General features: G+C 71.1%; 60 protein-coding genes (1 of these 60 cut by a window edge). 40 read left to right on the top strand and 20 right to left on the bottom strand.

From position 1 onward, the window contains the following. Positions 1-18: 18 nt before the first annotated feature. The 8 genes from sufB (at position 19) to VGK78_RS07820 (ending at position 6,803) form a co-directional block, all read left to right on the top strand. On the top strand, positions 19-1,446 hold the full coding sequence (gene sufB / locus VGK78_RS07785; RefSeq protein WP_331527022.1) for a Fe-S cluster assembly protein SufB: 1,428 nt from the start codon (positions 19-21) through the stop codon (positions 1,444-1,446). Between the two features lie 26 nt (positions 1,447-1,472). Beyond that, entirely contained in the window at positions 1,473-2,612 is a 1,140-nt protein-coding gene (sufD, locus tag VGK78_RS07790) for a Fe-S cluster assembly protein SufD (protein WP_414690654.1), read from the top strand. Further along, the gene (locus VGK78_RS07795) at positions 2,609-2,944 is read left to right on the top strand and encodes a non-heme iron oxygenase ferredoxin subunit (RefSeq protein ID WP_331527024.1); all 336 of its coding nucleotides are present in this window, start codon (positions 2,609-2,611) and stop codon (positions 2,942-2,944) included. The genes sufD and VGK78_RS07795 overlap by 4 nt, the downstream gene beginning before the upstream one ends. After that, positions 2,941-3,708, top strand: coding sequence for a Fe-S cluster assembly ATPase SufC (sufC, locus tag VGK78_RS07800; RefSeq protein WP_331527025.1), 768 nt, complete (start codon positions 2,941-2,943; stop codon positions 3,706-3,708). The genes VGK78_RS07795 and sufC overlap by 4 nt, the downstream gene beginning before the upstream one ends. Positions 3,709-3,759: 51 nt before the next feature. Continuing rightward, complete coding sequence (locus tag VGK78_RS07805) at positions 3,760-5,025, top strand: cysteine desulfurase (RefSeq protein WP_414690648.1); 1,266 nt, start codon at positions 3,760-3,762, stop codon at positions 5,023-5,025. Positions 5,026-5,028: 3 nt separating this feature from the next. Then, positions 5,029-5,481, top strand: a complete 453-nt coding sequence (gene sufU, locus VGK78_RS07810; RefSeq protein WP_331527026.1) for a Fe-S cluster assembly sulfur transfer protein SufU — start codon at positions 5,029-5,031, stop codon at positions 5,479-5,481. Positions 5,482-5,507: 26 nt separating this feature from the next. Continuing rightward, on the top strand, positions 5,508-5,852 hold the full coding sequence (locus tag VGK78_RS07815; protein ID WP_331527124.1) for a metal-sulfur cluster assembly factor: 345 nt from the start codon (positions 5,508-5,510) through the stop codon (positions 5,850-5,852). A gap of 138 nt (positions 5,853-5,990) precedes the next feature. Next, positions 5,991-6,803 carry a class I SAM-dependent methyltransferase gene (locus VGK78_RS07820; RefSeq protein WP_331527027.1) on the top strand — a complete coding sequence of 271 codons (813 nt, stop codon included), beginning with the start codon at positions 5,991-5,993 and terminating at the stop codon, positions 6,801-6,803. Here VGK78_RS07820 and VGK78_RS07825 read toward each other — a convergent pair. After that, a complete protein-coding gene (locus VGK78_RS07825) occupies positions 6,697-7,620 on the bottom strand; it encodes a transglycosylase SLT domain-containing protein (RefSeq protein WP_331527028.1) in 924 nt (307 codons plus the stop codon). The two genes, VGK78_RS07820 and VGK78_RS07825, sit on opposite strands and share 107 nt — an antisense overlap. A gap of 74 nt (positions 7,621-7,694) precedes the next feature. Between VGK78_RS07825 and VGK78_RS07830 the strand changes: the two genes are divergently transcribed. From VGK78_RS07830 to VGK78_RS07840, 3 genes are all read left to right on the top strand, one after another. Then, positions 7,695-7,841, top strand: a complete 147-nt coding sequence (locus VGK78_RS07830; protein ID WP_331527029.1) for a hypothetical protein — start codon at positions 7,695-7,697, stop codon at positions 7,839-7,841. A gap of 137 nt (positions 7,842-7,978) precedes the next feature. Then, on the top strand, positions 7,979-8,182 hold the full coding sequence (locus VGK78_RS07835) for a hypothetical protein (protein WP_331527030.1): 204 nt from the start codon (positions 7,979-7,981) through the stop codon (positions 8,180-8,182). A 311-nt stretch (positions 8,183-8,493) separates the two neighbouring features. Continuing rightward, positions 8,494-9,036: a hypothetical protein gene (locus VGK78_RS07840; protein ID WP_331527031.1), complete on the top strand. Its 543-nt coding sequence runs from the start codon at positions 8,494-8,496 to the stop codon at positions 9,034-9,036. Positions 9,037-9,181: 145 nt separating this feature from the next. Here the strand turns inward: VGK78_RS07840 and VGK78_RS07845 are convergent, their stop codons facing one another. Beyond that, positions 9,182-9,421, bottom strand: a complete 240-nt coding sequence (locus VGK78_RS07845; RefSeq protein WP_331527033.1) for a hypothetical protein — start codon at positions 9,419-9,421, stop codon at positions 9,182-9,184. 104 nt (positions 9,422-9,525) lie between these two features. On the opposite strand from VGK78_RS07845, the gene VGK78_RS07850 reads away from it, so the two are divergent. Next, complete coding sequence (locus tag VGK78_RS07850) at positions 9,526-10,269, top strand: maleylpyruvate isomerase family mycothiol-dependent enzyme (RefSeq protein WP_331527034.1); 744 nt, start codon at positions 9,526-9,528, stop codon at positions 10,267-10,269. Positions 10,270-10,279: 10 nt separating this feature from the next. Further along, positions 10,280-10,888 (top strand): acVLRF1 family peptidyl-tRNA hydrolase, encoded by a 609-nt coding sequence (locus VGK78_RS07855; protein ID WP_331527035.1) that lies wholly within the window; start codon positions 10,280-10,282, stop codon positions 10,886-10,888. Here VGK78_RS07855 and VGK78_RS07860 read toward each other — a convergent pair whose 3' ends face one another. Beyond that, positions 10,889-11,353, bottom strand: a complete 465-nt coding sequence (locus VGK78_RS07860) for an Lrp/AsnC family transcriptional regulator (RefSeq protein ID WP_331527036.1) — start codon at positions 11,351-11,353, stop codon at positions 10,889-10,891. A gap of 88 nt (positions 11,354-11,441) precedes the next feature. On the opposite strand from VGK78_RS07860, the gene VGK78_RS07865 reads away from it, so the two are divergent. Beyond that, positions 11,442-12,368 carry an EamA family transporter gene (locus VGK78_RS07865; protein WP_331527037.1) on the top strand — a complete coding sequence of 309 codons (927 nt, stop codon included), beginning with the start codon at positions 11,442-11,444 and terminating at the stop codon, positions 12,366-12,368. A gap of 8 nt (positions 12,369-12,376) precedes the next feature. Next, positions 12,377-13,357: an aldo/keto reductase gene (locus tag VGK78_RS07870; protein ID WP_331527038.1), complete on the top strand. Its 981-nt coding sequence runs from the start codon at positions 12,377-12,379 to the stop codon at positions 13,355-13,357. 2 nt (positions 13,358-13,359) lie between these two features. Here the strand turns inward: VGK78_RS07870 and VGK78_RS07875 are convergent, their stop codons facing one another. Next, positions 13,360-14,718 (bottom strand): serine hydrolase domain-containing protein, encoded by a 1,359-nt coding sequence (locus VGK78_RS07875; protein ID WP_331527039.1) that lies wholly within the window; start codon positions 14,716-14,718, stop codon positions 13,360-13,362. A gap of 23 nt (positions 14,719-14,741) precedes the next feature. Beyond that, on the bottom strand, positions 14,742-15,218 hold the full coding sequence (locus tag VGK78_RS07880) for a GbsR/MarR family transcriptional regulator (RefSeq protein ID WP_331527040.1): 477 nt from the start codon (positions 15,216-15,218) through the stop codon (positions 14,742-14,744). A 54-nt stretch (positions 15,219-15,272) separates the two neighbouring features. Between VGK78_RS07880 and VGK78_RS07885 the strand changes: the two genes are divergently transcribed. Genes VGK78_RS07885 through VGK78_RS07895 form a run of 3 tightly spaced genes read left to right on the top strand, consistent with a single transcriptional unit; the run spans position 15,273 to position 18,692 of the window. Further along, positions 15,273-16,193 (top strand): ABC transporter ATP-binding protein, encoded by a 921-nt coding sequence (locus tag VGK78_RS07885; RefSeq protein ID WP_331527041.1) that lies wholly within the window; start codon positions 15,273-15,275, stop codon positions 16,191-16,193. Beyond that, positions 16,190-17,764, top strand: coding sequence for a polyketide antibiotic transporter (locus tag VGK78_RS07890; RefSeq protein WP_331527042.1), 1,575 nt, complete (start codon positions 16,190-16,192; stop codon positions 17,762-17,764). Before VGK78_RS07885 ends, VGK78_RS07890 begins: the two co-directional genes overlap by 4 nt. A 28-nt stretch (positions 17,765-17,792) precedes the next feature. Then, a complete protein-coding gene (locus VGK78_RS07895; RefSeq protein ID WP_331527043.1) occupies positions 17,793-18,692 on the top strand; it encodes a phosphotransferase family protein in 900 nt (299 codons plus the stop codon). Between the two features lie 82 nt (positions 18,693-18,774). Here VGK78_RS07895 and VGK78_RS07900 read toward each other — a convergent pair whose 3' ends face one another. Together VGK78_RS07900 and ypfJ are read right to left on the bottom strand one after the other, a co-directional pair. Then, positions 18,775-19,992, bottom strand: coding sequence for a threonine synthase (locus VGK78_RS07900; protein WP_331527044.1), 1,218 nt, complete (start codon positions 19,990-19,992; stop codon positions 18,775-18,777). 10 nt (positions 19,993-20,002) lie between these two features. After that, complete coding sequence (ypfJ, locus tag VGK78_RS07905; RefSeq protein WP_331527045.1) at positions 20,003-20,971, bottom strand: KPN_02809 family neutral zinc metallopeptidase; 969 nt, start codon at positions 20,969-20,971, stop codon at positions 20,003-20,005. A gap of 71 nt (positions 20,972-21,042) precedes the next feature. On the opposite strand from ypfJ, the gene VGK78_RS07910 reads away from it, so the two are divergent. From VGK78_RS07910 to VGK78_RS07925, 4 genes are all read left to right on the top strand, one after another. Then, positions 21,043-22,641: an ABC-F family ATP-binding cassette domain-containing protein gene (locus VGK78_RS07910; RefSeq protein ID WP_331527046.1), complete on the top strand. Its 1,599-nt coding sequence runs from the start codon at positions 21,043-21,045 to the stop codon at positions 22,639-22,641. A gap of 36 nt (positions 22,642-22,677) precedes the next feature. Further along, positions 22,678-23,439, top strand: coding sequence for an enoyl-CoA hydratase/isomerase family protein (locus VGK78_RS07915; RefSeq protein WP_331527047.1), 762 nt, complete (start codon positions 22,678-22,680; stop codon positions 23,437-23,439). 3 nt (positions 23,440-23,442) lie between these two features. Further along, a complete protein-coding gene (locus VGK78_RS07920; RefSeq protein ID WP_331527048.1) occupies positions 23,443-25,326 on the top strand; it encodes an ABC transporter ATP-binding protein in 1,884 nt (627 codons plus the stop codon). A 109-nt stretch (positions 25,327-25,435) separates the two neighbouring features. Continuing rightward, a complete protein-coding gene (locus tag VGK78_RS07925; RefSeq protein ID WP_331527049.1) occupies positions 25,436-26,191 on the top strand; it encodes an SDR family oxidoreductase in 756 nt (251 codons plus the stop codon). Here the strand turns inward: VGK78_RS07925 and VGK78_RS07930 are convergent. Continuing rightward, complete coding sequence (locus tag VGK78_RS07930; protein WP_331527050.1) at positions 26,090-26,971, bottom strand: SURF1 family protein; 882 nt, start codon at positions 26,969-26,971, stop codon at positions 26,090-26,092. The two genes, VGK78_RS07925 and VGK78_RS07930, sit on opposite strands and share 102 nt — an antisense overlap. Before the next feature lie 75 nt (positions 26,972-27,046). On the opposite strand from VGK78_RS07930, the gene moaA reads away from it, so the two are divergent. Further along, the gene (moaA, locus tag VGK78_RS07935) at positions 27,047-28,042 is read left to right on the top strand and encodes a GTP 3',8-cyclase MoaA (RefSeq protein ID WP_331527125.1); all 996 of its coding nucleotides are present in this window, start codon (positions 27,047-27,049) and stop codon (positions 28,040-28,042) included. 400 nt (positions 28,043-28,442) lie between these two features. On the opposite strand, the gene VGK78_RS07940 is transcribed toward moaA, so the two are convergent. Then, a complete protein-coding gene (locus tag VGK78_RS07940; RefSeq protein ID WP_331527051.1) occupies positions 28,443-28,766 on the bottom strand; it encodes a DUF3099 domain-containing protein in 324 nt (107 codons plus the stop codon). Between the two features lie 45 nt (positions 28,767-28,811). On the opposite strand from VGK78_RS07940, the gene VGK78_RS07945 reads away from it, so the two are divergent. The 9 genes from VGK78_RS07945 (at position 28,812) to VGK78_RS07985 (ending at position 36,303) form a co-directional block, all read left to right on the top strand. Beyond that, positions 28,812-29,024, top strand: a complete 213-nt coding sequence (locus tag VGK78_RS07945) for a dodecin (protein WP_331527052.1) — start codon at positions 28,812-28,814, stop codon at positions 29,022-29,024. A 16-nt stretch (positions 29,025-29,040) separates the two neighbouring features. Continuing rightward, complete coding sequence (fabG, locus tag VGK78_RS07950) at positions 29,041-29,751, top strand: 3-oxoacyl-ACP reductase FabG (protein WP_331527053.1); 711 nt, start codon at positions 29,041-29,043, stop codon at positions 29,749-29,751. A gap of 63 nt (positions 29,752-29,814) precedes the next feature. Further along, positions 29,815-30,585: an enoyl-ACP reductase FabI gene (fabI, locus tag VGK78_RS07955; protein ID WP_331527054.1), complete on the top strand. Its 771-nt coding sequence runs from the start codon at positions 29,815-29,817 to the stop codon at positions 30,583-30,585. 216 nt (positions 30,586-30,801) lie between these two features. Continuing rightward, on the top strand, positions 30,802-32,508 hold the full coding sequence (locus VGK78_RS07960) for a Mur ligase family protein (protein WP_331527055.1): 1,707 nt from the start codon (positions 30,802-30,804) through the stop codon (positions 32,506-32,508). A gap of 38 nt (positions 32,509-32,546) precedes the next feature. Further along, entirely contained in the window at positions 32,547-33,062 is a 516-nt protein-coding gene (locus VGK78_RS07965; RefSeq protein WP_414690649.1) for an rRNA adenine N-6-methyltransferase family protein, read from the top strand. Between the two features lie 67 nt (positions 33,063-33,129). Further along, positions 33,130-33,624: a carboxymuconolactone decarboxylase family protein gene (locus VGK78_RS07970; RefSeq protein ID WP_331527057.1), complete on the top strand. Its 495-nt coding sequence runs from the start codon at positions 33,130-33,132 to the stop codon at positions 33,622-33,624. 8 nt (positions 33,625-33,632) lie between these two features. Then, positions 33,633-35,066 carry a PLP-dependent aminotransferase family protein gene (locus tag VGK78_RS07975; RefSeq protein ID WP_331527058.1) on the top strand — a complete coding sequence of 478 codons (1,434 nt, stop codon included), beginning with the start codon at positions 33,633-33,635 and terminating at the stop codon, positions 35,064-35,066. A 28-nt stretch (positions 35,067-35,094) separates the two neighbouring features. Beyond that, positions 35,095-35,523 carry a hypothetical protein gene (locus tag VGK78_RS07980; protein WP_331527060.1) on the top strand — a complete coding sequence of 143 codons (429 nt, stop codon included), beginning with the start codon at positions 35,095-35,097 and terminating at the stop codon, positions 35,521-35,523. A 90-nt stretch (positions 35,524-35,613) separates the two neighbouring features. Then, positions 35,614-36,303: a DUF6766 family protein gene (locus tag VGK78_RS07985; RefSeq protein ID WP_331527061.1), complete on the top strand. Its 690-nt coding sequence runs from the start codon at positions 35,614-35,616 to the stop codon at positions 36,301-36,303. A 71-nt stretch (positions 36,304-36,374) separates the two neighbouring features. On the opposite strand, the gene cphA is transcribed toward VGK78_RS07985, so the two are convergent. Continuing rightward, entirely contained in the window at positions 36,375-39,155 is a 2,781-nt protein-coding gene (gene cphA, locus VGK78_RS07990) for a cyanophycin synthetase (protein WP_331527062.1), read from the bottom strand. After that, complete coding sequence (locus tag VGK78_RS07995; protein ID WP_331527063.1) at positions 39,152-40,168, bottom strand: cyanophycinase; 1,017 nt, start codon at positions 40,166-40,168, stop codon at positions 39,152-39,154. Before VGK78_RS07995 ends, cphA begins: the two co-directional genes overlap by 4 nt. A 34-nt stretch (positions 40,169-40,202) precedes the next feature. On the opposite strand from VGK78_RS07995, the gene VGK78_RS08000 reads away from it, so the two are divergent. After that, on the top strand, positions 40,203-40,736 hold the full coding sequence (locus tag VGK78_RS08000; RefSeq protein ID WP_331527064.1) for a histidine phosphatase family protein: 534 nt from the start codon (positions 40,203-40,205) through the stop codon (positions 40,734-40,736). Between the two features lie 53 nt (positions 40,737-40,789). On the opposite strand, the gene serB is transcribed toward VGK78_RS08000, so the two are convergent. Both serB and VGK78_RS08010 read right to left on the bottom strand, forming a co-directional pair. After that, positions 40,790-42,007, bottom strand: a complete 1,218-nt coding sequence (gene serB / locus VGK78_RS08005) for a phosphoserine phosphatase SerB (RefSeq protein ID WP_331527065.1) — start codon at positions 42,005-42,007, stop codon at positions 40,790-40,792. Positions 42,008-42,045: 38 nt separating this feature from the next. Further along, positions 42,046-42,777 carry a hypothetical protein gene (locus tag VGK78_RS08010; RefSeq protein WP_331527066.1) on the bottom strand — a complete coding sequence of 244 codons (732 nt, stop codon included), beginning with the start codon at positions 42,775-42,777 and terminating at the stop codon, positions 42,046-42,048. Between the two features lie 54 nt (positions 42,778-42,831). Here VGK78_RS08010 and VGK78_RS08015 point away from each other — a divergent pair, with 54 nt between their 5' ends. The 7 genes from VGK78_RS08015 (at position 42,832) to VGK78_RS08045 (ending at position 49,272) form a co-directional block, all read left to right on the top strand. Further along, the gene (locus tag VGK78_RS08015) at positions 42,832-43,635 is read left to right on the top strand and encodes an ABC transporter ATP-binding protein (protein ID WP_331527067.1); all 804 of its coding nucleotides are present in this window, start codon (positions 42,832-42,834) and stop codon (positions 43,633-43,635) included. A 47-nt stretch (positions 43,636-43,682) separates the two neighbouring features. Next, on the top strand, positions 43,683-44,141 hold the full coding sequence (locus VGK78_RS08020; RefSeq protein WP_331527068.1) for an NfeD family protein: 459 nt from the start codon (positions 43,683-43,685) through the stop codon (positions 44,139-44,141). 67 nt (positions 44,142-44,208) lie between these two features. After that, complete coding sequence (locus VGK78_RS08025) at positions 44,209-45,420, top strand: SPFH domain-containing protein (RefSeq protein ID WP_331527069.1); 1,212 nt, start codon at positions 44,209-44,211, stop codon at positions 45,418-45,420. Positions 45,421-45,431: 11 nt separating this feature from the next. Beyond that, on the top strand, positions 45,432-46,181 hold the full coding sequence (locus VGK78_RS08030) for a sulfite exporter TauE/SafE family protein (protein WP_414690651.1): 750 nt from the start codon (positions 45,432-45,434) through the stop codon (positions 46,179-46,181). 1 nt (position 46,182) lies between these two features. Next, a complete protein-coding gene (locus VGK78_RS08035) occupies positions 46,183-46,698 on the top strand; it encodes a nucleotidyltransferase domain-containing protein (protein WP_331527071.1) in 516 nt (171 codons plus the stop codon). Between the two features lie 379 nt (positions 46,699-47,077). Next, positions 47,078-48,316: a transglutaminase-like domain-containing protein gene (locus tag VGK78_RS08040; protein WP_331527072.1), complete on the top strand. Its 1,239-nt coding sequence runs from the start codon at positions 47,078-47,080 to the stop codon at positions 48,314-48,316. Between the two features lie 179 nt (positions 48,317-48,495). Then, on the top strand, positions 48,496-49,272 hold the full coding sequence (locus VGK78_RS08045) for a hypothetical protein (RefSeq protein WP_331527073.1): 777 nt from the start codon (positions 48,496-48,498) through the stop codon (positions 49,270-49,272). A gap of 39 nt (positions 49,273-49,311) precedes the next feature. Here the strand turns inward: VGK78_RS08045 and VGK78_RS08050 are convergent, their stop codons facing one another. The 7 genes from VGK78_RS08050 to VGK78_RS08080 form a co-directional block, all read right to left on the bottom strand. After that, on the bottom strand, positions 49,312-49,953 hold the full coding sequence (locus VGK78_RS08050; protein ID WP_331527074.1) for a response regulator transcription factor: 642 nt from the start codon (positions 49,951-49,953) through the stop codon (positions 49,312-49,314). A gap of 96 nt (positions 49,954-50,049) precedes the next feature. Then, positions 50,050-51,039 (bottom strand): alpha/beta hydrolase, encoded by a 990-nt coding sequence (locus VGK78_RS08055; protein WP_331527075.1) that lies wholly within the window; start codon positions 51,037-51,039, stop codon positions 50,050-50,052. Between the two features lie 37 nt (positions 51,040-51,076). After that, positions 51,077-52,405 carry an MATE family efflux transporter gene (locus VGK78_RS08060; protein WP_331527076.1) on the bottom strand — a complete coding sequence of 443 codons (1,329 nt, stop codon included), beginning with the start codon at positions 52,403-52,405 and terminating at the stop codon, positions 51,077-51,079. Between the two features lie 13 nt (positions 52,406-52,418). Continuing rightward, complete coding sequence (locus tag VGK78_RS08065) at positions 52,419-53,153, bottom strand: gamma-glutamyl-gamma-aminobutyrate hydrolase family protein (RefSeq protein WP_331527077.1); 735 nt, start codon at positions 53,151-53,153, stop codon at positions 52,419-52,421. Positions 53,154-53,157: 4 nt separating this feature from the next. Beyond that, entirely contained in the window at positions 53,158-53,937 is a 780-nt protein-coding gene (locus VGK78_RS08070; RefSeq protein ID WP_331527078.1) for a 3-oxoacyl-ACP reductase, read from the bottom strand. 75 nt (positions 53,938-54,012) lie between these two features. After that, complete coding sequence (locus VGK78_RS08075) at positions 54,013-55,356, bottom strand: aldehyde dehydrogenase family protein (RefSeq protein WP_414690652.1); 1,344 nt, start codon at positions 55,354-55,356, stop codon at positions 54,013-54,015. 88 nt (positions 55,357-55,444) lie between these two features. Continuing rightward, a protein-coding gene (locus VGK78_RS08080; protein ID WP_331527080.1) for a glutamine synthetase family protein crosses the window boundary here: on the bottom strand, positions 55,445-56,338 show its 3' portion. The gene runs 495 nt beyond the window's last position; 894 of the gene's 1,389 nt are visible here — the last part of the coding sequence; its start codon lies off the right edge, out of view — the gene reads right to left on this strand; its stop codon occupies positions 55,445-55,447.

Raw genomic sequence — 56,338 nt, forward strand, 5'->3', positions numbered from 1 at the left:
GAGAGGGAGGCAGTCCTAATGACGACCGCTCCTGAGGCACTCACCCAGGAGGAGACGCTCGCGACGCTCGGCCGCTACGACTTCGGCTGGGCCGATCCGGACGCCGCCGGTGCCACCGCACGTCGCGGCTTGTCCGCCGACGTCGTCGCCGACATCTCCGCACTGAAGAACGAGCCGCAGTGGATGCTCGACTTCCGGCTGAAGGCACTCGACATGTTCGAGCGCAAGCCGATGCCACGCTGGGGCGCCGATCTGTCGGGCATCGACTTCGACAACATCAAGTACTTCGTCCGCTCCACCGAGAAGCAGGCGACCTCCTGGGACGAGCTGCCCGAGGACATCAAGAACACCTACGACAAGCTGGGCATCCCCGAGGCCGAGAAGGCCCGACTGGTGTCCGGTGTGGCGGCGCAGTACGAGTCCGAGGTCGTCTACCACCAGATCCGCGAGGACCTGGAGGAGCAGGGCGTGATCTTCCTGGACACCGACTCCGGTCTGCGCGAGCAGCCGGAGATCTTCCAGCAGTACTTCGGCACCGTGATCCCGGTCGGCGACAACAAGTTCGCCGCGCTGAACACCTCCGTCTGGTCCGGTGGCTCGTTCATCTACGTGCCCAAGGGTGTCCACGTCGACATCCCGCTGCAGGCGTACTTCCGGATCAACACCGAGAACATGGGCCAGTTCGAGCGCACCCTGATCATCGTCGACGAGGACGCCTACGTGCACTACGTCGAGGGCTGCACCGCGCCGATCTACTCCTCCGACTCGCTGCACTCGGCCGTCGTCGAGATCATCGTGAAGAAGGGCGGTCGCTGCCGCTACACGACCATCCAGAACTGGTCGAACAACGTCTACAACCTGGTGACGACGCGGGCGACCTGCGAGGCCGGGGCCACCATGGAGTGGGTCGACGGCAACATCGGCTCCAAGGTGACCATGAAGTACCCCGCGGTCTACCTGCTCGGTGAGCACGCCAAGGGCGAGACCCTGTCGATCGCGTTCGCCGGCGAGGGCCAGCACCAGGACGCCGGCGCCAAGATGGTCCACGCCGCGCCGCACACCTCGAGCTCGATCCTGAGCAAGAGCGTGGCGCGCGGCGGTGGGCGCACGTCGTATCGCGGGCTGATCCAGGTCAACGAGGGCGCCTATGGCTCGAAGTCCAACGTCCTGTGCGACGCGCTGCTGGTCGACCAGATCAGCCGCAGCGACACCTACCCCTACGTCGACATCCGCGAGGACGACGTGTCCATGGGCCACGAGGCGAGCGTCTCGAAGGTGTCCGACGACCAGCTCTTCTACCTGATGTCCCGCGGCCTGGCCGAGGACGAGGCGATGGCGATGATCGTGCGCGGCTTCGTCGAGCCGATCGCCAAGGAGCTGCCGATGGAGTACGCCCTCGAGCTCAACCGGCTGATCGAGCTGCAGATGGAAGGAGCGGTCGGCTAGTGACAGCGGTTGCGGACGCGCTCGAGATCGAGCGCGTCGAGTCCCACCTGCACCCCGAGGGGTCGTTCGACGTCGACGCCCACGAGGTGCCGACGGGGCGCGAGGAGATCTGGCGGTTCACCCCGCTGAAGCGGCTCCGTGGTCTGCACCGCGACGCGGCGCTCGACGGTGCGGCCGTCGGTGCGGAGTACGACGCGCCCGAGCAGGTCGTGTTCGAGCAGGTCGAGGCCGGGAGCCCGGTGCTCGGCTCGAGCGGCTTCGTGCCGACCGACCGGATCGCAGCGCGGGTGTGGCACGAGGCCGGCCGTCGGTACGCCGTGACGATCCCGGCCGAGGCAGAGCTCGACCGCCCGGTCGTGGTCACGCTGACCGGGTCCGACGTCGAGCAGGCCACCGCGACCCACGCCGTGATCACCGCCGGTCCTCACAGCCGAGCGACCGTGGTCCTGCGCTTCGTGGGGTCGGCCACCCTCGCCGACATCGTCGAGGTCGTCGTCGGTGACGGTGCCGAGCTGACGGTGGTCCACATCGACGACTGGGCCGACGACGCCGTGCACGTCGGGCACCGGCACACCCAGGTGGGCCGCGACGCCCGCTTCAAGCACGTCGACGTGAGCTTCGGAGGCGACGTCGTCCGCCACGACACCACGGCGGAGTACACCGGACCGGGCGGCGACGTCGAGATGCTCGGTCTCTACTTCGCCGACGCGGGACAGCACATCGAGCACCGGCTGTTCGTCGACCATACCGCGCCGAAGACCAAGAGCCACGTCACCTACAAGGGTGCGCTCCAGGGCGACCGCGCGCACACGGTGTGGATCGGCAACGTGCTGATCCGCAAGGTCGCCGAGGGCATCGAGACCTACGAGGAGAACCGCAACCTCGTGCTCACCGACGGCTGCCAGGCCGACTCGGTGCCCAACCTCGAGATCGAGACCGGAGAGATCGCGGGCGCCGGCCACGCGTCAGCGACCGGTCGCTTCGACGACGAGCAGCTCTTCTACCTGCGCTCGCGCGGCATCGCCGAGAACGAGGCCCGGCGTCTGGTCGTGCACGGGTTCTTCAACGACCTGATCCGCCGGATCGCCGTACCGCAGATCGAGGAGGAGCTGGCCGCGACCGTCGAGGCCGAGCTCGCCAAGAACGTGTTGAAGGAGTTGGCGTGAGCTTCGAGTTCGCCTGCTCCATCGACGAGTTCCGCGAGGGCGAGGCCGTCGGCGCGACCGTCGGCGACCAGGACGTCGCGCTGGCCCGTGACGGCGACGAGTTCTTCGCCGTCGAGGACGTCTGCTCGCACGCCGCCGTCGCGCTCAGCGAGGGCGAGGTCGAGGGCTGCACGGTCGAGTGCTGGCTGCACGGATCGCGCTTCGACCTCCGCACCGGCAAGCCGACCGGGCTTCCCGCCACCGAGCCGGTTGCCACCTTCCCCGTCGAGGTACGCGGCAACGACGTGTACGTCGACGTCACCACCACGTTGAACGGAGTGACACCTCAATGAGCACCCTCGAGATCAAGGACCTCCACGTCTCGGTCAGGACCGACGACGAGGAGAAGGAGATCCTGACCGGCGTCACGCTGACCATCAACGACGGTGAGACCCACGCGATCATGGGCCCCAACGGGTCGGGCAAGTCCACGCTGGCGTACTCGATCGCCGGACACCCGAAGTACACGATCACGTCGGGCTCGGTGACCCTGGACGGCCAGGACGTCCTCGCGATGACCGTCGACCAGCGGGCGCGGGCCGGACTGTTCCTGGCGATGCAGTACCCCGTCGAGGTGCCGGGCGTGTCGGTCGCGAACTTCCTCCGCACGGCGAAGACCGCGATCGACGGCGAGGCGCCGAAGCTGCGCACCTGGGTCAAGGACGTCAACAGCGCGCTCGAGGAGCTGAACCTCGACCCGTCGTTCGCGCAGCGCTCGGTCAACGAGGGCTTCTCCGGCGGCGAGAAGAAGCGCCACGAGATCGCCCAGCTCGAGCTGCTCGACCCCAAGGTGGCGGTGCTCGACGAGACCGACTCCGGCCTCGACATCGACGCGCTGAAGATCGTCGCCGAGGGCGTGAACCGGTTCCGCACGCAGGAAGGCAAGGGCGTCCTGCTGATCACCCACTACACGCGCATCCTGCGCTACATCGAGCCCGACTTCGTCCATGTCTTCGTCGCCGGCCGGGTGGCCGAGTCCGGTGGCAAGGAGCTGGCGGAACAGCTCGAGTCCGAGGGCTACGACAAATACGTGAAGGCGGCCGTCACCGCCGGTTGAGGAGGCGCGCCGGCGCCCTCTCGAATCCGAGGTGACCCGAAAGGAGACCAGATGGACGGACTGCTCCCCGACCTCGAGGTCGTCCGCAAGGACTTCCCGATCCTGTCGCGAATGCTCGCCGATGGCCAGCCGCTGGTCTATCTCGACTCGGCGAACACCTCGCAGAAGCCCCAGGTGGTCATCGACACGATGGTCGACCACCTCGAGCGCCATAACGCCAACATCGCGCGGGCGATGCACCAGCTCGGTGCCGAGGCGACCGCGGCGTACGAGAGCGCCCGCGACAAGGTGGCGGCGTTCCTCGGTGCCCCCGACCGCGACGAGATCGTCTTCCTCAAGAACGCCTCCGAGGCGCTGAACCTCGCCGCCAGCACGCTGGCGTGGCCGGGGGAGCGGCGGGTCGGTCCCGGCGACGAGGTCGTGATCACCGAGATGGAGCACCACTCCAACATCGTGCCGTGGCAGCTCCTCACCGAACGCACGGGCGCGACGCTGCGGTGGTTCGGGGTGACCGACGAGGGACACCTGGACCTCTCGAACGTCGACGAGCTGATCACCGAGCGCACCAAGGTCGTCTCGCTGGTCTGGGTCTCCAACATGCTCGGCACCGTCAACCCGATCGGTGAGATCGCGCGGCGTGCCCACGAGGTGGGTGCGCTCGTGGTGGTCGACGCCTCCCAAGCCGCCCCGCAGCTGCCGATCGACCTCGCGGCGATGCCCGACGCGGAGCGGCCCGACCTGCTCGCGTTCACCGGCCACAAGACCGTCGGTCCGACCGGCATCGGGGTCCTGTGGGGACGCCGGGCGGTCCTCGACCAGCTCCCGCCGTTCCTGGGCGGCGGCGAGATGATCGAGACGGTCACGATGGAGCGGTCGACGTACGCACCCGTCCCGCACAAGTTCGAGGCCGGCACGCCTCCGATCGTCGAGGCCGTGGGGCTCGGTGCTGCGGTCGACTACCTGTCTGTGCTGGGCATGGCGAACGTGCACCGGCACGAGCAGGCGGTCACGGCGTACGCGCTCGAGGGCCTGCAGACCGTGCCCGGGCTGAGGGTGCTCGGCCCCGTGGACGCCACGGAGCGTGGGGGAGCGATCTCGTTCGAGATCCCGGGCGTCCACCCGCACGACGTCGCGACCGTGCTCGACACCCGGGGCATCGCGGTGCGGGCCGGTCACCACTGCGCGAAGCCCGCGCACCAGCGGTTCGGGGTGCAGAGCTCGACGCGGATGTCGTCGTACCTCTACACGACGCCGGCGGAGATCGACGCCCTGATCGACGGCCTGGAATACACCCGCAGCTACTTCAAGTTGGGTTGAGAGATGAGCACGGACCTCGACGCTCTGTACCAGGAGATCATCCTGGACCACTACAAGAACCCCCACCACAAGGGCCTGCGGGAGCCCTTCGAGGCGGAGGTCCACCACGTCAACCCCACGTGCGGTGACGAGGTGACACTGCGCGTGCACCTCGACGGCGCGACGGTGGGGGATGTGTCGTACGACGCGCTCGGCTGCTCGATCTCGCAGGCTTCGGCCTCGGTGCTGACCGATCTCGTGATCGGCAAGCCGGTCGACGAGGCGATGGCGATCCACGACGAGTTCCTGACCCTGATGCAGGGCAAGGGCCAGGTCGAGCCGGACGAGGCGGTGCTGGAGGACGGTGTCGCGTTCGCGGGCGTCGCCAAGTTCCCCGCCCGGATCAAGTGCGCCCTGCTGTCCTGGATGGCCTGGAAGGACGCGACGACAACCGCTCAGATGGAGGCAGCGAAGTGACCACGAACCCTGTCGATCACGGCGACCTGCCGGAGGTGACGGCCGGTGGCGCCGGCACGTCGACCACGACCGTCGAGGACGTCACCGAGGCCCTCAAGGACGTCGTCGACCCCGAGCTCGGCATCAACGTCGTCGACCTCGGCCTGGTGTACGGCGTCCACATCGACCCGGACACCAACGCCGTCATCGACATGACCCTGACCTCGGCCGCGTGCCCGCTCACCGACGTCATCGAGGACCAGACCAACACCGCCCTCGAGGGCATGGTCAACGACGTCCTCATCAACTGGGTCTGGATGCCCCCGTGGGGCCCGGACAAGATCACCGACGACGGCCGCGAGCAGCTCCGCGCCCTGGGCTTCAACGTCTGAGCCGCGACTCCGCGAGGAACGAGCGGGGTCGCGACATGAAGAGGTCGAGCGAGCCCCGCGGGTGAGCCTGCGAACCCGCGACGGGCGGGTCGAGACCTGGGCCGCGACCCAGTCACACTCGGCTGGATAATCGCCCAGGTGACCGACGGCTCGCCTGACGCGGATCGGCGTCGCTTCCTGGATGAGCGGCGGGTCATCTGTGAGCGGCGGATGGACACGCTGCACGCCCCGACGTACGACGAGAGATGGGGCGCGTACGTCAACGAGGCCCATGGTCGGTGCGTGCAGGCCCTGATCGCCCGTCTGGCGCCGGGGTCGGTGGTGCTCGACGCGGCCTGCGGCACCGGCAAGTACTGGGAGATGCTGCTCTCGGCCGGCCTCGGGATCGTCGGGGTGGATCAGTCCAGCCGCATGCTGGAGCTCGCGAGCCGCAAGCACCCTGAGGTCCCGGTGTCGCACGGCTCGCTTCAGGACCTGGTCGCCCGGGCAGACCTGGGCAGCGCGATGGACGCGCTCCTGTGCATCGACGCCATGGAGAACGTCGGCCCGGAGGACTGGCCCGGTGTGGTGAAGGGTTTCGCGGCTGTGTTGCGGCCCGGTGCCCCGGCGTACGTCACGGTCGAGCTGCCGGAGGACGACATCGTGATGGACGAGGACGCCGTCACCGCGCCGTTGGTCGCCGGAGAGGTGCTCGAAGGCGGCGCGTACCACTTCTACCCGTCGGCCGACCAGGCCCGCGAGTGGCTGACCGAGCGCGCTTCGACGTCCGGGACGAGCTGGAAGGCGACGGGTACCTCCACTTCCTGCTCCGACGCTGCTGAGCTCCGGTCGGGATCGACCGCGATCAGCGAAGGACCAGCGACTCCGGGTGCCGCGCGAGCCAGGCGCGGACGGAGACACCTCGTCGCTCGTCGTACCCCACCGGGAGCAGGACGCTGCCGCGTGACGTGAGGTAGAAGACCCGCCAGGAGTAGAACCCGAGGAACTGTCGGGGACGGCGCTTCATGACGCCGGCGAGCAGGGTCACGGCGCGGGCGTACGCCGTGGAGTCGTTGTAGTGACGCAGCGCCTCGAGCGGCGTCCGGGTGAAGCCGTTCACCGCGAGCAGGCGGGCGGCGCCGAGCACGGCGTCGTGCGGGTCGTCGATGTCGCCGCCCGCGCCGTAGGCGCGCCAGGTGGCCGGGATGAATTGCATCGGACCGCGAGCCCCCGCGGTCGAGAGCCCGTGCACACGTCCGAACGCCGACTCGACCAGGTTGATCGCTGCCAGGTAGGACCAGCCCACGCCGAAGCGCCGCTCGGCCTCGCGGTACGCGGCCATCAGGTGACGGGCCGGAGGTGGCGGCACGATCCGCCACGCAGGCAGGCGGTGGGCGAGGTCCTGGGGACTCGTCGGATGCATCGACCGAAGCAGGTGTCCGGCCACGATCGTCGCCCTCGTCTCCTCACGCAACGTGGGCGGAAGCCGCGCCAGGACACGCCGCGCCAGCGCCGGGTGGAGGCCGAGCGCGCGCAGGGCGACCTGCTGGCGCTCTCCGGCCGTGCGCAGATCCGTCTGCGACGTACCGCGGCTGTCGATAGCCCGATCGATCTCCTCGAGCCGCTGTGCCGCGCGCGCGACCGGCCCGGGCTCGGCCGGCCGCGCGCTCGCACTCCCGCTGGGACGGCTCGTCGGCGCGTGGTTCGCGTCCGGGCGGCTCGCGCTCGGGCCGCCGCACCCGACGAGGGCCAGCGCGACCACCGCCGCGGCCAGGGGGCGATGGTCCATACCCGGCAGCGTAGGTCGCCCCTCGATTGCCACCGGCAGGCGACGTATCCTGGCGTCGGCTGACAGGAGCAGTCATGTGGTGGATCGTCGGCGGTGGTGTGGTTCTCGCCTTCTTGTGGCTGGTGGCACCGACGTGGCGGGCGCTGCACAGGGTCTACCCGACCGAGGCGCGCGACTCCGCTGCGGTCTATTGGGCTCAGCACTCGTCGTCCCACGGTTGACGTGGGAGATGCCGCTGACATTGCGCTCGCCCGGGTGAGCCTGCCGCCGTGAGCCAGAAGCGTTCGCGCGTGTCGAGATGGCGGCTGTCCGGGACGGCTACGCTGTCGGCATCGGATACCCACGACGGGGAGCGCCCATGAGCATGTTCTCGAATCCCGGCAGTGCCCCGTTCCGCGACCTTCCGCCCGGGCCGCACCCCGGGGTGCCCACCGACCCGGACGCCCACGTCGCACCCGACTCCCTCGACCGGCGTATCCGTTCGGTCGTGAGGAGTCGGTGGACCCTGATCGTGCTCGGCTGCGTCGTCGTGGCCATTTTCGTCGTGCTGTCGCTGTACTGAAGCGGCGGTCAGGAACGACACCTGGGCGGTGCACTGGGCTTCCTGTTGAGCTGGGTCGGCTTCGGGATCGCGGTCGCGTTCAGTGCGTGGCGTGTGAGGCGACCGCGCCAGCACCTTCCCGCGGGAGTTCACCGCGACTGAGTGGCCGCGCAGGCGGTGCGGCGAGTCGGTCGTAGTACCAAGGTCCAATTGAAGCCTTCTCCGTCGAGGGGCGAGCGTAAGCCTCGCAATCCGATACAAGGCGGCGGGGAGCCGACGGAGCTCGGAACTCCTCGCCCGTTCGTCCGGTCCACTCAGGGAGGGTCACCGCCATGCGAGTTCTTCGTTCTCTGTCGATCCTGATGGTTGCTCTGGTCGCGGTGGGAACCGTCTCCCTACCGGCCGCGGTCGCCGGCTCCTCGCCGTTCGCGAAGGGCGGCGAGCCGACGTGCACGGTCCTCGTCACCTCACCGTCGAGCTCGACGACGACCTGTAGCGGGACGTTGAGCAGCGGCATGGGCGGACAAGATGAGTCCGCGAGTCTCGACGTCGACGGCTCCGCCGCGTACCGGTGCCAGGACGCGACCGGCGCCACCGTGCCGGGCCAGATCGTGAAGGGCGGGACGGGAACGCAGACCACCTTCTTGACCAGCAAGAAGAGCACGCGGTTCACCACCGTCCCGACCGACCTCACCGCCCAGACGATCCTCACCGGGACGGGGAGCGGGTGTGCAGACGGCTCGACGGTGGTCGACCTCACTCTGAGCACGACCAGGATCACGCTGTGGATCTCGGCGCCGGGCGACGGCACGATCCTGGTCTGCACCGCCGCTGACCCGGACGGACTGAGTGGCACCGTCGCACTCACCTGCTAGTCCGGCGGCGCACGCCGACCGGACGTCATGCGGTGCGAGCCATAGCTGGCACCGTCCGCATGACGTCGTGAGGCGCCGGTGTCGAGCAACCGCCGACGCCGATTCCGCACATCGCCCTTGGGTCAGCCCGGACGATCGCCTCGGGTCAGCGCCGCCTCTTGATGCTGGGGAGAGCCTCCACGACCGCCTCCGCGCCGGCCGCGTCGGGCAGTTCGCTCAAGCGGTCCAGGAGGGGTCGTGCGGGCCCCTGCCAGCGCATCGGTGAGGACAGCGACTCCCTCTCGAGTGCCACGTAGCCGTCTGCGAGATTCTGCACGATGAACGCATCCGGGGCGACACGTGCAAGCTCGCGCCGGATGGCCCTCGGGAGAAGGATGATGTGCACCGCTGCGAACGTATCAGCGGCGGCGGCCGGACGAAGCACAACGCGAGAGCAGCTGCGCCGAAATCTCCCGCGCGTCCTGCGGCGTCGCCTGTAACACTGCGGACATGCAGCTCGAGCAGCACCTGGCGGGGTTCCGTGAGGCCGTGGACGCGTTCGCCGACTCGGCGACGACGGCGGGGCTCGAGACCGCCGTCCCGACCACACCCGACTGGGACGTACGTCGCCTGGTCGCCCATCAAGGCCTGATCCACCGCTGGGCGACGGGTCACCTCCTCGCCGAGGAGGTCGACGTCGACGAGACCGAGCACGAGGGGGTCACCGCCGCCGACCCGGTCGACTGGCTCCGGGAAGGGGCGGACCGCCTGGTCTCGACGCTGATCGCGGCCCCGGACGACCTCTCAGCGCTCGTCTTCCTGGCCGATGCGCCGGCGCCGCGGCAGTTCTGGGCGCGGCGCCAATGCCACGAGACCACGATCCACGCGGTCGATGCGCTCTCGGCCCGCCTCGGGCGCTACCCCAGAGCCGCGGACACCTGGATCGGCCGCGAGCTCGCACTGGACGGCATCGACGAGCTGCTCACCGGATTCCTCCCGCGGCCCCGCTCGCAGCTGCGGACGGATGAGCCGCTGACGATCGCGATCCTGCCCGAGGACGCCGAGCAGCGCTGGCTGGTCGCGCTCAGCCCACAGCCGCCGGTGACCGCCCGCGGCCTGGGCGATGAGGAAGCAGACGTCCTGCTCCGCGGTTCCGCGGTGGCGCTCTACCTCACGCTCTGGAACCGCAGCGACGAGGTCTCCGACGAGAGCCTCGATCTCTGGGCGGAGGCGGCGCGGGTCACCTGGGGCTGATGACCCGCTGATGACAGAGGTCCTGGTCCCGGCCGCGCGCTTCGTGCGTTGGGCCGACAACTTCCGCCACCGCCACGGCGACACGGCGCTCACGGTCGGCGACGGCGCGCTCCGGGGTACGGCGGCCGATGCCTCGACGTTCACCGCCCGCCTGCCGTTCGACACCGTGTACGCCGGAGCCGCCGACGCGACCGCGTTCACCGCGGCGGTGACGCCGCCGGATCGCTGGGGCATCCTGCTGGTCCGCAAGGGCGGGTTCGCGGTGGCCCGGCTCGCCGGCGACGAGGTCGTCGAGCACAAGATCGGTCAGCGCCACGTGCAGGGACGGACCAAGGCCGGCGGGCAGAGCCAGCAACGCTTCGCGCGGCGTCGCGACAACCAGGCCCGGCAGGCCTACGAGGCGGCTGCCGATCACGCCGCGCGCATCCTCGGTGGCACCGAGGATGTTGTCACCGGCGGTGACCACGTCGCGGTCGACGAGGTGCTGGCCGATCCTCGCCTGCGTGCGCTGGCCGTCACGGGTCCGTGGCTCGCGGTCCCCGACCCCCGCCGGGCGGTCCTGGACGCCGCCGTCGATGACGCGCTCGCGCTGCGGGTCGAGGTGGTGAACGCGGACTGATCAGTCGGGGATCGGCAGCGGCCGGCCCGGCACCGGGCTGGTGACCACGATCGACGAGACGGTCTGCCCGTGCTTGAGGAACAGGTCGAGCACCTCCTCCAGTCCGGCCACGGTCGCGGCATGCACCTTGATCAGGAAGCAGTCCTCCCCGGTGATCCGGTGGCACTCGCTCACCTGCTCGGTGGCCACCGCGAGATCGGCGATCCGGCCGAGCTGGCCGGGCGCAGGGCGCAGGCGCACGAACGCCGTGACCGGCAGGCCGAGGGCCGCGGGGTCGACCTCCATCCGGAAACCGGTGATCACTCCTGCCCGCTGCAGGCGCTGGACGCGTTCGCTCACCGCCGGCGCGGACAGTCCGACGCGACGGCCGAGCTCCGACATCGACAGCCGCGGATCGGCGTACATCTCGCGCAGGAGCCGTCGGTTGGTCGCGTCGAGCTGTTCGTGGAGTTGCAGGTCGCTCATCGCATCTCCCTTCGATTCGCAAGCAGAACACCGCGACGGCCTGGGATCAACCCTTCAGATCCCCTGTATCGCCTCGGACCATGGAGACATGCCCACGAGCACCCGGGACCCGGTCGTCCCGCACGCGCGCCCCGCAGCCCACGGGGCGGCCACGCCCTCGGCCCTGGGTGCGGTCGTCCTCGCCGCGGTCTTCCACTACCTCGGTCCGTCGCTCGCGGTCCTGCTCTTCGTCCACGTCGACACCCTCGGTGTCGCCTGGCTCCGCCTCGTGTCCGCGGCCGTCGTCCTGGCGCTGTGGCGGCGGCCCTGGACCGTGCTCCGCGGCGCGACCGGGCGGGAACGGCTCACGATGCTCGCGCTCGGAGCCGTCCTCGCCGCCATGAACGCCGCCTTCTACCTCGCCCTGGACCTCGCCCCGCTGGCGACCGTCGCCAGCATCGAGTTCCTCGGCGTCGTGGCGCTGGCGGCGTACGGCGTGCGCTCGCGGCGCAACCTCACCGCGCTGACGCTGTCCTGCGCGGGGGTCGCCCTGCTGACCACGGTGAGCATCGAGGGCAGCGCCGCCGGCCTGGCCTGGGCGGGTGTCAACTGCCTCGGCTTCGTGCTGTACGTCGTGCTCGGGCACCGGATCGCCTCGGTGCAGTCGGAGGCCCCGACCACGCCGAGCGCCGCGACCGGCGTCGACCGGCTGTCGGTGGCCGTGGTCGTCGGCGCGGTCGTGGCGACGCCGTTCGGGATCGCCCAGGCGACCCCGGCGTTCACCCATCCGCTCTGGCTGATGTGGGGCGTCGGCGTCGGAGTCTGCTCGACCGTCATCCCGTACGTCGCGGACCAGTGGGCGATGGCACGGTTGCCTCGTGCCAGCTACGCGCTGATGCTCGCCCTGCTCCCGGTCACCGCGACCCTGTGCGGGCTGGTGATCCTCGGTCAGGTCCCCGGCCACCAGGAGGTGCTCGGCATCGGTCTGGTCGGAGCCGCGGTGGCGCTGCATCGCCCGCGCGAGGCCCGGTCATGACGCCGAGCATGCGGTATACGCGCCTCGGCTCCAGCGGGCTCGAGGTCTCGCGGCTGGTGCTCGGGATGATGAGCTTCGGTGACCACTCCGCGCGGGCCTGGCACCTCGACCTCGACGGGGCCCGGCCACTGGTAGGCCGCGCGGCCGAGGCCGGTGTCACGGCGTACGACACCGCTGACGTGTACGACGCGGGCGTCAGCGAGGAGGTGACCGGCCGGCTCCTGCGCGAGGTGTTCCCCCGACGTGACGAGTACGTGCTGGCCACGAAGGTCTACTTCCCGATGTCGGACGCCCCGGGCGATCGCGGTCTGTCGCGGCGTCACATCCTGGCCTCGATCGACGCGTCGCTTCGACGGCTCGGCACCGACCACGTGGATCTCTACTTCGTCCACCGGTGGGACTACGACACCCCGATCGAGGAGACGATGGAGGCGCTGGACTCCGTCGTACGGGCCGGAAAGGTGCGGTACCTCGGCGCCTCCAGCATGTACGCCTGGCAGTTCGCCCAGGCGCAGCACGTCGCCGAGCAGAACGGCTGGCACCGGTTCGTGGCGATGCAGAACCACTACCACCTCGCCTACCGCGAGGAGGAGCGCGAGATCGTGCCGCTCTGCCTCGACCAGGGCGTGGGCGTCCTGCCCTACAGCCCACTGGCTCGCGGCCTGCTCACCGGCACCCGCACGCGGGGCGGTGGTGGCAGTACGACGCGGTCGGGCAACGACCCCCTGGCAAGGAAGCTCTACTCCGACGCCGACTTCGACGTCGTCGACGCGCTGGTCGAGGTGTCCGAGGGGCTGGGCCGTCCGCCGGCCCAGGCCGCGCTCGCCTGGCTGCTCGGACGACCCGGCGTGACCGCCCCGATCGTCGGTGTCACCAAGCCGCACCACCTCGAGCACGCGCTCGAGTCCCTCGACCTCGAGCTCGGCGCGGGGGAGTGCGCGCGTCTGGAGGCGGCCTACGTCCCGCACGCGATGGCCGGGCCGGAGTGAGCTCAGCGCGGCAGGTGCTCCCCGAAGGCGATCGGCTCGCGGGTGAAGAGGTACGTCGCCCAGTTGAGCTTGGTCACGGTGCCGTCGGCGTCGCGGGTGATCCTCAGCAGCTCCCCGCGCTCGCGTCCGGCCACGTCGCGGTAGCCGTCCTCGGAGACCTTCACGAAGCGGGAGGGCGCCAGGGTCGCCGCGGCGGGCTTGTCGATCCGCGCCCTCAGCTCGCCCTGCTCGACCCAGAACGCGAACGGCTGGCCCTCGGAGAACCACCGGCCGAGCACACCCCGGAACTCGTCGGGGATCTCGGTGCCGGGCCGCCACGGCTCGGGCTCGACCGGGTCGTGCTCGACCACGTGGTCGGCCAGCTCGATCGCGAACGCGTCCGGCGGCACCGGAGCGGAGTTGTTCATCAGCACGATGCCGCCGGTGCCCGACTCGCGGTGCGTGAACACGCCGGTGATGTGCCCGGGCATGCCGCCGGTGTGCCCGACGTACGTGCGGCCGGCGGCGCCGCCGCCGGTGCGGATCAGGAAGAGGCCGAGGCCCATCGCGGCGTTCCAGTTCTCCGGGGTGAGCAGGATCTGCGGCTGGCACATCTCCTCGAGCGTGTCGGCCGAGAGCAGGTCGCCGGGGTCGGCCACGAACGCCGACCACTTCGCCAGGTCGCTCGCGGTGCTGGCCAGTCCGCCGCAGGGCGCGAGTGCCTTCAGATCCATCACCGGCTCCGGACGGGGCACGTCGTCGTACGGCGCGACGTAGTAGCCGGTCGCGTGCGGCCCCCCGTCGAACCCGTTAGAGGTGCGGGTCATCTCCAGCGGCTGGAGCAGCCGGGTGCGCAGCGACTCCTCCCACGAGCGGCCGTCGAGCTCCTCGATCAGCTGGCCGAGCATCGCGAAGACCACGTTGGAGTAGTGCCAGTGGTCGTGCGGCCTGAGCACGCGCTCCACGTCGTCGAAGTCGCGGCGCAGCTCCTTGGCCGTCGGGTTCTCGAGCGTCTCCCAGACGTCGCCGAGCGGCTCGCGGGCCATGCCGGAGACGTGCGCCAGACACTGCCGGATGGTGATCGGGTGGGAGACCTCCGGCACGTGGTCGCCGAGCAGGTCGTCGAGCGAGAGCCGGCCCTCGTCACGCAGCTGCATCACCATCACCGCGATGAAGGTCTTGGTGTTCGACGCGATCAGGAACTGGTCGTCCGGTCCGGGTGCTCGCCCCTCTCCCAGGTCCGCCTGGCCGATGCCCTCGCCCCAGAGCAGGCTGCCGCCGCGGGCGACGCCGGCGAACAGGCCGGGCACGCGGCCCTCACGCTGCTTGTCGAGGGCGATACGGCGGAGCTGACGGGTGGTGGTCTCCTGGAGCGACGACATGACGCGCACGCTACCCGGGTGTCTCACTCGTCGAGCCGGAGCTCTCGTCGCCGGGCCGTCCAGCGGTCGTTGATGCCGTGGAGCTCGTCGAGGATGAACCGCATGAACTCGCGGGACACCCGCAGCCGGCGGTGTGCCGGGTCGTCGGGACCCAGGTCGTCGATGCCCCGATCGAGGGCGGTGATCATCGGCGCGTAGATGTTGTCGGCCTGGAGCAGGGTGTCGTGCCACGCCTCGTCGTCGACCACGAAGACGTCGCGTCGGGAGCCGCGCTCCCGCTCTCGGCGTACCATCCCGACCCCGTCGAGGTACTTGACCGCCCCCGAGACCGCGGCCGGGCTCACGCCCAGGGCCTCGCCGATCTCGGCGGCCGTCATCCGGCCGTCCTCGTCCACCATCACGGCTGCGAAGATGCGCGACGGCAGGCGCGCGAGGCCCGCGGAGGTGAGGGCGGCGCCCAGCCGCTCCACGAAGGCGGCCCGCTGCTCGGGGGTGGACATGCCATCCATTCTAATGATTTCAGAAACTACTGAAACCTGTGTAGCGTGGTGGCCGTGAACGAAGCGATCATCGACATCTCGGACCTCACCAAGACCTTCGGCACGACCAGGGCACTCGACGGGCTCGACCTGACAGTCACCCGGGGTGAGGTGCACGGCTTCCTCGGACCCAACGGCGCCGGCAAGTCGACCACCATCCGCGTGCTGCTCGGGATGCTGCGCAAGGACGCCGGAGCAGTCCGGCTCTTGGGAGGCGATCCCTGGGCGGACGCCGCGAGCCTGCACCGCCGGCTCGGCTACGTGCCCGGTGACGTCAACCTCTGGCCGAACCTCACCGGCGGCCAGGTCATCGACCTGCTCGGCCGGCTGCGCGGCGGGATCGACGAGCAGCGACGGGCGGGGCTGATCGAGCGGTTCGAGCTCGACCCGACCAAGAAGGGCCGCAGCTACTCCAAGGGGAACCGGCAGAAGGTCGCGCTCGTCGCCGCCCTCGCCGCCGACGTGGAGCTGCTCGTGCTCGACGAGCCGACCTCGGGGCTCGACCCGATCATGGAGTCGGTCTTCCAGGAGTACGTCGAGCGGTTCCGCGCGGAGGGCGGCACGGTGCTGCTGTCCAGCCACATCCTGGCCGAGGTGGAGCGGCTGTGCGACCGGGTGAGCATCATCCGGGCCGGCCGGTGCGTCGAGACAGGGACCCTGGCCGACCTGCGGCACCTGACCCGCACCTCCGTCGTCGCCGAGCTGGCCCGGCCGGTCACGGGGCTGGCCGAGCTGCCCGGCGTACACGGGCTCGAGGTGCAGGGCGACCGGGCGACGTTCGAGGTCGACACGGCCCGCCTCGACGCCGCCGTGGGTCTGCTGCATGGCGCCGGCATCCGGTCGCTGACGGCGACACCGCCGACCCTGGAGGAGCTGTTCCTCCGCCACTACGGCGACGAGATACCCGCCGACGAGCAGGAGGCCGACGCGTCATGACCGGCGCGGCGACGTTCCTCCGGGCGTTCCTGCGCCGCGACCGGTGGCACTACCTGTGGTGGACGCTGGGCGCCACGCTGCTCTACTACAGCCAAGCCGTGAGCGTGAAGGGTCTGTACACGACCCAGGCGCAGTTCGACAAGGCGGCCGCGAGCATGGAGGGCAACACCGCCTTCATCGCGATGGCCGGCCCGGCTCGCGCGCTCGACACCATCGGCGGACAGGTGATGTGGCAGGCCTCGGCGTTCGGGGCGGTCGTCGTCGGCCTGATGAGCATGTTCCTGGTCGGACGGCACACCCGCGCCGAGGAGGAGAGCGGGCGCGACGAGCTGCTCCGCACCTCGGCGGTGAGCCGGCACGCCTCCCTGACCGCCGCGCTGACCAACGCGCTGCTGGCGAACGTCGTGCTCGGCGCAGTGGTGACCCTGAGCCTGGTGTCCTTCCCGCTGGATGCGGCCGACTCGATCGCCGTCGGTGCCGGGCTGACCCTGTGCGGCTGGGTGTTCACCGGTACCGCCCTGGTCGCCGCCCAGCTCACGTCGTCCACGCGCAGCATGTACGGCACGGCGGGGGCCGTGATCGCGGTCGCCTACGCCCTGCGGGCGATCGGCGACGTCGGCAACCCGGTGCTGTCCTGGCTGTCTCCGATCGGCTGGTACCAGGGCATGCACCCGTTCTCCGGGCTCCGGTGGTGGCCGGCCCTGTTGCTCCTCGCCCTGGCCGCGGCCGCGACCGGCGCGGCGTACGCGTTGTTCGGGCGGCGCGACTTCGGCGGCGGTCTGTGGGCCGCGCGCCCGGGTCCGGAGCGGGCCGAACCCGCGCTCACCACGGCCCTGGGGTTCGCGTGGCGGCTCCAGCGCGGCTCGGTCGTCGGGTGGACGGGCGGGATCGCGCTGCTCGGGCTGGCCTACGGATCCATCGGCGACGACGTCGGCACGTTGATCGGCGACTCGACCACGTCGCGGGACGTCTTCATCCAGGGCGGGGGAAGCCTCGTGGACGGCTTCTACGCCGTCGCGATCGTCGTGATCGCCCTGGTCGGCGCCGGCTTCACCGTGTCGTCGGCGCTCCGAGCGCGGTCCGAGGAGGAGGACGGGCGGGTCGAGCCGCTGCTGGCGACCGGCCTGTCGCGTCGCCGGTGGCTGCTGGCGCAGGTGGTGACGACCGTCGTCGGCACCGTGCTCGTCCTCGTCGGGGGCGGCCTCGGTCTGGGCCTGGGCTACGCGATGGTGACCGGCGACGGCGGGCGGATCGGCCCGTTCCTGCTCGACATGCTCGGCTACGCCGCACCCAGCCTGGTGCTGGCCGGCGTCGCCCGGCTGCTGTACGGCGTGCTGCCGCGGTGGGCACTGCTGGCGTGGCTGGGTCTCGGCCTCGGCGTGGTGATGGTGTTCTTCGGGCCGCTCCTGCACCTGCCGGGCTGGCTGCAGGGGCTCTCGCCGTACCACCACCTGGCCCTGGTCCCCGCCGAGCCGTTCCGCTGGGCGCCCGTCCTGGTGCTGCTGGCGGTCGCGGCGATCTTCAGCGCCGGCGGTCAGATGGCGTTCGCTCGGCGCGACCTGCACGGTTGAGCGCCCTGTCTCTGCTTGGATGAGCGGCATGTGGGAGCCCGATCCCGCCTGGCACGCCGTGACCGGCGGCACCGGGACCTCGACGGTCGGCGTCTGGCGTACCGAGCGCGACGGCCAGGCGCTGGTGGTCAAGCGCCTCGCCGCGCCCGGACCCGACGACCCTCCTGAGTACTCCGAACCGCACCACTACGCCTACTGGCGTCGGCAGGCCGACGTCGCCGTCAGCGGTCTGACGGACCGGACCCCGGGACTTCGCGGCACCGCCACGGACGTCGCCGAGGACGACGAGGGCATCACCCTGACCAGCGAGTGGGTCGAGGACGCTGCCCTCAACGGGCTCTACGTCGCGCACGCGATGGGCCGCTTCGCCGGCGCCCCCCTGGGCCGGCACCGGTGGCTCGCCGTCGGGCAGCTGCGCGACCGGATGCGCCGGGTCGAACGTCGTGGCGGTTGGCCGACGCTGGCCCGGACGACGGTCGCCGACGTCGCCGACCGCCTGTGGCTGCGACGCGAGACGCTGCTGCGCGAGCTCGACGCGCTGCCCCAGGTGCCGCAGCACGGCGACCCCGCCGCACAGAACCTGCCCGGTCGGCACGGCGACGACGTCGTGGCCATCGACTGGAGCACGGTCGGCCACGGACCGGTCGGCGCCGACCTCGGCCTGTTCCTGCAGAACGCGCGCGAGGACGCCGAGCCGCTCCTCGACGCCTACCTGATGGGGCTGCCGGACGGCCTGGCGACGGGCGAGGAAGTCTCGCTCGGGTTGCGGGTCAGCGCGGCATACACGGCTCTGTCGCGGGCCGAGTGGGCGCTCGCCCGGGTCGCCCACGGCGAGGGAGCGCTCGCTGCCAAGTACCGCCACCCTGCCGTCGCGCCGTACCTCCGGACGCTGCAGCGGCAGTTCCCGCTGATCGAGTCGCTGCTATAGCCATGGCCGGCCCCGTCCGGCGGTGAGCAGGGGACCGAATCGCCCGAGGGAACGGTGCCTACGTCACCGCCCACGAAAAACGTCACTGGCCACGCGGCACCCGCCCGTCGCGAGGCAGCACCGGTACGTCGACGTCCACCGTCTCGGGGTACTTCAACCCAGCGCCGGTGTTGAGCACCACGACCTGCTCCTGCTCGCCGATCCAGCCCGACTCGCGGAGCTCGCGGGCGGCGGCGAAGCAGGCAGCACCCTCGGGGCAGATCCAGGCACCCTCGGCAGCGGCGAGGTTACGGAGCTCGGCCAGGATCGTCTCGTCGGTGACGGCGACAGCCGTCCCGCCGGACTCGCGCACCGCCCGCAGGACGAGGAAGTCGCCGAGGGCCTTGGGCACGTTGATGCCGAAGGCGAGGGTCTGCGTCCCGTCCTTCAACGTGCTCTCGTCCTCTCCGGCGAGGAACGCGTCGACGATCGGCGGGCAGCCGGTCGACTGCACCGCAACCAGCCGCGGCAGCTGCGACCCGATCCAGCCGAGCGCCTGCATCTCCAGCATCGCCTTGTGGATGCCGATGATCCCGACGCCGCCACCGGCGGGGTAGAGGATGACGTCCGGCACCCGCCACCCGAGCTGCTCCGCGATCTCGTAGCCCATCGTCTTCTTGCCCTCGATGCGGTACGGCTCCTTCAGGGTCGAGACCTCCTGGTAGCCCTCGCGCTCCTCGAGCGCAGCCTTGACCAGAGCACCGGCGTGGTTGATCAGCCCGTCGACCAGGTAGAGCTCCGCTCCCGCCGCCACGCACTCCCGCCGGGTGATCTCGGGGGCGTCGACCGGCATCACGACCAGGCTGCCCAGGCCGGCGCGCGCGGCGTACACCGACCACGCGGCCCCGGCGTTCCCGTTGGTCGGCATCGCCACGGCCTTCACCCCGAGCTCGCGCGCCCGGGAGACGCCGACGGCCGCCCCGCGGGCCTTGAACGTCCCGGTCGGGATCAGCCCCTCGTCCTTCATCAGCAGGCCGGGGACGCCGATCGAGGCGCCGTAGGCCGGCAACGGGAGCAGCGGCGTCATCCCTTCACCCAGCGTCGTGACGTTCGCCGGATCGCGGACGGGCAGCACCTCGTGGTAGCGCCACAGGTCGGCCGGACGCGTGGCGATCTCCTCGCGCGTGAGGCTCGCCCGCACCCCGTCCAGGTCGTAGCGCGCCAGCAGCGGCGCCCCGACCTCGCTCACGCCCTGCACCTCGTCGGCGTCGTACGACGTACCGGTGCGGGAGCACTCGAGGTGGGAGAGGGAGGAGAACACCGGCTGCGGTCTACTCGACGTTCTGGCCGGTGAAGGTGTTGCAGGCGTCGAGCGTGCCGTTCTGGTAGCCGGTCTGGAACCACCGGACGCGGGCCGCGGACGAGCCGTGGGTCCACTGCTCGGGGTTGACCTGGCCGGTCGTCTCCTGCTGGATCGTGTCGTCTCCGACCGACTTCGCGGCCGCGATCGCGTCCTGGATGTCCCGGTCGGTGAGGTCCTGGATGAGGACGTTGCCCTGGGTGTCCTCGGTCTGCGTCGCGCTCCGTGTCCACATGCCGGCGTAGCAGTCCGCCTGGAGCTCGAGCCGCACGGAGTCACTGTTCGGGCCCTGCTGGGTCTTCAGCTTGCCCATCGTGCCGAGCAGGTTCTGGATGTGGTGGCCGAACTCGTGGGCGATCACGTAGGGCTCCACGAACGCGCCGGACGGCCCGTTCAGCTGTTGCTGGAGGATGTCGTGGAAGAACGACGGGTCGAAGTAGATCGTCTGGTCGGTGGGGCAGTAGAAGGGCCCCATCTGCGACGAGGCCTGCCCACAGCCGCTCGGCGTCGAGCCGGAGAAGGTCTCGATCGCGGACTCGGGCCGGAACCGCGTGTTCGGCGACTGCTGGGCGAGCGCGTCGCGCCAGTAGTCGACGAGGGAGTTCTCGACGGCGACCACGCCGCAGGTGGTCGGGTGGTCGTTGGCGTCCTGCCCCGTCGTACAACCCTGGTACGCCGCGGAGTCGTCGCCCTGGAAGCGGCTGGTCGAGTAGCCGTCGGCTCCGGCGCCGGTGATCGCGCCGGTGAGATCGACGCCGCCGCAGGCCTTGAGTAGCAGGATCACCACGACGATCACCAGGAACCCGGCACCGCCTCCGGCCCTCGTGCCGCCGGGCAAGGGGATCCGCATCCCGCCGCCCCCCATGCCGCCGCCGGACCGGCCACCGCCTCCGTCGCGGACGCGGCTCGTGTCCAGCCGAGCCTTGGGGTTGAACCGCATCGTCGGCTCCTCGAGAAGTGGTCAGGGGGCCGGGAAGGGGCTGCCCGGGCCGCCCTAGACTAACCAGCCTGATGATCAGTGCCCAGCAGCTCGAGGTTCGGGCCGGGGCGCGGTTGCTGATGCACGACGTCTCCTTCCGGGTCGGGCCGGGGGACAAGGTGGGGCTGGTCGGGCGCAACGGAGCCGGCAAGACCACGCTGACCCGGATCCTCGCCGGCGAGGGCCTGCCCGCGTCGGGCCAGGTGACCTCGACCGGCTCCGTCGGCTACCTCCCACAGGACCCGCGCACGGGGGACTCAGAACTCCCCGTGCGCGAGCGCATCCTGTCCGCACGCGGCCTGGACGACGTCGTACGACGCCTCCGCGCGGCCGAGGAGGAGATGGCGAGCGACGATCCCGGCGTACGCGAGCGGGGGATGAAGCGGTACGAGCGCGCCGACGCCGAGCTCCACGCCGGAGGTGGGTACGCGGCGGAGGCCGAGGCGGCGCAGATCGCTGCCTCCCTCGGGATCGAGGAGCGGCTGATGACACAACCGCTGCGGACCCTCTCCGGGGGACAACGCCGGCGGGTCGAGCTGGCCCGCATCCTGTTCTCCGGGGCCGAGACGCTGCTGCTCGACGAACCGACCAACCACCTCGACGCCGACTCGATCGTCTGGCTGCGTGAGTTCCTCAAGGCCCACAAGGGCGGCCTGGTCGTGATCAGCCACGACACCGCGCTGCTGGAGCAGACGGTGACGAAGGTGTTCCACCTCGACGCCAACCGCCAGGAGATCGACGTCTACAACATGGGCTGGGCGGCGTACCTCGCCCAGCGCGAGACCGACGAGCGCCGTCGCAAGCGCGAGCGGCTCAATGCCGAGCGCAAGGCGGACGCGCTGCTGGAGCAGGCCGGCAAGATGCGGGCGAAGGCGACCAAGGCGCAGGCCGCGCACAACATGATGCGTCGCGCCGAGAAGATGCTGAGCGGCGTCGAGGCGGAGCGACGTACCGACCGGGTGGCGCGGATCAAGTTTCCCGAGCCGGCGTCGTGCGGCCGCACCCCGCTCACGGCATCGGAGCTGTCGAAGTCGTACGGCTCGCTGGAGGTCTTCACCGACGTCGACCTGGCGATCGACAAGGGCTCGCGGGTCGTCGTCCTCGGCCTCAACGGCGCCGGGAAGACGACGCTGCTGCGGATCCTCGGCGGCGTCGACAAGCCCGACACGGGTGAGGTCACCCCCGGGCACGGGCTCAAGCTCGGCTACTACGCCCAGGAGCACGAGACCCTCGACACCTCGCGGACGGTGCTGGAGAACATGCGCACCGCGGCGCCGTCGCTGACCGACACCGAGACCCGGTCGGTGCTCGGGTCGTTCCTGTTCTCCGGCGAGGACGTCGAGAAGCCCGCCCGCGTGCTGTCGGGCGGCGAGAAGACCCGACTGGCGCTGGCGATCCTGGTCGTCTCGAGCGCGAACGTGCTGCTCCTCGACGAGCCGACCAACAACCTCGACCCAGCGTCGCGCGAGGAGGTGCTCGCCGCCATCCGCGGCTACCAGGGGGCGATCGTGCTGGTCACCCACGACGAGGGTGCCGTCCGTGCCCTCGACCCCGACCGGGTCCTGATCCTTCCCGACGGAGTGGAGGATCTCTGGAACGACTCCTACGCCGACCTGGTCGCCCTCGCCTGACCACACCCTGTCGGGGCTCGCTCCTACAGTGGCCGCATGACTCCTGAGGAGCTCGCCGAGGCCGGTCTCCGCTACGACGTGGACGGTGTGGTCGCAACGGTGACCCTGAGCCGTCCCGAGGTCCGCAACGCCCAGACGCCGGCCATGTGGCGCGCGCTCGCGGCCATCGGCGACGAGGTGCCCGACGACGTCCGGGTGGTCGTCGTACGCGGGGAGGGACAGAGCTTCTCGGCCGGCCTCGACCGCGCGATGATCGGGGCGTTGTTCGCCCTGCTGGCCGAGAGCGACGAGGAGATCTCCGCGACCGTCGACCGGTTCCAGCAGGGGTTCACCTGGCTGCGCGACCCGCGGTTCGTGTCGATCGCGGTGGTGCAGGGCCATGCGATCGGCGCGGGCTTCCAGCTGGCGCTGGCCTGCGACCTCCGGGTCGTCGGCGACGACGCGCAGCTCTGCATGAAGGAGCCCGCGCTCGGCCTGGTGCCCGACCTCACGGGAACAAAGCCGCTGGTCGAGACCGTTGGCTACCCCAGAGCACTGGAGATGTGTGCCACCGCTCGGGTGGTGGGTGCGGCGGAGGCGCTCGAGATGGGACTGGCCACGTTGGTCTGCCCGGTCTCCGAGCTCGACGGCGCTCTCGCCGACCTGGTCGGGGCGGTGACGGCACCGGTGGCCGGGGCGGTCCGGGAGACCAAGGCGCTCCTGCTGGCGGCGTCCGGTCACTCGCTCGACGAGCAGCGCCGGCTCGAGCGCGAGGCACAGGTACGCCGGCTCCGTGAGCTCGCTGGGACGAAGGGGTAGTGGATGTCCATGATGGGTGCGTCGGCCTGGCGCACGCTGCACTCCGACCGGGGCATCCTCGAGAACAAGATCGAGCGCCGCACCCTGCGCCGCGTGATCGGCTTCTCCAAGCCCCACCGCAAGCTGATCGGGGTCTTCCTGGTCGGCACCGTGGTCGACGCCGGCCTGGTGATCGTGCCGCCGCTGCTCATGCAGCGACTGATCGACCGCGGCATCCTCGCCCACGACCTGTCCGTCGTGGCCTGGCTCGCGGTCGGCATCGCGGCCGCCGCCATCGCCGATGCCCTCCTCGGCGTGTTCACCGGCTACCTGTCCAGCCGTATCGGCGAGGGCCTGATCTACGACCTCAGGACCAAGGTGTTCGGGCACGTGCAGCGGCAGTCGCTCGCGTTCTTCACCCGCACCCAGACCGGAGCACTCGTCAGCCGACTCAACTCCGATGTGATCGGCGCCCAGAGCGCGTTCACCTCCACCCTGTCCGGCACGGTCTCCAACGTCGTCTCGGTCGTCGTCGTGGGCGTCACCATGCTGGCCCTGAGCTGGCAGGTGACGGTGCTGTGCCTCCTGCTCTTCCCGCTCCTGCTGCTGACGTCGCGGTGGGTGAGCGGTCGGATGGCGGTGCTGACCCGCAGCCGCATGGACGGCAACGCCGACATGGGCACCGCGATGACCGAGCGGTTCAACGTCGGTGGCGCGATGCTGCTCAAGCTGTTCGGTCACCGCGAGACCGAGGACGCCCGTTTCGCGGAGAAGGCCGCGACCGTCCGAGACCTCGGTGTGCGCATCTCACTGCTGACCCGGGTCTTCTTCGCCGCGATGACGCTGGTGCCGTCCCTGGCGACCGCTCTCGTGTACGGCGTCGGGGGCTACCTCGCGGTCCAGGGGAACCTCTCCGTCGGCACCCTGATCGCGCTCGGCACCCTGCTGCTGCGCCTGCTCGGTCCGCTCCAGGGGCTGTCCAACGTGCGGGTCGACGTGATGACAGCGCTGGTCAGCTTCGACCGGGTCTTCGAGGTGCTCGACCTGCCCTCGCTGATCCAGGAGAAGCCCGGCGCCGTCGAGCTGCCGCGCACCGCGTCGTCGCTGGGGTTCGACGACGTCTCCTTCACCTACCCGCGGGCCGACGAGATCTCGCTGGCCTCACTGGAGAACGTCGCCCGCACCGAGTCGCGCGACACCGGCGAGGTCCTGCACCACCTGTCCTTCCAGGCCGAGCCCGGTCAGATGATCGCGCTCGTCGGGCCCTCCGGAGCCGGCAAGACGACGGTCACCCACCTCGTGGCACGCCTGTACGACGCGTCCTCGGGCACCGTCCGGGTCGGCAGCCACGACGTCCGCGACGTGACGCTGCAGTCGCTCGAGGACGCCGTGGGCTACGTGACCCAGGACGCCCACATGTTCCACGACACGATCCGCGCGAACCTCCTCTACGCCCGGCCCGCCGCCACCGACGAGGAGATCTGGGCCGCGCTGGAGGCGGCACAGATCGCCCGGCTGGTGAGTGCCCTGCCCGACGGGCTCGAGACCGTGGTCGGCGACCGCGGCTACCGGCTCTCCGGCGGCGAACGGCAGCGGCTCGCGATCGCCCGGCTGCTCCTCAAGGCCCCCTCGATCGTGGTCCTCGACGAGGCCACCGCCCACCTCGACAGCGAGTCCGAGGTCGCGGTGCAGCGTGCCCTCGACGCCGCCCTGTCCGGCCGCACCTCGCTGGTGATCGCCCACCGGCTCTCGACCGTCCGCGACGCCGACCTGATCCTGGTGCTCGAGTCCGGCCGGATCGTCCAGCGGGGCAGCCACGCCCAGCTGCTCGCCCAGGGTGGTCTGTACGCCGACCTCTACCGCACCCAGTTCCTGGGCCGCGACGAGCCGACCCAGATCGTGGTCTGACCCCTTCCGGATCCAGAGCGTCCGGATTGCGCCGTACCGTCGCGGCCGCGGGCCATCGGGTCTGCCTCGGGGTCCACTGACGCTCGCCGGTGTGCCGTAGGTTCGACCCGTGGACCTCGGACTGGCCGACCGCGTGTACATCGTCACCGGGGGCGCGCGGGGCCTCGGGCGGGCGACGGCCGAGGTGCTGGTGGCTGAGGGGGCCCGGGTAGTGCTGTCGGGACGCACCGAGTCGACGCTCGCGGCCGCCGTCCGCGACCTCGGCGACGACGCGGCGTACGTCGTGGGCGACAACGCCGAGCCCGACCTGCCCTCGCGCCTGATTGCGAAGGCGCGGGAGACCTGGGGACGCCTCGACGGCGCCCTGATCAGCGTCGGAGGTCCGCCGACAGGCTCGGTGAGCTCCACGACCGATGAGCAGTGGACCGCGGCTTTCGGGTCGGTGTTCCTCGGGGGTGTGCGCCTTGCGCGTGAGATCGCGGCCGAGCTCGAGCCGGGCGGCTCGATCGCGTTCGTCCTGTCGACCAGTGTCAGGGCACCGCTGACCGAGCTGGCGATCTCCAACGGTTTCCGGCCCGGGCTCGCGATGGTCGCCAAGCAGCTGGCCGACGAGCTCGGCCCGCGCGGGATCCGCGTGAACGGCCTGCTCCCGGGACGCGTCGCCACCGAGCGGGTCGCCGAGCTGGACGCGCTCCAGGGTGACCCGGCTGCTGCGAAGGCCTCGGCCGCCGAAGGGATCCCGCTCCGGCGCGACGGCGAGCCGTCAGAGTTCGGCCGTGCCGCTGCGTTCCTGCTGAGTCCCGCCGCGTCCTACGTCAGCGGCGCCATGCTCCCCGTCGACGGGGGCATCCTCCGGGCCCTCTGAGGGCCGTCGCCTCGTGGGCTGCTGGGTCCGCCGCAGCTCGGCGCGTCCGGTCACCTCCTCCCAGGCCAGGTAGCCGTAGCCGAACAGACCGAGTATCCCGAAGAACCACCACTGCAGCGCGTAGAAGAAGTGCGGTCCGTTGCTGAGGTCGGGCGGGTCGGGCTTCGCCAGCGGAGTGGCCGGCTTCGGCGACTCGGTCAGCACCTGCACGAAGCCGCCGTACACCGGGATCCCGATCGCGGTCTCGATCCGAGAGCTGGAGATCGCCCTCGTGGACGCGTCGACAACGTCGGCCGCGCTGCCGCCGGCATCCTGGCGCACCCAGCCGGTGACCGTCACCTGGCCGGACGGCGGCGCCGGGACCTGCGAGGCGTCGGTGGCGCCGCTGTTGGACGTCGCGAACCAGCCCCGGTCGACCAGGAGAGCCGTCCCCGACGAGGTGACCAGCGGGACGACGACGTCGGCGCCGGCGTTCCCGTCGTGGGTCTGGTAGCGGACGATCACGGTCTTCGAGGCGTCGTACCGGCCCGTCGCCGAGACCACGGCGTACTGCTCGCTCGACGGCGGGTCCACACCGTGCCGCAGCACCTGGTCGACGGGCCTGGGGGCCCCCTTCTGGTTGGTCCGGATGATCTGGTTGCTCGCCTTCTTGCTCTCCAGCCGGTGCCACTGCCAGCGGCCGAGCAGGAGGCAGGCGTAGCCGAAGAGCAGAACGGTGAGCAGGAGCACGAGCCAGCGCCGGCTGACCAGGAAACGCAGGCTGCGGGCTCGGGGCGGCACCGTTCGAGGCTATCGGCCGCACCATGACACGCTCGGAGCGCGGGGGTGCCGACCCGTAGACTCAGCAGGGTGAGCATGCAGCGACCGCTGGCCGACGCGTACGGCCGCGTGGCGACCGACCTCCGGGTCTCGCTGACCGACCGGTGCAACCTGCGCTGCTCCTACTGCATGCCCGCCGAGGGGCTGGACTGGCTGCCCCATCCGGAGGTGCTCACCGATGACGAGGTCGTCCGGCTGATCACGATCGGCGTACGCCGTCTGGGCATCCGCGAGGTCCGGTTCACCGGAGGCGAGCCGCTGATCCGTCGCGGCCTGGTCGACATCGTCCGGCGTACCCGTGCACTCGGCGACGACCTCGAGCTCTCGGTCACCACCAACGCGCTCGGCCTGGAGCGCAACGCCCAGGCCCTGGCCCAGGCCGGCCTCGACCGGGTCAACATCAGCCTCGACACCCTCGACCCCGAACGGTTCCACACGATCACCCGGCGAGACCGGCTGGACGACGTGCTGCGCGGCGCCAAGGCCGCCCACAACGCCGGCCTCACGCCGGTCAAGATCAACGCCGTCCTGCTGCGCGGGGTCAACGACGACGACGCATGCGACCTGCTCGCCTGGGCGGTCGAGCACGAGTACGAGCTTCGCTTCATCGAGCAGATGCCGCTCGATGCCCAGCACGACTGGCACCGCGAGCAGATGGTCACCGCGGAGGAGATCTTCGCCAAGCTCGCCCAGAGGTTCACGCTGACCCCCGCGCGCGAGCCGCGCGGGAGCGCCCCCGCGGAGCTGTTCCTCGTCGACGGCGGCCCGGCCACGGTCGGCGTGATCGCCTCGGTGACACGGCCGTTCTGCGGCGACTGCGACCGGGTGCGCCTGACCGCCGACGGGCAGGTCCGCAACTGTCTGTTCGCCCGTGAGGAGTCAGACCTCCGTGCCGCGATGCGCGCCGGCGCGAGCGACGACGAGCTCGCCGACCGCTGGGTCGCCGCGATGGCCACCAAGCTGCCGGGTCACGGGATCAACGACCCGACGTTCCTGCAGCCCGACCGTCCGATGTCCGCGATCGGAGGGTGAGCGCTACTCCTGAGCCCGCGAAGGAGTAGGAGAAGCGAAGGATCGAGGAGCGCTCGGCCCACACCCGAGCTTGCTCGATGATGGGCGACGCGTCTCGAATTCAGCCAGGTCCGGTGGTCGAGCCGGTCGAGACCACTCGGTCAGGTACCTCACCAGGTCTCGAGACGCGTCGCTGTCCCCCTCCTTCGTCGCGGGCCAGCCGACGCTCCTCGACCTGTCGCCTTCATCTTCGGCCGAGCAAGCTCGGTCGAAGCGACGCCACAAATGACGACGAGTGCCAGACAGCCACGGGGGAAGCTTTCCGGCACTCGTCGGTGCGCGTCGGCTCGGGGAACCCGACGGACACGTCGGCGATTGTTGCACGGACGGCGGGGACAACCAACCCCGAACCGCCGCCAGATCATTCGGAATCCGTGCCCGGTGGCAGCTGCCTGTCCTGCGATGAACCGTCCCGCAGCTCGAAACCGTCCGATTTCGTGCTGGCGGCGTTCGCCATCACCACGGCGACGTACGGCAGGGCCACCGCACCGATCACGAAGATCCACGGCAGCCACCCCGGACCCAGGTGCGAGATCGCCAGCCCGGCGACGACGAGGAAGCAGAGCGTGCGGATGCCCATCGTGATCACGTACCGCTTCTGGCGCGAGGCGATGTCCGCGCCGGCGCCGGCTGACGCCGTCGTGATGCGCACCGGGGGTGGTTCCCGGCGCTTCGGGCGCGCCATGTCTCCACCCTAGGTCGGGCCCATCGGGTCGTAGAGTCCGCATCCATGAGCAACCGCACCTACCGCGTGACCGAGATCGTCGGAACCTCCCCGGACGGCATCGACGAGGCCATCCGCAACGCCGTACGACGGGCCAGCGCGACCCTTCGACATGTGGACTGGTTCGAGGTGACGCAGGTCCGCGGCCAGATCAAGGACGGGGACGTCGAGCACTTCCAGGTCGGGATGAAGATCGGTTTCCGGCTCGAGGACGAATGACGCTAGCGTCGGCGCCGTGAGCGAGCCCCGATCTGTCCTGGTCACCGGAGGCAACCGCGGCATCGGGCGCGCGATCGCCGACGCGTTCCTGGCGCTCGGTGACCAGGTCGCGGTCACGTCCCGCTCAGGGGGTGGCCCCGAGGGGGCCCTGCACCTGACCTGCGACGTGACCGACGCAGCCGCCGTCGAGCAGGCGTTCGTCGACGCCGAGGCCGCGCACGGCCCGGTCGAGGTGCTGGTCGCGAACGCCGGCATCACCGCCGACACCCTGCTGCTGCGGATGTCGGAGGACGACTGGGGCTCGGTCATCGAGACCAACCTCACCGGCACGTTCCGTCTCACCAAGCGGGCCGCGAAGGGCATGCTGCGGCTGCGGCGCGGGCGGATCATCCTGATCTCTTCGGTGGTCGGTCTGACGGGGCAGGCCGGGCAGGTCAACTACGCCGCGTCGAAGGCCGGCCTCGTCGGCATCGCCCGGTCGTTGACGCGTGAGCTCGGCTCCCGGTCGATCACGGCGAACGTCGTGGCGCCCGGCTTCATCGAGACCGACATGACGGCGGTGCTCACCGACGACCAGAAGGCCGGGATCATGGGCCAGGTCCCGCTCCAGCGCTACGGGACCGTCGACGAGGTCGCCTCGGCCGTGATCTGGCTGGCGTCATCCGGTGGCGCCTACGTGTCCGGCGCCGTGATCCCGGTCGACGGCGGCCTGGGCATGGGCCACTGACCGGCTCGTCGGACGGGCCTGGCCGAGATCACGACGTACACGAAGGACGAAAGGGAGCAACGGATGGGCATCCTCGAGGGCAAGCGGATCCTGGTCGCGGGGGTGACCCTGGACACCTCCATCGGGTTCGCGACCGCGAAGGTGGCGCAGGAACAGGGTGCCACCGTGCTGATCTCCAACTTCGGGCGCGCGCTGGGCATCACCCGGCGGATCGCCAAGCGGCTCCCGACGGAGCCACCCGTGCTGGAGCTCGACGTCACGAACCAGGAGCATCTCGACGGCCTCGCCGACGCCGTGCGGGAGCACGTCGACGGGCTGGACGGCGTTCTGCACTCGATCGCCTATGGCAACCCGGAGACGCTGCTGGGCGGCAAGTTCATGACCGGGCCCTGGGACGACGTCGCGCAGGCCGTGCAGGTCTCGGCGTACTCCTTCAAGGCGCTGACCACCGCCTGCCTGCCGCTGATGGGTCCCGGAGGCAGCATCGTCGGCATGACCTTCGACGCCTCCGTCGCGTGGCCCGGATACGACTGGATGGGCTTCGCCAAGGGGGCGCTCGAGTCGTGCAACCGCTACCTGGCCCGTGACCTCGGGCCGATGGGCATCCGCTGCAACCTGGTCAGCGCCGGTGCTCTGAAGACCCTCGCCGCGAAGGCGATCCCGGGCTTCGAGCTCTTCGAGGACGAGTGGGTCAAGCGTGCTCCGCTCGGCTGGGACCTCGACGACCTCGAGCCCACGGCCCGCACCGTCGTGGCCCTGCTCAGCGACTTCTTCCCCAAGACCACCGGCGAGATCGTGCACGTCGACGGCGGCTACCACGCCATGGGCGCCTGACGCCTCGGGAGTCGCTGCCCGGGCGGTGAGTCCGGACCCGTTCGGGTCGGTCGGAACGGTCCCAGCTCACCGCTGACTGCGGTCGGTGCCGGACTGTTGCGGGCGGCGGTGAGTCCGGACCCGTTCGGGTCGGTCGGACCGATCCCAGCTCACCGCCCGTCGCCGACCCGCGACGCGCGGGCCTGGGGGGAGGCAGCACTTCGGTACCTTTCCCGCGTGACGTCGCTCGTCGAGCTCCGGGTCCTCGAGGGCCCGAACCTCTACTTCCCCCGCGCCGCCATCAAGCTCACCCTCGACATCACCGGGCTGGCCTCGGCGCCGACGCAGACCGTCGAGCGGCTCGCGCGGCGGATCGGCCTGGACGGCGCGCGGCCGGGGGAGCCGGACACCGGCTTCCGGCAGCGGTTCGCGCTGCGCGCGGTCGCGCGGCTGGTCCGGGCCATCGCCCACGAGTCGGGTACCCAGCGGCTCGCCGTCCGCGTGCGGCCAACCAATGACGCGCACCTGATCGTGGTCTCCTATCCCTGGCGACACCGTGACCGCGCGCAGGAGATGGGGCGCGCGGTCGCCGACGTGCTCGACTCCGTCCCCGGCGAGGACGTCGAGCAGGCGGTCGGGCACGCGGCCGAGCGCGTGACCGCTTCGCCCCCGGGCGAGCCCCCCCACACGATCACGCCCCAGATCCCGGTCGTCGCCGTGACCGGCACCAACGGCAAGACCACCACCAGCCGGATGATCGCGCACATCGCCCGCACGGACGGGACGGTGGTCGGCTGGTCCAACACCGACGGCATCTACCTCGACGGCGAGCAGGTCGAGGCCGGCGACTACTCCGGACCGAGCGGGGCGGGCAGGGCGCTCGCGCTGCCGGGCGTACAGCTGGCGGTCACCGAGACGGCGCGCGGCGGCATCCTCCTCAAGGGCATCGGGCTGACCCGGAACGACGTGTCGGTGGTGACCAACGTCAGCGCCGACCACCTCGGCCTGCAGGGCATCGACACCCTCGACCAGCTCGCCGAGGTCAAGGCCGTCGTCCCCCGGATCACCCGACGCCGCGGCTGGGCGGTGCTGAACGGCGACGACCCGCGGGTCTATGCCATGCGGAACGTGGTCAAGGCCCGTCCGTGGGTCTTCTCCCGCGACCCGAACTCGCCGGCCATCCGCGAGACGCTCGACGCCGGCGGCCGGGCGACCACGGTCATCGACGGGTGGGTCTCGGTGCTGCGGGCCCGGGCCGACCCCGACCCGCTGGTGCAGCTGGCCGATGTGCCGATGACCCTGGCCGGCCTCTCGCGGTTCAACGTCGAGAACACCCTCGCGGCAGCCTCGGCAGCACTGGCGCTCGGCGTCCCGCGAGAGACGGTGGTCGACGGAATGCGCTCGTTCCGACCCGACCCCGAGCACAACCCGGGCCGGATGAACTTCTTCACCGTCCCGGTCACGGACGGCGAGGCATCGGTCGTGATCGACCTCGCCCACAACGAGGCGGGCCTCGAGGCGCTGCTCGAGATCATGAACGGCGTACGCCGCCCGGGCGCCCGCCTGCTCCTGGGACTCGGCGCGGTCGGTGACCGGACCGACGACCTGATCGGACGCCTGGGTGAGATCGGCGCGATGGGTGCGGACGTGGTCGCGATCGGTCACAAGCAGCGCTACCTGCGCGGCCGGACCAAGGCGGAGCTCGAGCGACTCCTCCGCGAGGGCGCCGAACGGGTCGGAGCCACCGACGTCGCGGCGTACCCGACCGAGGTCGCCTGCCTCGCCGCCCTGGTCGAGCAGGCTGGGCCCGGGGACGTCGTCGGACTGATGTGCCACGCCGAGCGGGAGGAGGTGTACGCGTGGATCACCGACCACGGCGGCACCGGCGACAGCCCGCAGCGTCTCGGCGAAAAAGTTCGTGCGGCGCGCGTCCCGGTTGCCTAGGGTCGGCGTCATGGTCACGTACATGGTGATGGTCCGCCGTGGGCGCGGCGCCGTCGCAGCGGGCCGCACGGCGTTGGGGGTGGCACCCGCTCACACCTGAGTGGGCCGATCGCCTGGTGGCAGCCTCGCCCGTCCGGCCCGGAGACGTCGTGGTCGACCTCGGAGCCGGCGACGGTGCACTGACCCGACCCCTCCTCCGGGCCGGCTGCCGCGTCCTCGCCGTGGAGCTCCACCCGACAAGGGCGCGTGAGCTACGCCGTGACTTCGAGGGGAGACGGGTCGCGGTGCTCGAGCTGGATCTGACGGAGTTCCGCTGGCCGGGCCACGCGTTCCGGGTGGTCGCGAATCCGCCGTACGCCGGCATCAACGCACTGGTCCGCCGCCTGCTCGGCGTCCGGACGCTGCGGTCGGCCGATCTCGTGGTCTCGGAGGGCCTCGCCCGTGGGCTGCTCAGGCGGTACGGCGACCGGCTCGAGCCGGGCCTCCGCGTGCCGCGAGCCGCCTTCCGCAACAGGCCGCCGGCTGACGCCCGGGTCCTCAGGATCCGACGTTGAAGTGGACCAGTTGGAGAGGACAGAACTGGCTCATCCCACTGGTCCAGATCACGCCTAAGGTGGAGTCATGATCACCACCCGGAGCGACCCCCGCCACCAGATCCCGACCCGCCTCGACGTGGACGCCGCCGTCCCGTCCTTCAGCAAGGCGATGGCCCACCTCGACGCCACCGCAACCCGTGAGCTCGACCGGGTCGGGTTCCCGCGCGGCCTCCGCGACCTCGTCCGTCTGCTCGCCTCGCAGATCAACGGCTGCGCCTACTGCGTCGACCTGCACGGCCGGGACGCCGCGTCCGCCGGCGAGTCGGCCCAGCGCATCAACGCCATCGCCGTGTGGAACGAGTCGCCGTTCTTCACCGAGCGAGAGCGCGCGGCCCTCCGGTTCGCCGAGGTCGTCACCCGCGTCGCCGACACCCACGTCCCGGCCGAGGAGTACGACGCGGTCGCGGCTCACTGGTCGTCCGACGAGGTGGGAGCCCTGCTGGCCCTGATCGTCACGATCAACGCCTGGAACGGGCTCGCGGTCGCCTCCCGGGCCTGGGAGCCGGCGCTGGCCGACTGAGTGCCTGGGTGGACCTCCACGTCACCCTCGAGACTCCGGGCGACTCCGACACCAGGGTCGTCCGGATCTACCACGCCCTGCGCGAGGCCGTGCTCGACGGCCGGCTCGCCGGTGGCGACCGGGTCCCGGCCACTCGCGACCTCGCGCGCCAGCTCGGGGTGGCACGAGGCACGGTCACGGCGGCGTACGACCGGCTCACCGCCGAGGGCTTCCTGGAGGCCCGGCCGGGGGCCGGCACCTACGTCGCCGACGTCGCTCTCGAGGCCTCCGCCGGCACCCGGCGACGCCGCGCCCGCGTCGGGGCGGTCCGCCCGCTTCCACTGTGGGAGACGGAGCCGGGGGCGTGGGCACCCCGCGACCGCCGCCTCCACGACCTGTCGATCGGACTCCCTGATCCGGCGCTCTTCCCGCTCGAGGTGTGGCGCCGGCTGGTGTCGGCGCAGCTCCGGCGCTCGCGCATGGAGGAGGCGACGTACGGCGGGCGCGGCTCGTTCCGGTTGCAGCATGAGATCGCCCGGCTGCTCGGCCTGGCCCGCTCCGTCGTCGCCTCCGCCGACGACGTGGTCGTCACCGCGGGAGCGCAGCAGGCGATCGACCTGGTGGCGCGGGTGCTGGTGGCACCGCGCACGGTGGTGGCGGTCGAGGATCCCGGGTACGCCGCCGTGCATCGTCTCCTCGAGACGCATCGCGCAGTGCTCCGCGGCGTCCCGGTCGACGACGAGGGACTGGTCGTCGACGCCCTGCCCGCCGACGCGCGGCTCGTCTACGTCACGCCGTCGCACCAGTTCCCGACCGGGGTCCCGATGTCGCTGGCGCGGCGGACGGCCCTGTTGCGATGGGCGGTGGACCACGACGCGGTCGTCGTCGAGGACGACTACGACAGCGAGTACCGATACTCCCGGCAGCCGGTCGAGCCGCTACAGAGTCTCGACCGCGACGGCAGGGTCGTGTACGTCGGCACTTTCTCCAAGTCGCTCCTCCCGGCCCTGCGGATCGGCTTCGTCGTCCCGCCGCGCTCCCTGCTGCCTGCGCTACGGGAGGCGAAGCGGGTCACCACCTGGGAGGGCGACCTCACCACCCAGGGCGCGCTGGCGGAGTTCCTCGCCGAAGGTCACCACGCCGCCCACGTCCGCCGGGCGACCCGGGTCTATCGCGAGCGGCGTGACCTCGTCCTCACCGCGCTGGCCGAGCTGCACGACGTACTCACGGTGATGCCGTCGGTGGCCGGTCTGCACGTGTGCGCCCGCTTCCGCGACGAGACCGTCGACGACCGGGACGTCGTACGTCGTGCGGCCCGGCGCGGCGTACGCGTCGAGGCGCTGTCCGGCCACCATCGCGACCGGCCGCCCCGCCCCGGACTGGCGATCGGCTTCGGTGGCATCGGCGCCGACGAGATCCCCGACGCCATGAACCGGCTGGGGGGCGCAGTTCGCTCCGAGTGACGGGTGCGCGGAGGGGTACGGGGGTCCAGTGACCCGGCACGGCCTCCGAAGCGGCATCGTGGGCGGAGCCTGCGTCGTCGTGCTGGCGATGGCGTCAGGCTGCGCCAGCAACCGCGCCGATGACGTCCAGAGCGTCGCCTCGCAGTTCTACGACGCCATCTCCGCCGAGCACGGCTCCGGCGCGTGTGCCCTGCTCGCTCCGCCCACCCGCTCCTCGGTCGAGCAGACGGAGAAGAAGCCGTGCCCCGACGCGATCATGGCCGCTGGACTCCATCCTCCGAGCCGCGTCGAGAAGGTCAAGGTGTACGGCACGATGGCCCAGGTCACCTGGGGCACGGAGGTCACCTTCCTGACGCGGTACGACGAGGGGTGGCGCGTGCTGGCAGCCGGGTGCTCCATGCCGCCGGCGTCACAGCGGACGGCCGACCACTACGACTGCACCGTGGAGGCAGGCTGACATGCGCTCCCAAGTCGTCCTGTTCGCGCTGTACGTCGTGTGCATCCTCGGCGGACTCGCCTGGTTCCTCTACGCGGGAGCGAGCCGCTTGTGAGCGAACGCCGCATCAGGACCACCGTCCGGGACAACGGGCTCGGGCTCTTCTTCGCCGGGCTGTTCCTGGCCTGTCTGGTCGCGCAGTCGTTCGCGGGCTGGCACGCCCTGAACTCCCAGCAGGCCACCGACGGCCTGGGGCAGCTCAGCTGGTGGCGCTACGTCGTATCGACGGACTTCGCCGTGGACGTCACCGAGAACTGGCAGAGCGAGTTCCTGCAGTTCTGGGTGTACCTCATGGCCACCGTGTGGCTGGTCCAGCGGGGCTCACCCGAGTCCAAGAAGCCGGAGGAGGTCGGCCCGGAGTCCGACGAGGACCAACAGGTGCGCCAGTACGCGGGTGACGACTCGCCGCGACCGGCACGGCAGGGCGGCTGGACGCTGTGGTGGTACTCCCACTCGCTCGCCTGGATGATGGGCCTGTTCTTCGTGCTCTCCTGGGCGGCGCAGTCCGTCGCCGGATGGGCGTCGTACGACGAGGACCGGCTGCGGAACCTCCAGGACCCGGTGAGCTGGCCGTCGTACCTGGGGAACGCCGACTTCTGGTCGCGCACCCTGCAGAACTGGCAGTCGGAGATGCTCGCGGTCGGCACCATGGCCGTGCTGGCGGTCTTCCTGCGGCACCGCGGGTCGTCGCAGAGCAAGCCGGTCGGCGCCTCGCACGAGGCGACGGGCGTCGACAGCTGAGCCTCCTCCGGTGGCCGAGCGAGGGTTCTTCGATGGTCGAGCGAAGTCGAGACCACGGCTTCCGCCGAGGTCTACGGCAGCGCGGGCTCCGGCGCCGGCGTGTAGTCGGGGTCGGCCGCCGGGGCGTCGGGGTTCTCGCCGGAACCGGCCTGGGCCCGGTTCGACCAGTTCTCCAGCTCGCTCATCACGCGACCGTGCTGGTCGACACAGATCACCACGAGGTCGCCCGGGTTCGCGCGGGACAGGGCGTGGCGCACCGCCGCGATCTCCTCCAGCACGACCTCGACCTGCTTGCAGCGGGCACCCTCCGACATCGCCTTCTGCACACCCTGCGCGACCAGGGCGGAGGTCTCGCCGCGCTCGCGGCGGCGGAGGGCGTCGTCCTCGCGCACGATGACCACATCGAAGTGCTGGGCGGCGACGGCGCCGAGCTCCCGCATGTCCTCGTCGCGTCGGTCACCGGCGGTTGCGATGACGCCGATCCGCGAGAGCTTGCCCAGCTCGGCCGTCGTCGAGAGAGACTCGCCCACCCGGTCGACGAAGTCGCCGAGCATCCGCATGCCGGGGGCGTTGTGGCAGTAGTCGACGAGCACGTGGATGCCGTTGACCTCGACCTCGTTGAGCCGGCCGGGGGAGAGGTAGTAGTTGGTCGAGAACGTGCGCAACCCCTGCCGGATGTCGTGCAGCGGCGCCCCGGCCGCGAACGCCGCGGCGGCCGCGGCCAGCGAGTTCTGCACGTTCATCCGGGCCCGGCCGTTGAACGTCGCGGGCAGGAGGTGGGTCCAGGCCAGCTGCATCTCGCGCCGGCCGTGCTTGACCACGATCATCTCTCCGCGATCGGACGGGTTGAGCACCAGAGCCTTGCCGCCGCGGCGGCAGTGGGCCTCGATCATCTCCCGGACCTCGGAGCCGGGCTCGTCCATGGAGAACCACACGACCTGGCCGGAGCACCGGCGCCGCATCTCCCGCACCAGCGGGTCGTCGGCGTTGAGTACGGCGTGCCCGTCACGCGGCACTGCCTCCACGACGACGGCCTTCACATCGGCCAGCTGCTCGACGGTGTCGATGCCGCGCATCCCGAGGTGGTCGGGCTGGACGTTGAGGACGACGGCGACGTCGTTCCGCTCGTAGCCGAGACCTTCCCGCAGGATGCCGCCCCGGGCGACCTCGAAGACCGCGAAGTCGACGCGCGGGTTCTGCAGCACCATCCGTGCGCTGCGCGGCCCCGACGCGTCGGCCCGGATCAGCAGCCGCTCGTCGATGACCACACCGTCGGTCGACGTCATCCCGACCTTGCGGCCCATGCCCTTGAAGATGTGGCTGATCATCCGCGACGTCGTGGTCTTCCCGTTGGTGCCCGTGACGGCGACGATCGGGATGCGCGAGGGGGCGCCGGGCGGGAACAGCATGTCGATCACCGGCTTGGCGATGAACTGCGGCTCGCCGATGGTCGGGTGGGTGTGCATCCGGAATCCGGGGGCGGCGTTCACCTCGCAGATCGCGCCGCCGGTTTCGCGCACCGGCTCGGTGATGTCGGGGCAGATGAAGTCGATGCCGGCGATGTCGAGCCCGATCATCCGGGCCGCCTCCTCGGCGATCTCGACGTTCTCCGGATGTGCCTCGAAGGTCCGGTCGATCGAGATGCCGCCGGTCGACATGTTGCCGGTGAGGGCGAGCTTCACGGTCTCGCCCTCGGCCGGGACGGAGTCGAGGCTGTGGCCCTGCCCTGCGAGCACCTCCTCCGCCGCGGCGTCGACCTTGATGCGCGTCAGCACCTTCTCGTGCCCCACCCCGCGCCGGGGATCGGCGTTCGTGAGGTCGACCAGCTCGCGGACGCTCGCCCTCCCGTCGCCGGTGACGGACGCGGGGACGCGCTCGGCGATCGCGGCCATCCGGCCGTCGATGATCAGGCAGCGGTAGTCCCGGCCGACGACGAACGACTCGACGATGCAGGTGCCGCGGCGTGACTGCTCCTGGGCGACCGGGAACGCCTCGCGCACGTCGTCGTCGTTCCGCAGGTCGAGGCACACGCCTCGGCCGTGGTTGCCGTCGAGCGGCTTCACGACGACCGGGAACCCGATCCGGCGGGCGGCCGCGACCGCCGCGTCGGCGCTGCGCACCGACTCCTGCTTGGGCACCGGCAGCCCGGCCGCGCCGAGGAGCTTGGTGGTGAGGTCCTTGTCGGAGGCGACGTCGACCGCGATCGAGCTGGTCGCCGACGTCATCGTGGCCCGGATGCGCTTCGCATGCACTCCCTGTCCGAGCTGCACCAGGGAGTACTGGTTGAGCCGGATCCAGGGGATGTCCCGGCTCACGGCCTCGTCGACGAGAGCCTGCGTGGAGGGCCCGAACGCCGTGCGCTCGGCGCGGAGGATGAAGGCCTCGAGCTCGCTCTCCCAGTCGAACTCCGGGTCGGCCTGCACGAGGTGGTTGACCAGCCGGGCGGCGAGACGGGCCGCCGCGAGCCCGACGTTCTCGTCGATGTACCCGAAGATCACGTTGTACCGGCCCGGTTCGCCCTTCACGCCGCGGGTCTTGCCACGGCGGATGTCGTGGCCGACGACCTGCTGGAGCGCAAGGGCGCAGTGCTCGGTGACGTGTCCGAGCCAGGTGCCCTCGTGCAGCCGCTCGACGAAGCCGCCCCTGCGTCCGCGCGAGCAGGAGTGCTGGTTGAGTCCGGGCAGTGCCTCGAGCAGGTGCTCGGTGAAGCCGGGGAGCTTGTCGGTCGGGTACTGCTCCAGCGCGCCGAGGTCGACCACGAGGTGGATCGCCTTGTCGTAGGACCACACGTTGGGGCCGCGGTAGACGCGGGTCTCGACGATCTGGAGGTCGGGGGTCGGGCGCTCGGTCACCGGGTGTCTCCGTCCTGCTCCTCGTGGGCCTGCTGGCCCTGCTCCGCGTGGGCGCCAGTCTGGCGGGAGCCTCGGGTGCGGGCCAGGTGTCTGCGGAGGTACGACGGGCCGACGTCCCCGGCCGCGATGTCGCGGGCCATCTGCCGCAGGTCGGCCTGTGCCTCCGCGATCTCGGCCGCGTCCTGCATCGAGACCTGGGACGCCGTCGGGAGGAGGCAGCGCTCGGTCAGGTCGAACGCCGCGCCCGCCGGCAGCACGTGGAGCACGATCCCGCTGGCCAGCAAGGGCGAGGACCGCTTCGCCTCGTAGGAGTTCGTGACCAGCCGGGCCGGATCCAGGATCGTGACCGCGCCCCGGCCGGACACCCGCAGCACCTCGTGACCCTCTTCGAGGGTGACCGTGGCGCAGGTGTCCTCGTCGACGCCGATCCCGAGCAGCTGGGGCGACTGGGCGACGATCATCAGCAGCCGCCCGTACCGGTTGCGCTGGTCGAAGTGCTGGTCGATCACGGTGGTGCCGAGCAGGCCGAGACCGGCCGCCACCTGGGTCATCCGCTGCTTCGGGGTCGCCCCACCCCGCCCGAACGCCACCATGTGGGAGGACTGGATGCTGGCGCCCGCCGAGGTCCCGGCGACGACCGCTCCTCGCTGGTGAGCGCGAACCACCGCGTCGCCGACCGGGGTGCCACAGATGATGGCGGACAGCTTGAGCTGGTTGCCGCCGGTCATGAAGACCCCGGTCGCCTCGTCGACCGGCTTCACCAGGTCCGGGTCGTGCGCCTCCTCGCGGGTCTCGGGGCGGCAGGCGGCGACGGCGGCGGCGCCGAGCCGCCGGAACAGCACGTCGTACAGCTCGACGACCTCGTCGCCGATGCTGGAAGCGGTCGGGATCACCACGATCCGGGCGTCCGGCCCACCACTCGCGACGACGAAGTCGGTGAGGATCGCGCGCTTGCGGAGCTTGTCCTCGGCGCCGCCGATGATCATCAGCGGCCCGGGCGTGTCCTCCGGCATGACAGGGAAGGCTAGCCGGTGCCAGAGTGCCGGTGTGAGGGAGCAGTCCGAGCGGGGAAGGCATCTGCTCGTCCTGATGCGCCATGCGAAGGCCGAACCGGGTGGCGAGACGGACGCCTTGCGCGAGCTGTCGCAGCGGGGATGGAACGACGCCCTGGACGCGGGCCGCTGGTTGGCCGGTCGCGGGATCACCCCGGACTCCGCCCTGGTGTCGTCGGCGCGGCGTACGGCGTCGACCTGGGCGGCGGTCGCCGAGGGCGGGTCCTTCCCGGAGGCGGCGGCGTACTCCGACAGCCTGTACAGCGCCGCGCCCGAGACGGCACTGGACCTGGTGCGCGAGACCGACGACTCCGTCTCGGTCCTCGTCGTGGTCGGGCACAACCCGACCATCGCCTACCTCGCCCAGCTCCTCGACGACGGCGGCGGTGACGAGGAGGCGGGGCGCGAGATGGCCACCGGCTTCCCGACCGGCGCCCTGGCGGTCTTCGAGGTCACCGGCTCCTGGTCCGACCTCGACCTGGCCTCCGCCCGGCTCGTCGCGTTCCACGTGGGCCGGGCTTCCGGATAGTGCGGATCAGGAGGCCGGTCGGACGGGCGCGGGAAGCGGCCTATTGATCCGTACTATCCCAATGGCGGGGCAGGGGTGACCACGCCGTGCTCGAGGTCCAGGGCCTCGATCTCCTCGCGGCTGATGCCGAGGAGGTACATGATCGCGTCGAGGTACGGGACGTTGACCGTGGTGTCGGCGGCCTGCTGGACCAGGGCCTTGGCGTTGTAGGCGATGCCGAGGCCGGCGATCTCGAGCATGTCGAGGTCGTTGGCGCCGTCACCGATGGCGACCACCGACTCCACGGGTACGCCGACCTGCTCGGCGAAGTAGCGCAGGGCCGACGCCTTGCCCGCCCGGTCGACGACCTCCCCGACGATGCGGCCGGTGAGGACGCCGTCGACGATCTCGAGCTCGTTGGCCCGCGCATAGTGGATGCCCAGGTCCTCGGCCAGCCGGTCGGTGATCTGGCTGAAGCCCCCCGAGACGAGGGCGAAGCGGTAGCCCAGCCGGCGCAGGATGCGCACCAGCGTGCGGGCGCCCGGGGCCAGGACCAGCGCGTCGTACACCTCGTCGAGGGCCGAGGCCGGGACGCCCTCGAGGAGGGCGACCCGGTCGCGCAATGACTGCTCGAAGTCGATCTCGCCGCGCATCGCGCTCTCGGTGACCGCTGCGACCTCGGTCCGGTGACCGCTGTGGTCGGCCAGCAGCTCGATCACCTCGCCCTGGATGAGCGTGGAGTCGACGTCCATCACGATCAGCCGCATCGCGCGGCGTAGCAGGCTCGACGGCTGGACCGCGATGTCGACGCCCTGCGTGGCGGCTTCGATGCTGAGCATCGCCCGGAGCCGGTCGGGGTGCGCGCCTGAGACGTGGAGGTCGATCGCGGTCACCGGGTAGCGGGCCATCCGCTCGATCCGGTCGATGTTGGCGCCGGTGTCGGCGATCCGGCCGGCCACCGCGGCCATCGCCGCCGCCCTGAGCGGGGCACCGATCACGGTGACGTGGGACCGGCCCTCGCGTCGGACCTTGTTGTCGCCGATGCCGCGGTCGACCTCGATGTGCATGCCGAGGTCGGCGGCGGTCGCCTCGACGGCGTCGCGCAGCCGCTTCCAGTCGCGCGGGGCCGTGACCAGGATCCCGAGGATCAGCCGCCGCCGGAGCACGATCTGCTCGATGTCGAGCACCTCGACGCCGGCCCGGGTGAGCGTGCGGAACATCGCCGAGGTGACCCCGGGCCGGTCGTTCCCGGAGATCGTGAGCAGCAGCGTCTCGGGCATCTGGTCGCTCATGGCGACTCGAGGCTACCGAGGCGCCGACTCATCGGGCCTCAGGTGTCCGGCGCCCAGACCTCCGGGGAGCAGGCGGCGACCAGGGCACGGCGGGCGGCGGCGCCGAGGGGCCGGAGCGCGGCCCGCCGGGCCGCCACCTCCGCACCACTGAGAGCACCACCCTCGTCCTCGAGGGCGAGGTCGACGATCGCCCGGGCTTGCAGAGCCCGACCGGCCAGCGCCACACATCGGCCCGGCGTCCCGGGCGGGGGGTCGAGGGACGGCGGGTGGTGGAGGTTCATCAGCGCGTCGGCCGCCGCGGGACGCCATCGCGCCACGTCGAGGTCGGCCAGGCTCGAGGCCGACTCCTGCAGCGCGCGGCGCAGCGCCCGATCGGACTCACCGACGTCGGTGAGCTGGCGCGGCTCGGCGGCGTACGCCGTCCACTCGACAGCGGCGCCCACCCGTCGCGGCACGAGTCCGACGGAGCCGGCCACCACCGCCTCGCCGGCCTCGAGCGCGGCGGCGTTCAGCTCGGAGGGGCCGCCGATCCCGACCGGGTCGCCGGGCTCGGGGAGCGCCAGTCCGCACCCCTGCACGCCGGAGATCCGGAGCTCGGCGAGGGCTCTCGCGAGCGGGACCGGGCCCTCGATCTCACGGAGTCCGGCCACGACGTGGGTCGCGTCCTGCTGGAGCACGGCGTCGAGCGCGAGGTCGGTGACGACCCGTCCACGAAGCCAGGCCGTGCCCCACCACGCGAGGCGCGCAGAGAGGGGGAGGACGAGCGACACGGCCCGTCACCCTACGCGCCGGAGACCGCAGCACCGCTGGATAGGGTGGCGCGCATGGTCGCGGTGATCGAGTTCGCCGACGTGACCGTGCGACGGGGATCGGCGACCCTGCTGGACAAGATCTCGTGGCGCGTCGCCGAGGGGGAGCGCTGGGTCGTCCTGGGACCCAACGGCGCCGGGAAGACCACCCTGCTGCAGGTCGCATCCGCGCAGATCCACCCCACCGACGGGGTCGCCGGGATCCTCGACGAGGTGCTCGGCACGGTGGACGTGTTCGAGCTCCGCCCCCGGATCGGGCTGACCAGTGCGGCACTGGCCGAGCGCATCCCGCGCGACGAGCTGGTCCGCGACGTCGTCGTCAGCGCGTCGTACGCCGTGGTCGGGCGCTGGCGCGAGTCCTACGACCACCTCGACCACGACCGCGCCCACCAGCTGCTGGCGTCGGTGCGCGCTGACCACCTGCTCGACCGCACCTTCGGCACGCTCAGCGAGGGGGAGCGCAAGCGCGTGCAGATCGCCCGTGCCCTGATGGCGGACCCCGAGCTCCTGCTGCTCGACGAGCCCGCCGCCGGGCTCGACCTCGGAGGGCGCGAGGACCTCGTCTCCACGTTGTCGGTGCTGGCGCTCGACCCGGCTTCGCCGGCGACGGTGCTGGTCTCGCACCACGTCGAGGAGATCCCACCCGGCTTCAGCCACGCGATGCTGTTGCGCGCGGGCCGCGTCGTCGCCTCCGGCCGGATCCGTGACGTGGTCACCGAGGAGCACCTCACCGAGACGTTCGACATGCCGCTGGTCCTCGCCTACGAGGGTGGGCGCTGGACCGCGCGCCGGCGCCTTCGTCGTCGTACCGACCTGTGACCTTCCGATAGCCCGGATTGCGGTCGTCCGCGGGATAGGCTTCAGGCGTGGAGTGGCTGGGGGATCATCTCTGGGCCGCCTGGCTGGTCCTGGCGGTCGCCCTCGGCGCGGCCGAGATGCTCAGCCTCGACCTGATCCTGCTGATGCTCGCCGTCGGCGCCCTGGTGGGCGCGCTGGTCGCGGTGGCCGGGCTGCCGGTCGTGCTCCAGGTGCTGCTCGCCGCCGGCGGTGCCACCGCGATGCTCGCCCTGGTGCGCCCCAATCTCATCCGCCGCCTGCACTCCGGCCCCGAGCTGATCACCGGTCACAACAAGCTGGTCGGTCAGCAGGGAGTCGTCACCGAGCAGCTGTCGGCGCACACGACGGGGCGAGTGAAGGTCGGCGGCGAGGTCTGGTCGGCGGCGCCGTACGACGAGACGCTCACCATCGCGCCGGGAGCGGTCGTCGAGGTCTTTGCGATCCGCGGCGCCACGGCGTACGTCCATCCGGTGGGGGAGCTCCTATGAGCTCGACCGACCAGCCCGACCGGGCACCGGCCGGATCTGCCGGTTCTGCCACAGCAAAGGAGCACATGTGACCGCCCTCTGGATCGTCGTGGCGATCATCGTCCTGTTCGTGATCGTGCTCCTGGCCCGGACGGTGCGGATCATCCCGCAGGCCCGGGCCGGGATCGTGGAACGGTTCGGCAAGTACAAGGAGACACTGCCGGCCGGCCTCAACGTGGTCGTGCCGTTCGTCGACAAGGTGCGCTACCTGATCGACCTGCGCGAGCAGGTGGTCAGCTTCCCGCCGCAGCCGGTGATCACCGAGGACAACCTGACCGTCTCCATCGACACCGTCATCTACTTCCAGGTGACCGACCCGATCGCCGCGACGTACGAGATCGCGAACTACATCCAGGCGGTCGAGCAGCTGACCATGACCACCCTGCGCAACATCGTCGGCGGCATGGACCTCGAGGAGACGCTGACCAGCCGCGAGACGATCAACTCCGGTCTGCGCGGCGTGCTCGACGAGGCCACCGGCAAGTGGGGCATCCGCGTCAACCGGGTCGAGATCAAGGGCATCGACCCCCCGCCGTCGATCAAGGACTCGATGGAGAAGCAGATGCGCGCCGACCGCGACAAGCGCGCGGCGATCCTGTCCGCCGAGGGCCAGCGGCAGTCGGCGATCCTCACCGCCGAGGGTGAGAAGCAGTCGGCCATCCTCTCCGCCGAGGGCGCTCGCGAGTCGCAGATCCTCAGGGCGCAGGCCGACCGGGAGGCCGCGATCCTGCGGGCCCAGGGTGAGGGGCAGGCCATCCAGACTGTCTTCCAGGCGATCCACGACGGGCAGCCGGACCAGTCGCTGCTGGCCTACCAGTACCTCCAGATGATGCCGAAGATCGCCGAGGGCGACGCGAACAAGGTGTGGGTCATCCCCTCCGAGATCACCAAGGCGCTCGAGGGGCTGGGCTCGTCGATCCACGAGATCGCCGGGATCCCGAAGGAGTCCGGTGGGCCGCGCAAGCGTGTCGACATGGGTGCGTCCGCACCTGCGGTGCCGTCGGCCGGGAGTGCGACCGATCGCGAGCTGTCCAGCGCGAACAAGGCGGTCGAGGACGCGATCGCCGAGGCCGAGCACGCCGCGAATCCCGGGGCCCGCGCCGTACCCACGGCCGACCCGACATCTGAGCCGATGTCCGGGCCGACGTCCGGGGCCGCCGGCGCGGACGACGTACCCGACGCACCTCTTCCGCCGACCGCTGGCGGTGACGACGACCCGGGGACCGCGCCCACGCAGTGACCCTCCTGCAGATGGCTGCCGTGCTCGTCGCGGGGATGGCGGCCGGGACCATCAACACCGTGGTGGGGTCGGGAACGCTGATCACGTTCCCGACCCTCCTGGCGTTCGGCGTGTCGCCGGTGACCGCGAACGTCTCCAACACGGTCGGGCTGGTGCCGGGCTCGCTCTCGGGCGCCTGGGGCTACCGGCGCGAGCTCGAGGGGCAGCGGCCTCGCCTGTTGCGACTCGCCACGGCGTCGCTGTTGGGCGGCATCGCCGGCGCCGTCCTGCTGCTCGCCCTGCCGTCGGGGGCGTTCGACGCGGTCGTCCCGGCGCTGATCGCGATCGGTGTCGTGCTGGTGCTGCTCGGTCCGCGCATCCAGCAGCGCGTCGTACGGCGAGCCGAGCGGCGTGGTGGGCTTCCCGAGACCGGCGCGGGCTGGGTCTGGCCGGCGGTGGCCGGCGCGGGCGTGTACGGCGGGTACTTCGGGGCCGCGCAGGGCGTCCTGCTGATGGCGATCCTGGGCATCGGCGTCGACGACACCATGCAACGGCACAACGCCACCAAGAACGTCCTGGCGCTGTTGGTCAACGCGATCGCGGCCGTGGTGTTCGTGATCGTCGCGCACGTGGACTGGCGGGTGGCCGTGCTGATCGCGGTCGGGTCCGTGATCGGGGGCCAGATCGGCGCGACCGTCGGCCGCCGGCTTCCGCCGATCGTGCTGAGGGGAGTGATCGCCGTGGTCGGCGTGGTCGCGATCGTGGCGTTCCTGGTGAGCTGAGATGACCGAGTACGCCATGCCGGCAGAGGCGGCGCTGACGCTGGTCGCCGCGCTGGACGAGCGTGGGGTCGACGTCTGCGTCGGCGGGGGATGGGCCGTGGACGCGCTGGTCGGCCGGCGGACGCGGGAGCACGCGGATCTCGACATCTGGGTGGACGCAGCGCACACGGAGGGCCTCCTCGCGGCGTTCGCGGATCACGGCGTCGATCGGATCTTCCCGTGGCCCGGCGACCGCCCCTGGAACTTCGTGCTGCATGACGGCCGCTCGCGCCGGGTGGACCTGCACCTGTACGAGACCTTGGCGGACGGTCGTCTCCACTACGGCAGCGTCTCTGCTCCGTTCCTCTTCACCACCGAGGACCTTGCGGGACGCGGTCGGATCGCGGGAACGGAGGTCCGCTGCGAACGCCCCGAGTTCGCCCTGCGCAACCACACCGGCTACCCGTCGCGAGACGTGGACCGGCACGACGTGGCACTTCTCTGCGAGCACTTCGGACTTCCGACGCCCGACTCGTGACGCTGCCCGCCGTCTCCTCGCCCGAGGTCATGGCCCAATGCACCCGGGACCCTGTCTCGCAGCAGCTCGTACTGCGCGCGGTGACGACGAGGTGCGTCGGGTGCGCTCGACGACCTGGCCACCGACCATCACCTCGTCCGGACGGAACTGATCCGCGGTGAGGTCCACCTCGGTGCCGTCGGGCAGCCGGTTCAGTCGGGGTGACCGACCTCGGCGCCGTTCACGTGGACCTCTCCCAGCACGGAGATGTTCGGCCGACAAGCCCACGCAGGCAGGATGGCAGCAGGTGGGGACATGCACGCCCTGCCGGCTCGGGAGGCCCGTAGTCCGGGTCCAAACCTCGCTACGTTGGCTCGACCGATTCAGGACGGAGGACGTCGTGGGGGAGCCGATCGAACAGCTGCGAGCACGGGCGGTCGACCTGGCCCGCGTGGAGCGGTGGGCCGATGTGCTGCGTCTGCGTCCTCAGCTCGAGCGGGACACCGAGTACTGGACGTCGGTCTGGGGGCCGGTGTGTGCGGTTGCCGCCTACCACGAGGGCCGGGACGATGCCCGTGAGCTGCTGGTCTCGGTCATCGATGCGGGCTTCCATGACCTGAACCCGGTTGCCGACCTGTTCGCCGGCAGTTTCGCGACGGAGCCGGACTGGCCCGAGCTGCGTGCGCGGATGGAGGCCAACGAGCCGCCACCGCCGATCGAGATCACCGAGTGGCCGTGCGCAGCCCCGATAGGTCCGCTTGGGCTGGACCGGCTCGATCCGGACGGAGAAGCCGTGCTGGCGAGCCGGATGCCGCCTCCTGCCGAGACCGCACGGGCGACGGCATCGGCGACGCTTGCCTGGGTGACCGGCCGCTGGCGGCACAGCAGCACGAACCACGTTGCGGCGCGGGACGCCAATGCGGTCCTCGACCTGGTGCAAGCGGGTGGCAGATTCGCGTGTCGGGAGTACACCATCGTGCTCACCCAGGCCCTCAACGCCATCGGCATCCCCGCCCGCCCCGTGGACCTGTTCCGCGAGGACTACCACGCGGGGATGGGCACCGCCCACGCGGTCACCGAGGCGTGGCTGGACGACCTCGGGCGCTGGGTCGTCCTCGACGGTCAGAACGGCGCGACGTGGCGAGACTCCGCCGACAACCTCCTCGGCGTCGTCGAACTGCAGCAGATGCTGATGCGGGGCGATCGACCCGGCTTCGTGGGCTCGGGTCCCAACTTCGAACCGGAGACGGCGGAGGAGTGGATGGCGTACTTCCGCCACTGCTCGGCGGGAGGCGCCGCATGGCGGCCCGACTCGTTCGTGCCGGTGCTGGAAGGGCGGGCAGTCGTGGAGGCGCGGCCATTGCTGAAGGAGGCAGCCTCCGCCCATCCGGACCTTGCGGCGATCTCCACCTCGATCGTCGATCAGGACGGCGTGCCGTCGGCGCTGTTCGGCACGGATCACCCCTTCGCCACGGGGTTCTCGGCCATCGACGACACCGGTGTCAACCGAGGCCTCGCCCTCGACGAGCCCCTCCCGCTCGACGGCGATCCCGGACCTCACGGCTGGCAGGTGGCGACGCGAACCCGCTACGGCATATTGCGGCCCTCGCGACTCGCGTACACCATCCGGCAGGGATGACCGTAGCTCCACCGCTTTGGCCCGGCGCACCCGTCGGTGATTCCCCCGCATGTACGAGGCCCGCAGGGTCGACCACCTCGACATGTCCGTGTGCTCCGAGCACGTCGGCTTTGCGCTGCCCTCGGCGTACCTGGAGGAGCGGCGCTCCGCGCCCGCCCTGGGCATGGGAAGGTGCCGCCATGTGGACGCGCGACCAGGTGCTCGAGGCCTCGCACGCGTGGCAGTGGATCCCGCCCGGAGCGGAGGAGCTGAGAGTCGATGGCGTCGTCGTCATCGACTATCCGGAGTGGGCGCGCATGGGCTTCTACGTGATGCCCGCGAAGGTTGCCGACCCGGCCGGGACGGTGAGCGCTGTCTGTGAGCTCGCCCGAAGCCGCGGCCGCAGCACCACGGAGTGGTGGATCACGCCCTCCACCCAGCCTGATGCCATGGAGGAGACCCTCGTCGAGCGCGGCGCCGTCGTGTCGGACGTGGCGGACATCGTGGCCTACGACATGTCCGACGGCCCTCCGGCCGTTCCTGTCCCACACGACGTGCGCGCGTCGCTGGTCTCCGATGCCGCGAGCCTGGACGACGCTGAGGAGGTTGCGGCCCAGGTGTGGGGAGGTGCCCCGTCTTCCGATGACCGCCGTGCCGAGCAGCTCCGGTCGCTCGGGAATCCGTTGGACGAGCAGGGTGGTTTCCGGGTCGTCGCCTACCTGGACGACACGCCCTTCGCGACGGGTGGCTGCCAGGTCGCGGACGGTGTCGCTCGTCTCTACGGCGGGTGCGTGCGCGCGGAGATGCGTGGCCGAGGAGGTTACCGCGCGACGCTCCGGAAACGGCTCGAGGTCGCCTACGACCACGGCGCGGGACTGGCGCTCGTACACGCGCGCGTCAACACGTCCAAGCCGATCCTCACCCGGCTGGGGTTCGAGTCGTACGGGCAGGGCCGGCACCTCACCCTGACGGTGTGAACGACGGCCTGCGCATCGGACGGACGTGCGTGAGTGGCGTCAGAGCCCGACGTCGTCCGTGGACTGGAAGCCGTTCCGATAGCCCCACGCGACAGCCTGGGGTCGGGTGCGCACGCCGATCTTGCGGTAGGCGCTCCTGATGTAGCTCTTCACGGTGTTGATGCTGAGGTAGCTGCGCCGGACGATCTCGTCGTTGGTCAGTCCGCGGGTGATGAAGGTGAGCATCTCGGACTCGCGCTGCGTGAGGCCGAACGGCTGGCCCGGCCAGGTGAGGTCGGGCTCCTCCGTATGGGGCGCAGCGGTCGGCTCGCGGTCCTCGTGGATGGCGACGACCGCGGCGACGAGCTCGTCGGCGCTGAGGCCCTTGTGCAGGTAGCCGACCGCGCCGTGTCGGCGGGCAGCCTCCTCGGGGTACTCCTCCCAGCTGTAGACGACGACCTTCGCCGAGTTGGACTCGACGATCTTGCGCAGCTTGATGTCGTTGTCGGGCAGGCGTCCGAACGTGTCGTAGAGGATGATGTCGGCCCGGTGTGGCACAGCGGCGAGGGTCGTGAGGTCCACGATCTGCACCTTGCTCGGGTACCGGGCGAGCATCTGCGCGAGGCCCAGCAGGGCGATCTCGTAGTCGTTCGACAAGGCCACTCGGATCGGTCGACGTGACTCCGCGGTCGCCTGCGGCACCATGTCTCCTTCCGCGCGGCTGCGCTACGAGGCCCCGCACAGGCCGTACCCAGCCGCCCGAGGACCACGCGCACCCGCACGCGGCACGGGACCGCGTCAGGCGTCGACGTACGCCGTCAGCCAGCGGCCGAGCTCCGCGAAGGCGCGGGTGCGGGGTTGCTCGCGGGACAGGAACACGTCATGACGGGCGCCCTCGATGCCGACGTAGGTGACGTGGTGGCCGAGTGAGGAGGACCAGCGGCGGATCTGCACGACGTCGAGCACGATGTCGGTGGAGTGGACGTCCTCGCCGAGCTCGGTGGGTGTGGTGGACCGGGTGCTGGCGAGGACGAGCGCCGGGAACTCCAGTGCGAGTCCACCGTGCAACGTGGCCTGGCCGCGCCGGATCGCCGCCAGCCATCCGGCGTACGCCGGCCACGACGCGATCGGCTTCCAGCCCAGGTCGAAGTCCCACTCGCCCTCGTGGTCGCGGTGCAGAGAACGGGCGTAGAGCCCGGTCACGGTGCGCGGGATGATCCGCATCGGCTGCCGCTTCGCGACCTGCTGCACGACCGGAGTCAGCCCGAGCCGCACCCACGCCGTCCCCTGGAGGTCGAGCCACGGTGCGTTGAGGACGACGCCCCGCACGTCGAGGGCCCGGCCCTCCTTGTGGCGGGCGTCCGCCCACAGCGGCACGATCAGCCCGCCCGTCGAGTGCCCGCTCAGGACGACGTGCGGATGGTCCGCGGTGACCCGGTCCCACGCGAGGTCGAGCTCGGGGTGGTAGTGCGCCAGGTCCGCCACGTAGTTGGGCGTCTGGTGGGGGAGGATCGACCGGCCGTACTTGCGCAGGTCGAGGGCGTAGAAGTCATAGCCCCGCTCGCACCACCACTCGGCGTACGCGGTCTGGAAGAAGTAGTCGGCGAACCCGTGCACGTGCAGCACCGCCCGATCCGTGGCCTCCGTGGCGGGCCGACGGACCAGGGTCGCGACGACCTTGCCCTCGTCGTCGTCGGGCAGCTCCAGGGTCTCGGCGGTGTACGGCGCTCCCAGCACGTCGGGCACGAGGATGTCGCGCACGCCCGTGGACCCCGACCCGTCAGCCATGCGCGCATTCTGCCAACCGCCGGGGCCGGATCCGGGCTCAGCCCGATCCGAGGACCACCCAGCGGTCGCTCCGCGCACGCCACACCATCCCGACCAGCCGCACCACGATGAACGCGGTGAGTCCGGCCCAGACGCCGCCGATGCCCCAGCTCCAGTGCGCGGCGGCCAGGGTGAGCGGCACGAAACCGCCGAGTGCCGCCACGATCGTGATCGTCCGCAGGAAGGCGATGTCGCCGGCGCCGATCAGCACGCCGTCGAGGCCGAACACGATCCCGGCCGCGGGCAGCATCACCACGAACCACGGCCACAGCACGTGCGCCTGGTGCCAGACGGCGGGGGAGGACGTGAAGAGCCGCGGGATCAGCCACCAGCCCGCGGCGTACGCCGCGCCGAAGGCGGTGCCGGCACCGGCGCTCCAGCGCGCCACCTGCCGGGCGAGCTGCCGCGCGACCCGCGCGTCGCTGGCGCCGAGGGCGGCTCCGACGAGCGACTGCGCGGCGATCGCGAACGAGTCGAGCAGCAGCGCCGTGAACTCCCACAGCTGCATCCCGATCTGGTGCGCCGCGATCTGGGCGGCGCCCATCCGCGCGGCCACCCCGGCGGCGACCATGAACGCGATCTGGAACGCCGCGGCGCGCACGATCAGGTCGCGGCCGAGGACGAGCTGAGCGCGCATCACCTCGACGTGCGGCGCCAGTGACGTCTTCACACTCGCGGCCTCACGGCGCAGCGCCCGCAGGAACAGCGCCGCGGCCACGACCTGGGCACCGAGGTTCGCCCACGCGGAGCCGACCAGGCCCATGCCGAACGTGTAGACCAGCAAGGGAGAGGCCGCAGCCGAGAGCCCGTTCGCGACCAGCACGATCACGACCGGCGCGCGGGTGAGCTGGACGCCGCGCATCCAGCCGTTGCCGGCCAGCACGAGCAGCACCATCGGCATCCCGCACAGCGCGATCCGGAACCAGTGCTCGGCCGGGTCCCGAAGCTCGGTCGACCCACCGGTCAGCAGGTGCACGAGGGGTCCGGCAAGGACCTGCCCGACGGCGACCACGGCCAGGCCGATGACGACCGCGAGGTACGACGCCTGCACGCCCTCGCCGACCGCTCGGTCGCGGCGGTCGCTGCCGAACCACCGGGCGGCCCGGGACGTCGTGCCGTACTCCACGAACGTCCCGACGATCGCGAGCAGGGCCATCAGCGTGGTGCCGATCGCCAGCGCCCCGAGCGCATGGGCACCCAGGTGCCCGACCACCGCCGTGTCGACCAGCAGGTACAGCGGCTCGGCGGCCAGCACCAGGAACGCCGAGGTCGCCAGCGCCAGCATCCGGCGGACCGTCACCCGGTCGTCGCGGATGTCTGTGCTCACACGGTCATGCGTATCAGGCGGTGCCGACGGGATGCTCCGCGTGGTCGGCGGCAGCCGTGACGAGCGCCTCGAACAGCCGGGCGTCGTCCCGGACCTCCGGGTGCCACTGCACGGCCAGGCAGAACCGCTCACCGGGAAGCTCCATCGCCTCCAGCGAGCCGTCCTCCGCCCAGGCGGTGCCCGTGAAGCCGGGGTGGGACTCGACCGACTGGTGGTGGTGGCAGCCCACGTGGACGGCCTCGCCGACGAGCGCGCGCAGCCGGGAGCCGTCCGCCGTGGTGACCCGGGTGTCGCCGAACGTGTCCCCACCCGGGTTGTGTTCCTCGTGACCGACCAGGTCGGGGGTGTGCTGGTGCAGTGACCCGCCGGCGGCCACGGCCATCAGCTGCATCCCCCGGCAGACCCCCAACGTCGGCAGCGCAGCTCGCTCCGCGGCCCGGAGCAAGGCCGTCTCCCAGGCGTCGCGGTCGTCCCGCCAGGCAACGGTGTGCGGCTCCGGCTCCCGCCGGTAGCGCGCCGGACTGACGTCGGCACCTCCGGTCACGACCAGGCCGTCGAGTCGCGCCACCACCTCCTGCGCGGCCTCGTCGGAGCCCGACGCCGGAGGCAGGAGCACCGGGATGCCGCCCGCGGCGAGCACCGCGTCGGCGTACTGGGAATGCAGCAGGTCCGCGGTGGTGTCCCACACGCCCCAGTGCGCGCGTTCGCGGTACGTCGACAGCCCGATGACCGGGCGCTCGCCGGACACGGACTCAGAGCGGCGTGACGTAGGCACCACTGATGCCGCCGTCGACCAGGAACGTGTTGGCGGTGATGAACGAGGCGTCGTCCGAGGCCAGGAAGAGCACCGCGCTGGCGATCTCCTCCGGCTCGCCGAACCGGCCCATCGGCACGTGTACCAGCCTCCGCGCGGCCCGCTCGGGGTCCTTCGCGAACAGCTCCTTGAGCAGCGGGGTGTTCACCGGGCCGGGGCAGAGGGCGTTGACCCGGATCCCCTCGCGGGCGAACTGCACACCGAGCTCGCGGCTCATGCTGAGCACCCCGCCCTTCGAGGCGGAGTAGGAGATCTGAGACGTGGCGGCACCCATCACCGCGACGAACGACGCGGTGTTGATGATCGAGCCCCCCTTCTGCTCGAGCATGTACGGGATCGCGGCCTTGCAGCACAGGTAGACCGAGGTCAGGTTGACCTCCTGCACCCGTCGCCAGGCGTCCAGCTCGGTGTCCAGGATCGAGTCGTCGTCCGGCGGGCTGATGCCGGCGTTGTTGAACGCGATGTCGACCGACCCGTAGGTGTCCTTGGCCGTCCTGAAGAGGCCGTCGACCTGCCCCTTGTCGGTGACGTCCACGTGCACGTACGCCGCCCGCTGGATGCCGCCGAGATCGGCGACGAGCTTGACCCCGGCATCGTCGTCGATGTCGCCGATGACGACCTTCGCGCCCTCCTCGGCGAACCGGCGTACCGTCGCCAGCCCGATCCCCGAGCAGCCACCGGTGACCACCGCCACCCGGTCCTGGATGCGTCCTGCCACTTCCGTTTTCCTCTCTTCGGTGCTCGTGGTCACTTCGACAAGCTCAGTACAACGCTCGACTCTGCTCGACCACCATCAGGTCGCGATGAAGACGTTCTTCTCCTCGGTGAACGCGTACGGCGCGTCCGGGCCGAGCTCTCGGCCGAGGCCGGACATCTTGTAGCCCCCGAACGGCGTCCAGTAGCGGACGCTGCTGTGGCTGTTCACGCTGAGGTTGCCGGTCTGCACACCCCGCGACACCCGCAACGCGCGACCGAGGTCCCGGGTGTAGATCGAGCCGGACAGTCCGTAGTCGGAGTCGTTGGCCAGCGCGATCGCCTCGTCCTCGTCGGCGAAGGCCATCACGGCGACCAGAGGCCCGAACACCTCCTCGCGCCACACCGGTTCCACGACGTCCTTCACCTCGGTGACCATGGCCGGCAGCCAGTAGCCGTCGCCTGCGGGGGCGGGGCCTTGGAAGGCGACGGTGGTGCCGTCGACGTACCGCTGGACCGAGTCGCGCTGTCCGGCCGAGACCATCGGCCCCATCTGGCTGGCGTCGTCGGCCGGGTCGATCACCCGCCACTCCTTGACCGCCGTCTCCAGCCGCCCGAGGAACTCGTCGTACGCCGAGCGCTGGACGAGGATGCGCGAGCGGGCGCAGCAGTCCTGGCCGGCGTTGTCGAAGACCGCGCCCGGGGCCGCCGCTGCCGCTGCGGCGACGTCGGCGTCCGCGAAGACGATGTTGGCGCTCTTGCCACCGAGCTCGAGCGTCACGTGCTTCACCTGCTCGGCGCATCCGGCCATGATCTGCCGGCCGACCTCGGTCGAGCCGGTGAACACGACCTTGTGCACGTGGGGATGGGTCACGAAGCGGTTGCCGACCACCGAGCCCTTGCCCGGGACCACCGTGAAGACGCCTGGTGGGATGCCGGCCTCGAGTGCCAGCTCGCCGATCCGGATGGCCGTCAGCGGCGTGATCTCCGCGGGCTTGAGGACGACCGTGTTGCCGGCCGCCAGCGCCGGCGCGAACCCCCAGCCCGCGATCGGCATCGGGAAGTTCCACGGCACGATCACCCCGACGACGCCCAGCGGCTCGTGGAAGGTGATGTCGATCCCTCCCGGCACCGGGATCTGCTTGCCGACCAGCCGTTCGGGCGCGGCGGAGTAGTAGTTCAGGACGTCGCGGACGTTGCCGGCCTCCCAGCGGGCGTTGCCGATCGTGTGCCCGGAGTTCTCCACCTCGAGCCGGGCCAGCTCCTCGTTGTGGGCGTCGACGATCGCCGCGAAGTCCCGCAGGAGCCGGGCTCGCTCGCCGGGCGCGAGGTCCCGCCAGGCCGGGAACGCCTCGTGCGCCCGCTCGATCGCGGCGTCGGTCTCGGCCTCCGACGCCGACGGCACCTCTCGGATCTCCCGGCCGGTGGCTGGGTTGATGAGCATGGTGGACACATCAACCCCGAGACCCGCGGGGTCCCCGCGGCGTTGTTCGGGGGAGCGGAGCGGAGGAGAAGAACGTCGTGGGGTGCATCTACATCCTTTCGAAGGAGCGCTGGAGCTCCCAGTCGGTGACGGCGGCGTCGAACGCCTTCAGCTCGACGTCGGCCATGTTCGTGTAGTGGTCGACGACCTCGGCGCCGAACGACGTACGGGCGATCTCGGAGGACGCCCAGGCGTCGCGGGCCTCGCGCAGCGTGTGCGGCACGTGCGGCTTGTCGGAGTGGTAGGCGTTGCCCTTCAGCTCCGGCTCGAGCTCGAGACCCTGCTCGATGCCGTGCCGCCCGCCGGCGAGCATCGCGGCCAGCGCGAGGTAGGGGTTGACGTCGCCGCCCGGCACGCGGTTCTCCATCCGCGCGCTCGGGCCGTGCCCGACGAGCCGGACGGCGCACGTGCGGTTGTCCTCGCCCCACGCGATCGCTGTGGGCGCGAACGAGCCGTCGGCGAACCGCTTGTAGGAGTTGACGTTCGGCGCGTACATCAGCGTGAAGTCCCGCATCGTGGCGAGCACGCCCGCCACGAAGCTGTCGTACATCGGCGAGCGCGCTCCACCGTCGGACCGTGCGTCGTCCCAGAAGACGACGTCGCCGTCCTTGCCGCCCCCCTCCTTACGGCGCAGCGAGAGGTGGATGTGGCACGAGCTGCCCTCGCGCTCGTTGTACTTGGCCATGAACGTGATGGCCTGGCCGCGCGAGGCGGCGATCTCCTTGGCCACCGTCTTGTAGACGCTGTGGTTGTCCGCGGTGACCAGCGCGTCGGCGTACAGGAAGCCGATCTCGTGCTGCCCGAAGTTGCACTCGCCCTTGGCGCCCTCGACATCGAGCCCGGCGGCGTACATGGTGTTGCGGATGTCGCGCAGCAGCGGCTCCGCGCGGGTGGTGCCGAGGATCGAGTAGTCGACGTTGTACTGGTTGACCGGCTCGAGCCC

It is taken from the genome of Nocardioides sp. (genome assembly GCF_036503465.1).
Taxonomy (GTDB): domain Bacteria; phylum Actinomycetota; class Actinomycetes; order Propionibacteriales; family Nocardioidaceae; genus Nocardioides.

Bases quoted from the DNA above. Each gene is read 5' to 3' on its own strand.
- sufB (WP_331527022.1), top strand. From the start codon at position 19: ATGACGACCGCTCCTGAGGCACTCACCCAGGAGGAGACGCTCGCGACG.
- sufC (WP_331527025.1), top strand. From the start codon at position 2,941: ATGAGCACCCTCGAGATCAAGGACCTCCACGTCTCGGTCAGGACCGAC.
- VGK78_RS07805 (WP_414690648.1), top strand. From the start codon at position 3,760: ATGGACGGACTGCTCCCCGACCTCGAGGTCGTCCGCAAGGACTTCCCG.
- sufU (WP_331527026.1), top strand. From the start codon at position 5,029: ATGAGCACGGACCTCGACGCTCTGTACCAGGAGATCATCCTGGACCAC.
- VGK78_RS07825 (WP_331527028.1), bottom strand. From the start codon at position 7,620: ATGGACCATCGCCCCCTGGCCGCGGCGGTGGTCGCGCTGGCCCTCGTC.
- VGK78_RS07830 (WP_331527029.1), top strand. From the start codon at position 7,695: ATGTGGTGGATCGTCGGCGGTGGTGTGGTTCTCGCCTTCTTGTGGCTG.
- VGK78_RS07835 (WP_331527030.1), top strand. From the start codon at position 7,979: ATGAGCATGTTCTCGAATCCCGGCAGTGCCCCGTTCCGCGACCTTCCG.
- VGK78_RS07840 (WP_331527031.1), top strand. From the start codon at position 8,494: ATGCGAGTTCTTCGTTCTCTGTCGATCCTGATGGTTGCTCTGGTCGCG.
- VGK78_RS07850 (WP_331527034.1), top strand. From the start codon at position 9,526: ATGCAGCTCGAGCAGCACCTGGCGGGGTTCCGTGAGGCCGTGGACGCG.
- VGK78_RS07855 (WP_331527035.1), top strand. From the start codon at position 10,280: ATGACAGAGGTCCTGGTCCCGGCCGCGCGCTTCGTGCGTTGGGCCGAC.
- VGK78_RS07860 (WP_331527036.1), bottom strand. From the start codon at position 11,353: ATGAGCGACCTGCAACTCCACGAACAGCTCGACGCGACCAACCGACGG.
- VGK78_RS07865 (WP_331527037.1), top strand. From the start codon at position 11,442: ATGCCCACGAGCACCCGGGACCCGGTCGTCCCGCACGCGCGCCCCGCA.
- VGK78_RS07870 (WP_331527038.1), top strand. From the start codon at position 12,377: ATGCGGTATACGCGCCTCGGCTCCAGCGGGCTCGAGGTCTCGCGGCTG.
- VGK78_RS07875 (WP_331527039.1), bottom strand. From the start codon at position 14,718: ATGTCGTCGCTCCAGGAGACCACCACCCGTCAGCTCCGCCGTATCGCC.
- VGK78_RS07880 (WP_331527040.1), bottom strand. From the start codon at position 15,218: ATGTCCACCCCCGAGCAGCGGGCCGCCTTCGTGGAGCGGCTGGGCGCC.
- VGK78_RS07890 (WP_331527042.1), top strand. From the start codon at position 16,190: ATGACCGGCGCGGCGACGTTCCTCCGGGCGTTCCTGCGCCGCGACCGG.
- VGK78_RS07895 (WP_331527043.1), top strand. From the start codon at position 17,793: ATGTGGGAGCCCGATCCCGCCTGGCACGCCGTGACCGGCGGCACCGGG.
- ypfJ (WP_331527045.1), bottom strand. From the start codon at position 20,971: ATGCGGTTCAACCCCAAGGCTCGGCTGGACACGAGCCGCGTCCGCGAC.
- VGK78_RS07910 (WP_331527046.1), top strand. From the start codon at position 21,043: ATGATCAGTGCCCAGCAGCTCGAGGTTCGGGCCGGGGCGCGGTTGCTG.
- VGK78_RS07915 (WP_331527047.1), top strand. From the start codon at position 22,678: ATGACTCCTGAGGAGCTCGCCGAGGCCGGTCTCCGCTACGACGTGGAC.
- VGK78_RS07920 (WP_331527048.1), top strand. From the start codon at position 23,443: ATGTCCATGATGGGTGCGTCGGCCTGGCGCACGCTGCACTCCGACCGG.
- moaA (WP_331527125.1), top strand. From the start codon at position 27,047: ATGCAGCGACCGCTGGCCGACGCGTACGGCCGCGTGGCGACCGACCTC.
- VGK78_RS07940 (WP_331527051.1), bottom strand. From the start codon at position 28,766: ATGGCGCGCCCGAAGCGCCGGGAACCACCCCCGGTGCGCATCACGACG.
- VGK78_RS07945 (WP_331527052.1), top strand. From the start codon at position 28,812: ATGAGCAACCGCACCTACCGCGTGACCGAGATCGTCGGAACCTCCCCG.
- fabI (WP_331527054.1), top strand. From the start codon at position 29,815: ATGGGCATCCTCGAGGGCAAGCGGATCCTGGTCGCGGGGGTGACCCTG.
- VGK78_RS07970 (WP_331527057.1), top strand. From the start codon at position 33,130: ATGATCACCACCCGGAGCGACCCCCGCCACCAGATCCCGACCCGCCTC.
- VGK78_RS07995 (WP_331527063.1), bottom strand. From the start codon at position 40,168: ATGCCGGAGGACACGCCCGGGCCGCTGATGATCATCGGCGGCGCCGAG.
- serB (WP_331527065.1), bottom strand. From the start codon at position 42,007: ATGAGCGACCAGATGCCCGAGACGCTGCTGCTCACGATCTCCGGGAAC.
- VGK78_RS08015 (WP_331527067.1), top strand. From the start codon at position 42,832: ATGGTCGCGGTGATCGAGTTCGCCGACGTGACCGTGCGACGGGGATCG.
- VGK78_RS08030 (WP_414690651.1), top strand. From the start codon at position 45,432: ATGGCTGCCGTGCTCGTCGCGGGGATGGCGGCCGGGACCATCAACACC.
- VGK78_RS08035 (WP_331527071.1), top strand. From the start codon at position 46,183: ATGACCGAGTACGCCATGCCGGCAGAGGCGGCGCTGACGCTGGTCGCC.
- VGK78_RS08045 (WP_331527073.1), top strand. From the start codon at position 48,496: ATGTGGACGCGCGACCAGGTGCTCGAGGCCTCGCACGCGTGGCAGTGG.
- VGK78_RS08055 (WP_331527075.1), bottom strand. From the start codon at position 51,039: ATGGCTGACGGGTCGGGGTCCACGGGCGTGCGCGACATCCTCGTGCCC.
- VGK78_RS08075 (WP_414690652.1), bottom strand. From the start codon at position 55,356: ATGCTCATCAACCCAGCCACCGGCCGGGAGATCCGAGAGGTGCCGTCG.